Source organism: Pseudomonas sp. MWU13-3659 (assembly GCF_023757525.1).
GTDB classification, from domain to species: domain Bacteria; phylum Pseudomonadota; class Gammaproteobacteria; order Pseudomonadales; family Pseudomonadaceae; genus Aquipseudomonas; species Aquipseudomonas entomophila_E.
Window position 1 is genome coordinate 1 of sequence record NZ_JAMSHW010000034.1, and the last position, 44,896, is coordinate 44,896.

Consider the following 44,896-nt stretch of genomic DNA (forward strand, 5'->3'; position numbering starts at 1 on the left):
TCGTAGCCGAGTACTCTATCCAGCTGAGCTATGAGTCCGTGTCTTGCTGCGCATTTCAGGTCGCTTAAACACTACATCTGCTTACAGCGCCCTGAGCGAATAATGGCGGTGAAGGGGGGATTCGAACCCCCGATACCCTTATGAGGTATACTCCCTTAGCAGGGGAGCGCCTTCGGCCACTCGGCCACCTCACCGCAACACGAGGCGAATATTAAACACACCCTTCCTCGTTTGCAACCCTTTTTTTGAAAAAAACTTCAAAAAAATTAAAGGCTTGGCTCCTCGTCCTTCTCTTTCTTGATCCGCAGGTAGATTTCCTCGCGGTGAACAGCCACTTCCTTGGGCGCGCTAACGCCAATACGCACCTGGTTGCCTTTGACACCCAGGACCGTCACGGTGATCTCACCGTCACCAATGATCAGGCTCTCGGCGCACCGACGAGTCAGAATCAGCATAGTTTTCTCCTCACTTGAATCTTCAGGGACAACAGTCTTTGTTTACAGGACCTGGCCGGGGACGACGGCATGGGCCCGGGACAACTGCCAGCGGTGCCTGGACAGGGACACCACCAGCGGGCAGAAACGCGAAGGGCGCGGCAAGCCGCGCCCCTCCAGGCAGCGTCTTACTCGCCCTGTCGGGCGGGAGCATCGAGTTCGAACGCGGTGTGCAGCGCGCGAACGGCCAGCTCCAGGTATTTCTCTTCGATCACGACCGAAACCTTGATTTCGGAAGTGGAGATCATCTGGATGTTGATGCTCTCCTTGGCCAGGGCCTCGAACATGCGGCTGGCGACACCCGCGTGGGAGCGCATGCCGACACCGACGATCGACACCTTGGCAATCTTGGTGTCGCCGATCACTTCACGCGCGCCGATTTCACGGGCGGTGTTCTCCAGTACGGCCAGCGCCTTCTCGTACTCGTTGCGGTGCACGGTGAAGGTGAAGTCGGTGGTGTTATCGTGCGAGACGTTCTGCACGATCATGTCCACTTCGATGTTCGCGGCGCTGATCGGGCCGAGGATCTTGAAGGCGACGCCTGGGGTGTCCGGGACGCCACGAATGGTCAGCTTGGCTTCATCACGGTTGAAGGCGATACCGGAAATGATCGGCTGTTCCATGGATTCCTCTTCATCGATGGTAATGAGGGTACCCGGACCCTCCTTGAAGCTGTGCAGCACGCGCAGCGGGACGTTGTACTTGCCGGCGAACTCCACCGAGCGGATCTGCAGCACCTTGGAGCCGAGGCTGGCCATTTCCAGCATCTCCTCGAAGGTGATCTTCTCCAGGCGCTGGGCCTGGGGCACGACACGCGGATCGGTGGTGTAGACGCCATCGACATCGGTGTAGATCTGGCATTCGTCGGCCTTCAGGGCCGCCGCCAGCGCCACGCCGGTGGTGTCGGAACCGCCACGGCCGAGGGTGGTGATGTTGCCGTGCTCGTCGACACCCTGGAAACCGGCGACCACCACGACACGCCCGGCCTTGAGGTCGGCGCGGATCTTCTGGTCGTCGATCTGCAGGATGCGCGCCTTGTTGTGCGCGCTGTCGGTGAGAATGCGCACCTGGTTGCCGGTGTACGACACCGCTGGCACGCCACGCTTCATCAGGGCCATCGACAACAGGGCGATGGTGACCTGCTCGCCGGTCGAGACAATCACATCCAGCTCGCGCGGCTCCGGCTGATCGGTGATCTGCTTGGCCAGGTCGATCAAGCGATTGGTTTCACCGCTCATGGCCGACAGCACAACCACCAGGTCGGTGCCTTGCTCACGGAATTTCTTGACCTTGTCGGCAACCTGCTCGATCCGCTCGATGGAACCGACAGAGGTGCCGCCAAATTTCTGTACGATCAACGCCATTTCAAAGGTGCCTCAGCCCTCAAGGGCCCCAAAAAACAATCCAACATGAAGAGGCCGGTGACTAGACCACCGGCCCCTTCATCTCAAAGTCCCTGCTCGGCGAACGGCACGGCGAGGGCCAGGGCCTGGTCCAGCGCGGCGACGTCGACGCCACCACCCTGGGCCATGTCCGGGCGACCACCACCCTTGCCACCTACCACCGAGGCAGCTTGTTTCATCAGGTCGCCAGCCTTGAGTTGGCCGGAGAGGTCCTTGGTCACGCCAGCCACCAGCACGACCTTGCCCTCATGCTCGCTGCCCAGCAGGATCACTGCGTGGCCGAGCTTGTTCTTCAGCTGATCGACGAGCGCCAGCAGGGCCTTGCCGTCCTGCCCATCCAGGCGGGCGGCGAGAACCTTGGCACCCTTGACCTCAACGGCCGCATTGGAGAGATCGTCCCCGGCGGCGCTGGCGGCCTTGGCCTGCAGCTGCTCGAGCTGCTTTTCCAACTGGCGGTTGCGCTCGAGCACAGCCGACAGCTTGTCGATCAGGTTGTCGCGATTGCCCTTGACCAACTGCGCGGCTTCCTTGACCTGCTCTTCGGCAGCGTTCAGGTAGGCCAGCGCTGCGGCGCCGGTGATCGCTTCGATACGGCGCACGCCAGAGGCCACGCCGCCTTCGCTGATGATCTTGAACAGGCTGATGTCGCCGGTGCGCTTGGCGTGGATGCCACCGCACAACTCGACGGAGAAGTCACCGCCCATGCTCAGCACGCGCACGGTGTCGCCATACTTCTCACCGAACAACGCCATGGCACCCTTGGCCTTGGCAGTCTCGATATCGGTCAGCTCGGTCTGCACCTCGGTGTTACGGCGCACCTCACGGTTGACGATATCTTCCAGGGCCTTGATCTGCTCTGGCTTGACCGCCTCGAAGTGGCTGAAGTCGAAACGCAGGCGCTGGCTGTCGACCAGCGAGCCTTTCTGCTGCACATGCTCGCCCAGCACCTGGCGCAACGCTTCGTGCAGCAGGTGGGTAGCGGAGTGGTTCAGCGAGGTGGCGTGCTGCACGTCGGCATCGACGCGGGCTTCGACCGTGGCGCCGACCGCCAGCGCACCGCTGGCGATCACACCGTGGTGCAGGAAGGCGCCACCGGTCTTGGTGGTGTCGCGTACATCGAAGCGCGCGGCGCCGGCCTGCAGGTAACCGGAGTCACCCACCTGGCCGCCGGACTCAGCGTAGAACGGGGTACGATCGAGAACGACGACGCCCTCCTCGCCTTCTGCCAGTTGCTCGACCGACTGGCCATCCTTGTACAGGGCGATGACTTTGCCCTGGCCTTCGGTAGCGTCATAGCCGAGGAAGTCGGTGGCGGTGTCGACCTTGACCAGGCTGTTGTAGTCCATGCCGAAGGCGCTGGCGGAGCGAGCACGCTCACGCTGGGCTTCCATCTCGCGCTCGAAGCCGGCTTCGTCGATGGTCAGCTCGCGCTCGCGGGCGATGTCGGCGGTCAGGTCCATGGGGAAGCCGTAGGTGTCGTACAGCTTGAACACCACGTCGCCCGGCACGACCTTGCCCTGCAGCTGGGCCAGGTCCTGCTCGAGGATGCGCAGGCCTTGCTCCAGCGTCTTGGCGAACTGCTCTTCCTCGGTCTTGAGCACGCGCTCGATGTGCGCCTGCTGGCCTTTCAGCTCAGGGAAGGCTTCACCCATCTCAGTGACCAGCGCGGCGACGATCTTGTGGAAGAAGCTGCCCTTGGCACCCAGTTTGTTGCCGTGGCGGCAGGCGCGGCGAATGATGCGGCGCAGCACATAGCCCCGGCCTTCGTTCGAGGGCAGCACGCCGTCGGCGATCAGGAAGCCGCAGGAACGGATGTGGTCGGCAACCACTTTCAGCGATGGCTGTTCGTCGTTGCTGCAACCGATGGCTTCGGCGGCGGCGGCCAGCAGGCTCTGGAACAGGTCGATCTCGTAGTTCGAGTGCACGTGCTGCATCACCGCACTGATGCGCTCCAGGCCCATGCCGGTATCCACCGACGGGGCCGGCAGCGGGTGCAGGACGCCATCGGCGGTGCGGTTGAACTGCATGAAGACGTTGTTCCAGATCTCGATGTAGCGGTCACCGTCTTCTTCCGGCGAGCCGGGTGGGCCGCCCCAGATGTCGGCGCCGTGGTCGTAGAAGATCTCGGTGCACGGGCCGCATGGGCCGGTGTCACCCATGGTCCAGAAGTTGTCGGAGGCGTACGGGGCGCCTTTGTTGTCGCCGATGCGCACCATGCGCTCGGCCGGCACGCCGACTTCCTTGGTCCAGATATCGTAGGCTTCGTCATCGCTGGCGTAGACGGTGACCCACAGCTTCTCTTTCGGCAGGTTCAGCCACTTGTCCGAGGTGAGGAAGGTCCAGGCGAAAGTGATGGCATCGCGTTTGAAATAGTCGCCGAAGCTGAAGTTGCCCAGCATCTCGAAGAAGGTGTGGTGGCGAGCGGTGTAGCCGACGTTTTCCAGGTCGTTGTGCTTGCCACCGGCGCGCACGCACTTCTGGCTGCTCACGGCGCGGGTGTAGGCGCGCTTTTCCTGGCCGAGGAAGCAGTCCTTGAACTGGTTCATGCCGGCGTTGGTGAACAGCAGGGTCGGGTCATTGCCCGGGATCAGGGAGCTAGAGGCGACGCGAGTATGTCCCTGCTCTTCGAAGAAGCGGAGGAAGGCTTCACGGATTTCTGCGCTTTTCATAGGTTCTTCCACGGAAACGGCGGCCACACGTCGAATCGACGAAACGACGGCAAAGGGCCGCATTATATCGGTCCTGCAGTCTCGGTGCAGTGTGTTTATGCGATAGAAACCGTCGACTGGACGGTTTGCAGGGCTAAAGCAATAGAAAACGGCATGACCGCGATGCTATCGCCAGCGTTTCGCTACTGGCAAGCCAATTACGGCGCAGGTGGGAGGAAAATGGAATGCAGGGTGAATGAAAAGAGTTTCATCCGTGAAGGGATCCAAAACCGAGCCACTCCACCGGGCTTTGCACAAGCCACTGTAGGAGCGGCTTCAGCCGCGATCACCCGCAAAGCGGGTGCCACGCACCGCGGCGCCTGCATCGCGGCTGAAGCCGCTCCTACAGAGGGTTGGTGTCAGGCCAGACGCTGCCCCGAATCCGGCACGATCAGGATGCCGGCGCGCAGCCCGTTCTTCACCTTGGGGTTAGGGAAAATGATTCGCGCGCCCTCCTCCTCGACGACCCAGCGCATCTCGGCCAGGTCCTCGGCCAGCAGGTAGCCCTTGCTCAACTCGGAGAAGTTCTCGATATCCGCCGGCAAGTGCAGGTGGAAGCTGTCGCTGTGCTTGATGATTTCGCGAGCAACGCTGAACAGTTGCAAGCCATCCAGAGTTTCTTCACTCGCAGGCTCCGAACCTTCGATGATCTGGACCAGGCGATCTTTCAGACGGCTCAGGTTGACCTGCTGGTTCTGGCCGAACGGACGGGCCTTGCCCAGCTCCAGCGTGAATGCCTCGGCATCCAGCTGCTCGTAAGTGAAAGCACTGAAGGTGATCGACGACTTGCTCTGCAGCAACACTGCCTCCATCCCGGCCGCAGCCAGACGCGCCAACTCACGACGGGAGTGCTTGCGCCCCTCCTTGTACGGATAAAGTGCGAATTGCTCGATCTTGGACCCGCGGATGGCGGTATGCAGGTCGTAATGCAGGCGGGTGCGCTCGGGTTTGCTGAAAAATACCCGGGCGAACTGTTCGAGCTCCGCGGCACGCAGCGCCTCGAAGCCACTGGAGAGCTCATGGCGACCATTGAACAGGCGATTGATGTCCTGCTCGATGAAGCGCTCACCCTTGCGGATCGCCGCTGGGTTGCCGAACAGGAACAGCACCCGCGCACGGGGTTTGATTTCGCCGTTGGCGATACCATGCAGCAACAATTCGAGCAACTCGATCGGCGCCGTCTCGTTGCCATGGATACCTGCCGACAGCAGCAGGTCGAGCCCGCAATCATCGCTTTCGGGCGGGCGCACTTCCAGCGCGCCCTCCCCCAGCCAGCGCAGACGCACGCCCCTGGTGGTCACTTGGGTCTTCTCGGCCGGTTCGTGGCCGGTCAGGGTCAGCTCAAGCAGTTTGCCAAGGGCAAGCATAGGCGCTTCCTTAGTGGTGGTGGCCGCAGTCCGGGCCGTGGACGTGGTCGTCGTCACCGGCAACGTCGGCCGGCTCCATTTCCAACTGCAGGCTGACCAGGTTGGTGGCCATCGGGCGCAGCAGCAGGTTGGCGTACTCGGCGTCGCCTTCCTCGACATCGACACCGATCAGCAGCTGGCCGCGGCCGTCCTGCTGGATCCACACTTCCTTGCCTTGCCAGACCACGGCAAAGCGGGTGCACGAGGTTTCCAGCTGGGTGCCGTCTTCATCTTCCAGGATCAGGCGCAGGGCGTCGGACATTGCAATTTCTCTCTATCAAGGTTGGCGTTGGAACGGATAGACCGAGCCCAGTTTGAGGATCTGGGTCAGTTCATCCAGTGCCGTACGGCATTCAACCAGCAGCTGTGGGTCGGCCAGGTCCGCCTCGCCAAGGCGATCGCGGTAGTGCTTGTCGACCCACTGCACCAGGGTGTCGTACAGCGAGGCAGTCATGATAACGCCTGGATTGACCGCCGCCAGCTCCGATTCCTTCAACGCCACGCGCAAACGCAGGCAAGCCGGGCCGCCGCCGTTCTGCATGCTTTGCTTGAGGTCGAACACCTTGACCTCCTTCACCGGGCCGCCCTGGCTGGTCAGCTGGCCCAGGTAGGCCCAGACGCGTTCGTTGTTGCGGCACTCTTCCGGCACCACCAGCAGCATCGAGCCGTCCTCGCGGCTGAGCAGTTGGCTGTTGAACAGGTAGGAACGCACCGCGTCCTCTACCGTCACCGCTGCGCGTGGTACGCAGATGCCTTTGAAGTTGCCACCCTTGCTGGCCAGTTTAGCCTGCAGCTGCCCCAGCACCGCGTCGGTCTCGAGGAAGGCGTCCTCGTGGTAGAACAGCACCTCGCCGTTGCCCACCGAGATCACGTCGTTGTGGAACACGCCCTGGTCGATCACCGCCGGGTTCTGTTGAGCGTAGACCACACCGTCATCGCTCAGCCCGTGCAGGCGAGCGACGGCCTGCGAGGCCTCCAGGGTCTGGCGCGCCGGATACTTCTGCGGCGCTGGGTAACGACTGTCGAAGGCGCTACGACCATAAACGAAGAACTCGACACCAGCCTCGCCATAAGCGCGGCAGAAACGGGTGTGGTTGGCCGCACCTTCGTCACCGAATTGCGCCACGGCCGGCAGCGCTTCGTGATGGGCGAAGACCTTGTCATCGCTGAACATGGCACCGAGCACACGACTGGTGGTTGGGTGCTCGATGCTGCGGTGGTACTTGCAGTTGAGGTTGGCGGCGGTGAAATGCACGCGCCCATCGGCCGTGTCGGCACTCGGGCTGACGGTAGCGGCGTTGGCCACCCACATGCTCGACGCCGAGCAACTGGCAACCAGCAGCGGCATGGCATCTTTCGCGGCGCGCTGGATCACTTCGGCATCGCTGCCGGTGAAGCCCAGGCGGCGCAGCGCAGCCACGTCCGGACGCTCCTGCGGGGCCAGCACGCCCTGCTGGAAGCCCATTTCCATCAGCGCCTTCATCTTCGCCAGGCCCTGGCGCGCGGCTTCGCGCGGGTTGGACCCCTGCTGACTGTTGCTCTGCGAGGCCACGTTGCCGTAGGACAGGCCGCCGTAGTTGTGGGTCGGCCCCACCAGGCCATCAAAATTCACTTCAAAGGATTTCATCGGCAAGGCTCCGAGACCTGTTGTTATAGGGTGACGCCCGGCGTCAGGGTCGCCGGCAGTGCAAGGCTCGCGGTCTCCAGCGAAGCCACGGGGTAGGCGCAGTAGTCCGCTGCGTAGTAGGCGCTGGCGCGGTGGTTGCCGCTGGCGCCGACGCCACCGAACGGCGCGCTGCTGGCGGCGCCGGTCAACTGCTTGTTCCAGTTGACGATGCCGGCGCGGCTGCGCAGCCAGAAGTGCTGGTAGCGAGCGTTGGAGTCCGACAGCAGGCCAGCGGCCAGACCATACTGGGTGTTGTTGGCCTCCTCGATTGCCGCGTCGAAGTCGGCATAGCGAATCACTTGCAGCAACGGACCGAAGAACTCTTCGTCAGGGCGCCCAGCCACAGCGGTGACATCGATGATGCCAGGCGTGAGCAAGGCGGCCCCGGCTTGCGGCTGGGTCATTTCCAGCAGCGCCACGGCGCCCTTGCCGATCAGCTCGGCCTGGGCCGCCAACAGCGCACGGGCAGCTTGCAGCGAGATCACCGAGCCCATGAACGGCGCGGGCTGCTGGTCGAATGCGCCGACACTGATGCTGCGGCTGACCTCGACCAGGCGCTGGATGAGCGCATCACCCCACGCACCCTGCGGTACCAGCAGGCGGCGGGCACAAGTGCAGCGCTGGCCGGCGGAGATGAAGGCCGACTGGATGATGGTGTAGACCGCGGCGTCCAGATCCTTGACTTCATCGACCACCAGCGGGTTGTTGCCGCCCATTTCCAGGGCGAGGATCTTGTCCGGGCGGCCGGCGAACTGCTGGTGCAGCAGGTTGCCGGTACGGCTGGAACCCGTGAAGAACAGACCGTCGATGCCTGGGTTGGCGGCCAGCGCCACACCGGTTTCACGGGCACCCTGAACCAGATTGAGTACACCGGCAGGCAGGCCGGCTTCGACCCAGCACTTGACCGTCAGCTCAGCGACCTTCGGTGTCAGCTCGCTAGGCTTGAAAACTACGCAGTTGCCGGCCAGCAGCGCTGGAACGATATGTCCGTTGGGCAGATGACCGGGGAAGTTGTACGGGCCGAACACCGCGACCACGCCATGGGGCTTGTGCCGCAGCACAGCAGTAGCGTCCGCCAGTGGGCCGCTCTTCTCGCCAGTACGTTCACGATAACTCTGCACCGAAATAGCGACTTTGTTGACCATGCTGGTCACTTCGGTGGCCGATTCCCACAGCGGCTTGCCGGTTTCTTCACCGATGCAGTGCGCCAGCTCTTCGGCGCGCGACTTGAGCTTGCCGGCAAAAGCCTCAAGCACACTGACGCGCGCCTCCAGGCTCAGCGATGCCCAAGCGGGGAACGCCTGGCGGGCAGCCTCAACGGCAGCCTCGACCTGGGCTGCGTCGGCGCCCTGCCCCTGCCAAACCACAGCCTGGCTGACAGGATTGAGCGATTGCAGGGCTTCGCCCTGGCCGGCCAGCCACTGGCCTGCGATGTAATGCGTGGTCATTTATTGAGCCTCCCGGCCAGCGGACAGCGGCACCGCGCGCACATTGTCGCCAGCGCCCAGGCGCAGGCGCTTGGCAGTCTGTGGATCGACTACCAGGGTGCCGGCCGCCAGGCGTGCGGGCGCTGCGGTGATACGGCAGTCTTCACGCTTGCGGTTATGAATGATGTAGGGGGTGGCGTCGTCGCCCGGCGTGCCCACGGCCAGCACCAGGGTCTCGCTGTCGCGCACGGCGCGGATCTTCGAGGTCTCGCACTCGATGGCGGGGCCTGCGTCGAAGATGTCGACGTAGCCCTGGTAATTGAAGCCTTCGCGCTTGAGCATGGCCAACGCAGGCTCGGTGTCGGTGTGAACGCGGCCGATCACATCACGCGCAGCTTGCGACAGGAAGCAGGTGTACAGCGGGAACCTGGGCATCAGCTCGGCGATGAACGACTTGTTGCCCACGCCAGTGAGGTAGTCGGCCTGGCTGAACTCCATCTTGAAGAAGTGCCGCCCCAGGCTTTCCCAGAACGGCGAACGGCCCTGCTCGTCGGACATGCCGCGCATCTCGGCGATGATCTTGTTGCCGAACAGTTCGGGGAACTCGGCGATGAACAGCATGCGCGCTTTCGACAGCAAACGGCCGTTGAGGCCCGTGCGGTGATCACCGCGCAGGAACAGCGAGCACAGTTCGGAATTGCCGGTCAGGTCGTTGGCCAGGAACAGCGTGGGGATCTCGCGGTAGATGTTCAGCTCCTGCGAGGCGCTGACGGTCAGCCCGACCCGGTAGTTGTACCAAGGCTCACGCAGGCCGACGGCACCAGCGATGGCACTGATGCCGACCACCAGGCCCTCATCGTTCTCCAGCACGAACAGGTAGTCGGTGTCGCCGCGCTCGGCTTCGCCACGGAAGCTTTTCTCGGCCCAGCCAACACGCTGGCCGAGGCGCTCCTCGTTGGCGGGAAGCGTGGTCAGCCCGGTGGTGCCGGTGCTGCGGGCCAACTCGATCAGCGCGGGTAAATCGCTGCTGCGTACAGGACGAACGATCATGCTATCTCCTTGTGCGGCGGTCTGTGCCCGCCGCGAAACTCTCTGTTCCGGCGTCTCAGACCGCGACCAGGCGCACGCTGGCGCCCTCGCCGACTCCCAGGGCCTCGGCGGCTTCGCTGTTCAGGCTGACCGGTTTGCCCGGCACCCAGTCAAGCTCCAGCAGCACCGCGCGGTAATCCTGCAACTGGCCATTACACACCAGGTAAGGGCGCCCGCCCTTGATCGGGGCGTCGTCGAGCTTGACCGGCACCACGCGGCTCTGGGCGATGGAGCGAATGCCCGAGGTACGTGCATGCAAGGTTGGCCCGCCGTCGAAGATGTCGATGTAGTGCTCGGTCTCGAAGCCTTCGCGCATGAGGATGTCGAAGGTGATCTGCGCACGCGGGTGGACCTGGCCCATGGCTTCCTGCGCCGCATCGGGCAACAGCGGCACGTAGATCGGGTAGTGCGGCATCAGCTCGGCGAGGAAGGTACGGCTCTTCAGGCCGCACAGGCGCTCGGCGTGGGCATAGTTGAGGTCGAAGAAGTTGCGGCCGATGGCATCCCAGAACGGCGATTCGCCCTGCTCGTCGCTATAACCGACGATTTCGGTCACCACCGACTCGGCGAAACGCTCGGGGTGGGCGGCCATGAACAGCAGGCGCCCACGGGAGTTCAGCTCGGCGAAGGCACTGCTCACCAGCTCCGGCACCACATAGAAACTGGTCAGCAGGCTGTTGCCGGTCAGGTCGTGGCACAACGACAGGACGTGGATCTTGTTGTGGATCTTCAGCTCGCGCGAGGCGTGCACGAAGGTCTCGTTGCGAAAGCTGTAGAACGGCTCGGAGTAGCCGGCCGAGGCGACGATGGCCGAGCAGCCGACCAGCTTGCCGGTGGCGCTGTCCTCGAGCACGAAGAAATAGCTCTCCTCGCCATTGAAACTGACTTCGGCGGCGAAGGAAGTTTCCGACGCGGCGATCTTGTCGCCCAGGCGGCCGGCATCGTCCGGTAGCGAGGTGACACCAATGGGGCTGTCGGCAGCCATGCGCTGCACTTCGTTCAGATCCGCCATTTGTGCGGGGCGCATCACCAGCATGGTGTCACTCCTTTCGGGATAGCGCGCCGATCACATCGGCACGGAAAAACGGCGGGCACGCGCCACTACCTGCAAGCAGGTGCCCGCACTGGAATTCAGGTATCGCCGGCCCCGCTCAGGGCCGGCGAACAGACCGAGGGCTCAGCCCTGGGTCAGTTTGCGCACGGCGCGCTCGAAGCGAGCCAGGCCTTCGTCGATGTCGGCATCTTCGACCACCAGGCTCGGGGCAAAGCGCACCACGTCCGGGCCGGCCTGCAAGACCATCACGCCTTCTTTTTCGGCGGCGTTGAGGATGTCCTTGGCCTTGCCTTTCCAGGCCTCGCTCAGCACACAGCCGATCAGCAGGCCGACGCCGCGCACCAGGGTAAACAGGCCGGTTTCCTGGCCGATCTTTTCCAGGCGGGTCTTGAAGCGCTCATGCTTGGCCTTGATGCCTGCCAGGGTTTCCGGGGTGTTGATCACGTCAAGCACGGCGCAAGCCACGGCGCAGCCCAGGGGGTTGCCGCCGTAGGTGGTGCCGTGGGTACCGACTGCCAGGTGCTTGGCGATGTCGGTGGTGGTCAGCATGGCGCCGATCGGGAAGCCCCCGCCCAGGCTCTTGGCGCTGGTCAGGATGTCCGGCGTCACGCCGTAGTGCTGGTAGGCATACAACGAACCGGTGCGGCCGACGCCGGTCTGCACTTCGTCGAAGATCAGCAGGGCGTTGTGCTCGTCGCACAGCTTGCGCGCGCCTTCGAGGTAGGCTTTGTCAGCCGGGACGACACCGCTCTCACCCTGGATCGGTTCGATGACCACGGCGCAGGTCTTGTCCGATATCTGTGCCTTGAGCGCTTCCAGGTCGTTGTACGGGACGTGGCTGATGCCGGTGATCTTCGGGCCGAAGCCGTCGGAGTACTTCGGTTGGCCACCAACGCTGACGGTGAACAGGGTGCGACCGTGGAAGCTGTTCACGGTGGCGATGATTTCATGTTTCTCGGGGCCGAAGCGGTCGTGAGCAACGCGACGGGCCAGCTTGAAAGCGGCTTCGTTGGATTCAGCACCGGAGTTGCAGAAGAAAGCGCGCTCCGCGAAGGTCGCGTCCACCAGTTTGTGCGCCAGGCGCAGGGCCGGTTCGTTGGTGAAGACGTTGGAGACGTGCCAAAGCGTATTGGCCTGCTCGGTCAACGCTTTGACCAATGCCGGATGGCAGTGACCCAGGGCGTTCACGGCGATGCCGCCGGCGAAGTCGATCAGCTCGCGACCCGACTGGTCCCAGACGCGGGAGCCCTCGCCGCGCACGGGAATGAACGCCGCGGGGGAGTAGTTCGGCACCATGACCTGGTCGAAATCGGCACGTTGCACCGGGGCTTGCTCAACGGACATCTGAGTCTCCTGAAGAGGAACGCTGGCCTGGAAGTGGCGAGCGATGAAGGGATTGTAAGGACTGATCGGCGCCTGTCCTTGCTGCCAGGCGACAACTTGTTACAGCGCAAAACCGTGTTTTCACGCGGTTTTCGGCAATGCGACAAACAGTGTCGCAATAGCGCAGTGTAACGACAGAGCGAGATTGGGTGAACGGTTGTTCATTGTAGGAGCGGCCTTGTGCCGCGAAAGGGCTGCAGAGCAGCCCCGACAGTTTCAAATGCGCAGCCGAAATCGCGGGGGTCGCCTTGCGACCCTTTCGCGGCACAAGGCCGCTCCTACAGGGTGCGGTGTTCGCCGTCAGCCCTTCTCCGCCGGCGCCGAGCTCAGCTCGAACGGGCTGCTGCTGCGCCGCTGGTTGCGGTCTTCACGGGGGGTTGCGCCAAAGAAGTTGCGGTACGCACTGGAGAAATGCGGCCCGGACGAGAACCCGCACGACAAACCGATCTGGATGATCGACTTGCTGGTCTGCATCAGCATCTGCCGCGCCTTGTTCAGGCGCAGTTCCAGGTAGTACTGGCTGGGAACGCGGTTGAGGTACTGCTTGAAGATCCGCTCCAACTGGCGACGGGACACGCACACATGCTGGGCGATCTCGTCGGTGGTCAGCGGCTCTTCGATATTGGCCTCCATCAGCAACACCGCCTGGGTGAGCTTCGGATGACTGGAGCCCAGGCGATTCTGCAGCGGGATGCGCTGACGCTCGCCACCTTCGCGAATGCGCTCGACCACCAGTTCTTCCGAGACCGCCCCCGCCAGTTCCGCGCCATGATCGCGCGCCAGCACCGCCAGCAGCAGGTCGGTCACCGCCATGCCGCCGCAAGCAGTCAGGCGGTCCCGATCCCAGTCGAACAGGTGGCTGGTAGCAATCACCTTGGGGAAGCGCTCGGCGAAATCATCCTGCCAACGCCAGTGCACCGCCGCCCGGTAACCGTCGAGCAAGCCCAGCGTCGCCAGCGGATACACGCCGGCGGACAGACCACCGATCATGCAGCCACTGCGCGCCAGCTGCTTGAGCGCGCTCGACAGCGCCGAACCTATCGCAGCAGGCGGCTCATCGGCCAGCAGGAACAACTTTTGACACCCTTCCAAGCGGCCATTCCAGGCTTCGCCCGGCAGGCGCCATGCGCCCTCCTGGCCCACTTCAGCCTGGAGAAACACCAGCTCGTAGACCACGTCCGGATGCACCCGCTGAGCCACCTGCAACACCTCTTCAGCCAATGCGAGCGTCAGCGGCCGGGTGCTGGGCCAGATGAGAAATCCGATTCGCTGAGTGGTCATAGGGCGTGGTCCGAAACCTGGGAAGGAGGGGTCGCGCTTGTGGCGCCGAGGCACGCTGCGCGCGTTGCGCAGCATGCCCCATTCTGGTGCAAAAGTGCAGCGATTACTTCAGGCTGCCGGAGAGGAACTGCTTGAGCCGTTCCGACTGTGGGTTGACCAGCACTTCACGCGGGCAGCCACGCTCTTCCACCAAACCTTTGTGCAGGAACACCAGCTGGTTGGACACCTCGCGGGCAAAGCCCATCTCGTGGGTGACCACGACCATGGTGCGTCCTTCCTGGGCCAGTGACTGCATCACCTTGAGCACATCACCCACCAGCTCCGGATCCAGCGCCGAGGTAGGTTCGTCGAACAGCATCACCTCAGGCTCCATGGCCAGGGCGCGAGCAATGGCCACGCGCTGCTGCTCGCCACCGGACATGTGGCCGGGGAAGGCGTCCTTGCGGTGCGCCACGCCAACCTTGGCCAGGTAATGCTCGGCCTTCTCCAGCGCTTCTTTCTTGTTCACGCCCAGCACATGCACCGGCGCCTCTATGACGTTCTCCAGCGCGGTCATGTGCGACCACAGGTTGAAGTGCTGGAACACCATCGACAGGCGCGAGCGCATGCGCTGCAGCTGCTTGGGGTCGGCGGCCTTGAGCGCGCCGTCCTTGCCCGCCACCAGCTTGAGCTCTTCGTTGTTGAGCAGGATCTTGCCCGCGTGCGGCTGCTCCAGCAGGTTGATGCAGCGCAGGAAGGTGGACTTGCCCGAACCGCTGGAGCCGATGATGCTGATCACGTCGCCTGCCTTGGCTTCGAGGGAGACGCCCTTGAGCACCTCATGGCTGCCGTAGCGCTTGTGCAGGTCTTGGATTTGGAGTTTGTACATGCTGTCGGATCTCACAGAGCGGTCAGTGCTTGCGCGGCGCCAGGTAGCCGAGCCAGCGGCGTTCGGCCATCTTGAACAGGCGCACGAGGATGAAGGTCAGGCACAGGTAGAACACGCCCGCCGTGATATAGGCCTCGAAAGGCAGGTAGAACTGAGCGTTGACCGTGCGCGCGGCACCGGTGATGTCGATCAGGGTGACGATCGACGCCAGGCTGGTGGTCTGCAGCATCATGATCACTTCGTTGCTGTACTGCGGCAGCGCCCGGCGCAGCGCGGAAGGCAACAGGATGCGGCGGTACATTTTCATACGTGACATGCCAATGGCCTTGGCCGCCTCGATCTCGCCATGGGGCGTGGCCTTGAGGCTGCCTGCGATGATCTCGGCAGTATAGGCACTGGTGTTGATGGCGAAGGCCAGGCAGGCGCAGAAGGTTGCGCTGGACAGCCATGGCCACAGGAAGCTTTCGCGCACCGCCTCGAACTGGGCCAGGCCGTAGTAGATCAGGAACAGCTGCACCAGCATCGGCGTACCGCGGATCACGTAGGTGTACAGCCAGGCGCTCATGTTCACCAACGGCTGCTTCGACACCCGCATCAGGCCCAGCGGGATGGCCGCCAGCAGGCCGAAGAACAGCGACAGCGCCAGCAGCTTGAGAGTGGTCAGCAACCCGCCGAGGTACAGCGGCATGGCGTCCCAGATGACGTTGTAGTCGAAGATCATAGTTCAGCCGCCTTGACGCCCACCGAGTAGCGCTTCTCGAGATACCGCAACGCCAGCAGCGAGACACTGGTGAGCACCAGGTACAACGCCGCCACCGCCAGGAAGAAGGTGAAGGGTTCGCGGGTGGCATCCGCCGCCTGCTTGGCCTTGAACATCATGTCCTGCAGGCCGACCACCGAGATCAGCGCGGTCGCCTTGGTCAACACCAACCAGTTGTTGGTGAAGCCCGGGATCGCCAGGCGGATCATCTGCGGCACCATGATGCGGAAGAACACCTGAACGCCGCTCATGCCGTAGGCCGCGCCTGCCTCGGCCTGCCCCTTGGGGATCCCCAGGAAGGCGCCGCGGAAGGTTTCCGACAGGTAGGCACCGAAGATGAAGCCCAGGGTGCCGATACCGGCGACCAGTGGGTTCAGGTCGATGTAGTCGTCATAGCCGAGCAGCGGCGCCACACGGTTGAGGAGGTCCTGGCCGCCATAGAAGATCAGCAGGATCAACACCAGGTCGGGGATGCCACGGATCACCGTGGAGTACAGGTCACCCAGCCAGGCCAGCCAGCGTACCGGCGACAAACGCAGCGCCACACCGACAAGGCCGAGGACGATGGCCAGGGCCATCGACGACAGGGCGAGCTGCAGCGTCAGCCACGCCCCGTCGAGGATGACTGCCCCATAGCCTTTCAACATGATTCGGATTCCTCAGGGCTTGGGAATGAAAAATGGTGCAAACCTCAGAGATTCTGCTGTTTGCACCATTGCACAGGTGAAACTCGACGGTTTACTTGGCGTCAGGGCCGTAGATGTCGAAATTGAAGTACTTGGCCTCGATCTGCTTGTACTTGCCGTTCTTGCGAATCGCGTCGATGGCCGCGTTGATGCGATCAGCATTTTCCTTGTCGCCCTTGCGCACGGCGATACCCACACCATCACCGAAGTACTTCACATCGGTGAACGATGGGCCAACGAAGGCGAAGCCCTTGCCGGCGTCGGTTTTCAGGAAACCATCTTCCAGCAGGGTGGCGTCGGCCACGGTACCGTCAAGGCGACCGGCGGCAACGTCCAGGTAGATTTCGTTCTGGGTGCCGTAAGGGACGACGGTGGCGCCTTTCGGTGCCAGGACTTCCTTGGCGAAGCGGTCGTGGATCGAACCGCGCTGCACGCCGATCTTCTTGCCCTTGAGCTCTTCCAGGCTTTCGCTGACGGTGGAGCCTTCCTTCATGACCAGGCGAGCGGGCGTCAGGTAGTAGCGCTTGGTGAAGTCGACCGATTTCTTGCGATCGTCAGTGATCGACATGGACGACAGGATGGCGTCGATCTTGCGCACTTTCAGCGCCGGGATCAGGCCGTCGAACTCCTGCTCTACCCAGGTGCACTTGGCTTTCATCTCTTCGCACAGGGCGTTGCCGATGTCGTAGTCGAAGCCGGCGATGCTGCCGTCGGGCTGCTTGAAGGCGAACGGTGGGTAGGCGGCTTCGATACCGATCTTCAACGGTTTCTCATCGGCGTGCGATACCAGGGAAAACACGGAAAGCGCCAGGGCGCCAAGCAGTGCGAGCTTCTTCATCAGGTAACTCCATCGGTACGGGGCAATACAAGGCAGTTGTAACGGCTGCCCGATATGCGAATGGGTACAACGCGAGCCGCGCAGGGTTCGACCAAGGTCGCAGACCACGAGCGAGTGAATGGCATTTTAGCGACAGCCCGGTAGTCGATATTTCTTCAAAGCGACAACTAGTTACAGAAGCGCCAGGAACCGCGGCGGGCGATATTGACAGCTCCTGCGGATTATGCAAGAGCAAAAAGAAAAATAACCTATACCCCAAGCAATAAGCGGGCCCATTATTGGCAAACCCTTGTATCTCGGCAAGCGCAGCATGCCGCGATGCACGAAATGCTCGCAGAAACGCCCCACAATCGCACATGAATGTTTCCGCAAGCCCCGCTTTCGCGCACACGCGGTGACAGCCACGGTTACCGATGAATGTCGGAGTAACAGTCTGTTCATTAAAGCAAAAACCCCGCCGGTTGCCCCGCGGGGTTTTCTGATCAACGAATCGCGGGGCAAGCCCGCCCCCACGAAGACGCACAAAAGCGTGTGGGAGCGGGCTTGCCCCGCGCTGGATTGCGCCTGGTATCAGGCCGATGCCAGGTTCATCGCCTTGTGGGTGTCGATCAGGTGCTGCACCACACCCGGGTCGGCCAGCGTGGAGATATCACCCAGCGCGTCGTACTCGGCCGTGGCGATCTTGCGCAGGATGCGGCGCATGATCTTGCCCGAGCGGGTCTTCGGCAAGCCGGGCGCCCACTGGATCACGTCCGGCGAGGCGATCGGGCCGATCTCCTTGCGCACCCAGTTCTTCAGTTCCAGACGCAGTTGCTCGCTCGGCTCCTCACCGGCATTGAGGGTGACGTACACATAGATACCCTGCCCCTTGATGTCGTGCGGCACGCCCACCACCGCCGCCTCGGCGACTTTCGCGTGCGCCACCATGGCGCTTTCGATCTCGGCGGTCCCCATGCGGTGCCCGGACACGTTGAGCACGTCGTCCACGCGGCCGGTGATCCAGTAGTAGCCGTCTTCGTCGCGACGGGCACCGTCACCGGTGAAGTACATGCCACGGAAGGTCTTGAAGTAGGTGTCGACGAAACGGTCATGGTCGCCGTACAGCGAACGCGACTGACCCGGCCAGGAGTCGAGGATCACCAGGTTGCCCTCGGCGGCACCTTCGATCAGGTTGCCCAGGTTGTCCACCAGCGCCGGCACCACACCGAAGAACGGACGGGTCGCCGAGCCCGGCTTCAGCGCGGTGGCGCCCGGCAGCGGGCTGATCAGCACGCCACCGGTCTCGGTCTGCCACCAGGTATCGACGATCGGGCAGCGCTCCTTGCCGACGGTCTTGTAGTACCAGTTCCAGGCCTCGGGGTTGATCGGCTCGCCCACCGAACCCAGCAGGCGCAGGCTGGAACCATCGGCACCCGCCACCGCCGCCTCGCCTTCAGCCATCATGGCGCGGATGGCAGTCGGTGCGGTGTAGAGGATATTGACCTTGTGCTTGTCGACGATCTTCGACACACGGGTGATGTCCGGGTAGTTCGGCACACCTTCGAACAGCAGCGTGGTGGCGCCATTGGCCAGCGGACCGTAGACGATATAGCTGTGCCCGGTGACCCAGCCCACGTCGGCGGTGCACCAGTAGACCTCGCCCGGGCGGTAGTCGAACACCCGCTCATGGGTCAGCGCGGCATAGACCAGGTAGCCGCCGGTGGTATGCAGCACACCCTTCGGCTTACCGGTCGAGCCGGAAGTATAAAGGATGAACAGCGCTTCCTCGGCACCCATCTCTTTCGGCGCGCAGTGGCTGGAAGCAACCTTCATCAGGTCTTCGTACCAGATGTCGCGGTGCTGGTGCCAGGCGATGTCGCCACCGGTGCGCTTGCACACGATGATCTTCTGCACGCTGCTGGTTTCAGGGTTGGTCAGAGCCAGGTCGACGTTGGCCTTGAGCGGGGTGCGACGACCGCCACGCACACCTTCGTCAGCAGTGATCACCACTTTCGACTTGCAATCGATGATGCGCCCGGCCAGTGCTTCGGGCGAGAAGCCACCGAACACCACCGAGTGGATCGCGCCGATGCGAGCACAGGCCAGCATGGCGACCACCGCCTCGGGAATCATCGGCATATAGATAGTCACCACGTCGCCACGGTGCACGTCCTGGCCACGCAGGGCGTTGGCGAACTTGCAGACCTGCTCGTGGAGTTCGCGATAGGTGATATTGCGGTGTTCGGAAGGGTCGTCACCTTCCCAGATGATGGCGACCTGGTCACCGCGCTCGGCGAGGTGGCGGTCCAGGCAGTTGTAGGAAACGTTCAGAGTGCCGTCGGCGAACCACTTGATATCGACGTGGTGGTCGTCGAACGAGGTCTGCTTGACCTTGGTGAAGGGCTTGATCCAGTCCAGACGCTGGGCCTGCTCGCGCCAGAAGCCGTCCGGGTTGATCACCGATTGCTGGTACATGGCCTTGTAGGTGGCCTCGTCGGTCAGGGTACTGGCCGCAACCTCGGGACGAACGGGATACAGTGGAGCCGCACTCATCTGTGTTACCTCGGTGTAATAGTTGTTTTTGTATGGAACCGTTTGTAACTGTACCAGAGCGGCAAAGACCATTCGACGTTGGTAGTAACGTGACGAAAGGAAAACCCACCTTTCTAGCGCGACCGCTCTAACCCGTGGCACTGCGCCAGCCAGGCAATGGCACCAGGCAGTTTTGCATGGGATTGTTACAGATTCTGTCAAAAGACTTTATCAAAACCCCCTCTGTTTCAGCCGTGGGCACGCTCCTAGAATTCACCTCGCCAGCAACGGCAAAGCGATTAACTTGGTAACAGCCCCCACGAAGGCAACGTTAATCCGCACCTCATCCTGATAGTTGAAACTTGTTGTACTCGCGGCGCCATCAGCGCCGCGTGCCCCCTCACGACCTTAGACAGGTAAATAGAAAATGAAAGCTTTACTGGTATTGGCACTTGGCGGTTTTTGCGGCGCGGCGTTGGCCGGCGAAGCAAAAGATGTCGAGCAGATTCCGGTTGAACAGTACAGTTACTCGCAGCACCTGGACATCGCCCGTGTTCTTTCCATGAGCGAAGTCCCCAATGTCTGCGAAGTGGTGCCCGCCCGCATGACCTACGAAGATTCCAAGGGCCAGAAGCACATTCTCGAATACCGCGTGATGGGGAACGGCTGCTCCAACGGCTGAGACGATCGCGCAAGCTCCAAGCCTCGCGCGATCCCTGTAGGAGCGGCCTTGTGCCGCGAAAGGGCTGCGTAGCGGCCCCAGATTTCAGTAATGAACAAAGATCGCCGGGGCCGCCTTGCGGCCCTTTCGCGGCGCAAGGCCGCTCCTACAGGGGCAGGCGTAACTTTCAAGGTAATTAGCCGCGCGAACTCCACGAACTTCACACGCTCACTCCACTGACTTGCCCAGCGCATAATCCCGCAACTTGTTGGCAATCGTCGTGTGTGAAACGCCCAATCTTTTCCCCAGCGCCCGGCTACTTGGAAACTCACTCATCAAACTTTCCAATACCGCCTTTTCAAATCGCCCGACAATCTGCGAAAGATCGCCATCCAGAGAGAACTCCCCCAACGGCTGGCGTGCGCCATAGTCCGGCAAACGGATATGTTCGCTCTTCACCACACCGCCTTCGCACAATGAAACCGCCTGGAACAACACGTTCTCCAGCTGACGCACATTACCCGGCCAGTGGTACTGGCTGAGTTTATCCATCGCCGACGACGCCAAGTGCGGCATCGGGCAGCCGATCTGCCGGCTGGCCTGGTCGAGGAAATGCTGCACCAGCCCTTCCAGGCCATCCATGCATTCGCGCAGCGGTGGGATGTGCAGCGACAGCACGTTGAGGCGATGGTAGAGGTCCTGGCGAAACTCGCCACGGGCGCACAGCTCGGACAGGTCGACCTGGGTCGCGCAGATCACCCGCACATCCAGGTACACCTCCTCGTCGCTGCCGACCCTTCGGAAACAACCATCCTGCAGGAAGCGCAGCAACTTGACCTGCAACCGCGGGCTCATCTCCCCCACCCCATCGAGGAACAGCGTGCCGCCCGCCGTCAGCTCCAGCAGCCCAAGCTTGCCCTCCGCCCGCGCCCCTTCGAATGCCCCCGGCCCATAGCCGAACAGCTCGGTCTCGGCCATCGACTCCGGCAGGCCGGCACAGTTGAGCGCCATCAACGGCGCCTGACCACGAGGGCTGGCCAGATGGCAGGCACGCGCCAGCAGCTCCTTGCCGGTACCCGTCTCCCCTTCGATCAGCAACGGCGCATCCAGCGGCGCCATGCGCCGCGCCTCGCGCACCACCGCCGCCATCACCCGCGAACTCTGGAAGATGCTGTCGAACCCGCGCAGCTCCTGCTTGCGTACGTTGTAGATGCGCTCACCGATACGGTCGGCGCGATGCAAGGTCAGCACCGCGCCAGCCAGGGCCTCGCTTTCGTCATGCTCGGACTGCAGCGGCGCGATATCGGCCAGGAACACATCGCCCTTGACCTTGATGCGCAAGCCGTTGATTCGCGACTTGTTGGCCCGCACCAGCTCCGGCAAGTCGAAATCCTCGACGTAGCGCGACAGCGGAATACCCGGCACCTCATCCACCCGCACCCCGAGCAACTGCGCCGCGCCACGGTTGGCGGCGACGATGCTGCCGCCCATGTCGATCGACAGCACCGGGAAGTCCAACGCCCCCAGTAACGCATTGAGCTCCATGTGGCGCCGCTCGCTGGGCATCAACCCCACGCGCTTGACCCCGAACACCCCGGCGATCGACTCGAACTTCGGCCGCAACGCCTGGAACTGCAGGTTGATCAGGTTCGGGCAATGCAGGTAGATGGCGTTGCCATGATCGCCCCCCACCTCGCCGCGCAACACGTTTATGCCGTACTCCACCAGCAGGTTGAGGATGTCCCGCAGGATGCCGATGCGGTTCTGGCAATGCACTTTGATACGCATGAATGCTCTCGAAGCGGCCAGGTTTTTCCTTGGCGCGCAGAAAAGTCGTAAAGATAAGCTGACAAAAACAGCAACAAGGCCAGCTCGATGCCCGTGATTTTCCGGCACCACGGTCATTTTGTAAAATTATCGTTACAAAACCAGGATGAGCGGCGGGCGAAAACCACCTTGCCACCCCGTGCAAAGCGGCGAATGTAGGGATATCTCTAAGGGTATGTCCTGCACATAACAAGAAAGCCCTCACCAGGAGAGCCACATGAAACAGACGCAATACGTGGCACGCGAGCCCGATGCGCACGGTTTTATCGACTACCCGCAGCAAGAGCATGCGGTGTGGAATACCCTGATCACCCGCCAGCTGAAAGTGATCGAAGGCCGGGCGTGCCAGGAGTACCTGGACGGCATCGAGCAGCTCAAGCTGCCCCATGACCGCATCCCCCAGCTCGGCGAAGTCAACAAGGTGCTCGGCGCCACCACCGGTTGGCAGGTCGCCCGTGTACCGGCGCTGATCCCCTTCCAGACCTTCTTCGAACTGCTGGCCAGCAAGCGCTTCCCGGTCGCCACCTTCATCCGCACCCCGGAAGAGCTGGACTACCTGCAGGAGCCTGACATCTTCCACGAGATCTTCGGCCACTGCCCGCTGCTGACCAACCCCTTCTTCGCCGAGTTCACCCACACCTACGGCAAGCTGGGCCTGGCGGCGACCAAGGAACAACGCGTCTATCTCGCACGCCTGTACTGGATGACCATCGAGTTCGGCCTGATGGAAACCGCGCAAGGTCGCAAGATCTACGGCGGCGGCATCCTCTCCTCGCCGAAAGAGACCGTCTACAGCCTATCCAACGAGCCTGAGCACCAGGCCTTCGACCCGATCGAAGCCATGCGCACGCCGTACCGCATCGATATCCTGCAGCCCCTGTACTTCGTCCTGCCGAACATGAAGCGCCTGTTCGACCTGGCCCACGAAGACATCATGGCCATGGTCCACCAGGCCATGCAGCTGGGCCTGCACGCACCGAAGTTTCCACCCAAGGTCGCCGCCTGAGCGCCCCTGTCGATAACAACTCAAATCGGAAAACACCCATGAATGCCTTGAACCAAGCCCACTGCGAAGCCTGCCGCGCCGATGCTCCGAAAGTCTCTGACGACGAACTGGCGGAACTGATCCGCGAGATCCCGGACTGGAACATCGAAGTCCGCGACGGCCACATGGAGCTCGAGCGCGTATTCCTGTTCAAGAACTTCAAGCACGCCCTGGCCTTCACCAACGCCATCGGCGAAATCGCCGAAGCCGAAGGCCACCACCCAGGCCTGCTGACCGAGTGGGGCAAAGTCACCGTGACCTGGTGGAGCCACTCGATCAAGGGCCTGCACCGCAACGACTTCATCATGTGCGCCCGCACCGACGAGGTCGCCAAAACTGCTGAAGGGCGCAAGTGATGCACTTCGCGGCCATCGGTCGGGTCCCCGGCGACCCGATCCTGGGGCTGATGGAAGCCTATGCCCGTGACGCCAACCCAGCGAAGTTCGATTTGGGTGTCGGCGTGTTCAAGGATGCCCAGGGCCTGACGCCGATCCCTGCTGCGGTCAAGCAGGCCGAGCAGCGTCTGGTCGAGCGACAGGCCACCAAGAGCTACGTCGGTGGCCATGGTGACGCGGCGTTCGGGCGCCTGATCAGCGAGCTGGTGCTGGGCAGCGCTTCGCCGCTGCTGGCCAGCCAGCGCGCCGGTGCCACCCAGACCCCTGGCGGTACTGGCGCGCTGCGCCTGGCGGCGGAGCTCATCGCCCACTGCCTGCCCGGCCGCGGGGTCTGGCTGAGCGACCCGACCTGGCCGATCCACGAGACAATCTTCGCCGGTGCCGGGCTCAAGGTGTCCCACTACCCCTATGTGGGCAAGGACAACCGCCTGAACGTCGGCGGCATGCTCGCCGCACTGGAGCAAGCACCGGAAGGCGACGTGGTGCTGCTGCACGCCTGCTGCCACAACCCGACCGGTTTCGACCTGGGCCAGGACGACTGGCGCGCGGTGCTGGACATCGTCAAGCGGCGCAACCTGCTGCCATTGATCGATTTCGCCTACCAGGGCTTCGGTGACGGCCTGGAAGAAGACGCCTGGGCAGTGCGCCTGTTTGCAGCCGAACTGCCGGAGCTGTTGATCACCAGCTCGTGCTCGAAGAACTTCGGCCTGTACCGCGACCGCACCGGCGCCCTGCTGGTGTGCAGCCACGACGCGGAAAAACTGCTGGATGTGCGCAGCCAGCTGGCGTTCCTTGCGCGCAACCTGTGGTCGACGCCGCCGGATCATGGCGCGGCGGTGGTAGCCGAGATTCTCGGCGATCCAGCGCTCAAAGCGCTATGGGTCGAGGAAGTGAATGCCATGCGCCAGCGCATCGCCGAGCTTCGCCAAGGCCTGGTGCAGGCGCTGGCCCCCCATGGCCTGGCCGAGCGCTTCGCGCACATCGCCGCGCAACGCGGGATGTTCTCCTACACCGGGCTCAACCCCGAGCAAGTGCGCGTGTTGCGCGAGAAACACAGCGTGTACATGGTCGGCACCGGCCGGGCAAACATTGCCGGGGCGGATGCGCAGCGCCTGGAGCAGTTGGCAGCAGCCATCGCCGACGTCTGCCGCTGATATCGCGGCACCTGTAAGAGCGGCTTCAGCCGCGGAGCCAGCCCCGGCGTTGCCGGGGTTCGCGGCTAAAGCCGCTCCTACAGGGGTTTGCGCTGGCCACATCAACGCTGACGGTGCGCTGATCGCCCACAAAAACCGACCAACGCCCGGCAAAAATCCCAAACTGTCATCCAGACTGCGGTATCCTGCCCCCGCTTTTCGAAGCCACACGCGCACCAACGCGCCGCCTTTTCACTCACACTTGCGAGGAACGACGAGATGCATGAGATCCCGAATCTTCCCTTCCCAAGCCTGAACCCCGAAGAGCAATCCGTTGCCGCCCACGCCGAACCGACGCCCGCCGTCGACCAGGACGGTGACGATCAATCCAGCGCCGACCAGGAATAATCGCGCACCCCACCCGACTGTGTGAAAACGGCTGACCTGCGGGATCACCCCGTCATCGCGTTTTCACACCGTCAAGAGCCCTCAGGGTGCAATAACCCCATACCGCCCTGCCCCAATTTGAATCAGCAGACTGATACCTCCCATATAGGAGGCCACATGTCGTTTGATTCCCCTCTCTCTCGCGCTACCACCCTACACAACGGGCACTCCGCCGATCAGCGCCTTGCCAGCGCCACACTATCCCAAAACCAGATACCGCCCACCGGCAGCGCGCCAGCACCTGGCCACAACGCCATCAGTGCGCCGTTCACCCCAACACAACTGCTGGAAAAGATCCAAGCACATGTGACGACCAGGCCCTCGACGGATGAAGACCTGGACAACAGCATCCTGTCACCGGCCCCCGCGCTTGTCGCCGACGATCTGGACATTCCGCTGAGCGCCCCACTCGACGCGTACGACCCTATCAGGGCCGTTCACCTCACCCTCAACTACCTGCTGGACGGCAACACGCGATTTCCCGAAGACCCACGCTCAACCTTTGTGAACCTGATGGACCTTTACGGCGACACGAAGACCTACGCATTGGTTGCCGCAGTCCTGGACGTCGAGCCGGACACCCTGACACCCCGCCAGATCCACGATTTTTTTGCTCGTATCGCCTGGGTCAATGAAGCCTCGATCAAAACGCCGGCCGCAAGAAAGCAACTCGATGCCTTGCTGTTTGGCGAAAAGCCCTTGAGTGCCGAAGCCGCTCGACTTGGCAAGGATGAGTTTTCCGAACTGGGCGAGCTGCTGACCGGGGTGCCCGACGCCTTGCAGATATGGATGTTGCAGTTCAAACGCGGCGAACGCCGAGACACTGCCAGCGATTGGCTCGCGCATTGCCCGGCTGAAAACCTGCTGAAAGGCCTGACAGCATATGAATTGAATCCAGCCCAAACGGCCTTGACGGCCTTGACCATGACACTCAAGGAAGTGCTGCCCACCAAAACCGAGTATGAAGACCACGCACTGATACTTACGCGAAACCTGCAGCTGACCCAGCCGATGATGAACCTTCGTGTCAGGGTGCTACCTGCTGCGTCGCAGGTTCCGGCCTGGGCGGATGAAGATCGTTCTCGCGATGACAACCCACCTGTTGAATGGAGCCAGGCCCAGACCCAGGACCTGGGGGCCCGCCTGCTCCGCAAAGTGGTACTGCATGCACTGGACGCAAGTACGCAAGCCTGGGTGCCGCTGACCCTCGACATTGCCCAACGCGCCCAGGGCATGCAGGCCTTTTCCTTTGCGAACAAACTGAAGCAGATGCACCCGGCATTAAGTGCGACAGATTGCCTGCGCCTAGCCTCGTTGCTATTGCCACCAACGCCAGCAGAGGTAGCCCCTTCCCCGCTTGACCCCTTGCCCGACAGCCGAGCCCTGATTGAAACGCTCCCTGCCTTCAGCGACTGGTGCACACACACCCTCATTGATGACGTGTTCACGAACGCGGGCTGCGAACTGCTCTGCGAGGGCAAACAGAGCGAACGCCACTTGTTGATGCCAGCCTCGCAAACCTGGCAAATGATGATGCGATCATCACAGTTTGCAGACGTTTTCCGGCCTCTGCTCGCCCAGGCAGGCTGGTATGGCGCCACTTCTGGAGAGTCCTCATCACCGCGCGCGGCACAGGCGCTGGCGGGCAGGGCAATCGTTGATCACTTCCTGGGGCCTCGTACACCGACAGATCAATCGGTGGCCGAGGAATTCCACGATCACTGGGTGACCGAGCACAGCCATCTGGAACTGCGTGCGAAAGTAAGTGACATCATTCGCGCTCGCAATCCCGACATTTCCCCCGCGGCATTGAGCCTGCTTGAATACCTGCTACTCAGGGAGATGGCACCTGAGCTGCTGATCAGCGATACACCCGACTGGCTCTATTATGGCCGCTCCCTGCAAAGCCTCGCCCTGATGCACGGCGCCAGATTGCTTGAAGCCATGCTGCCAGGAGCCAGCTGCAGGGCGGTCTACGATAAAGTCGTCACCCTGGCGAGCGACCTGAGCAGCCTCAAAGAGGAACATGCACAGCGCCTCTGGAGCGACACCCTGATCTTGCCAGCGTTACGCTACGCCAAGGCCCACGGCGCCCTGCCAGGTTTCACGGGCAACGACATCAGACAGGCCACCCTGCAACAGATCGAACTCGCAGTACAGTTCGTCACGACCGAGCAGCAGGCGTTTGCACGAGATGCACGGGAAATCGCCAAGACGCCTCCGGACCGAAAGACCTTGGCAGAACAGCAATTGGCTGCAGCGGGTGTCGGCACGCAATACTGGGATAAGTCCATTGCCGACCCAGAGACCTGGAACCACCTGAGCAGCCTGGGACTGGCCAAATCGAGCAGCTACAACTGGCATCACACCATAGCCACGCCGGGGTTCTCAGGAGACGTTGGCGCGCCAAGCCAAAAACCGATCATCGAAAATCTCACACAACTGCTCATGACGGGGGACATCTATCGCGATGGGAAGCCCACAGTGCCGCAGCTGTATGACGAGGCCTTCGAAGCCTTCAAGATCGACTGGGAGGCCGCCCACGCACGGTTTATCAAGCGGCTGTTCACGGAGTTGCCGCAAGCCTTGCGCACTCAACTCCATACATCCACATGCGAAGTGAGCCTGGTGTCCTTTAACGGTGACATCGGTACCCAAGGCCTGTTCATTCGCTGCCAATCCGGCGACCACCGTAACGACTTCGATAGCCATGTAGTCAGCTGGGAGCACTATTTCGAGCTCTGCCCTGGCGCAGGCGTACTACGTCCCTGCAACCAGCACTTCGAGTACGACATCCCACCGAACGTCATCCCCCGCAACCCGATAGCCCAGGCAATGCTCAAAGCTGCGAACAGAGACTTCAAGCGCAAGAACCGTTTGATCCCGCAGACCCGCATGGACAGTGACGCCTATCTCAATGGCACCCCATCACGCTCGGGCAATCAGTTGCAAACGCCACGCAATGGCACGCTGATTCCAGCCTCGCACTGGGTGTACGCCAACCAGGCGAGCGAAGATGACTTCTTCCAGAGCCTGGCCAGCACGGCAACCACCCACCTGTACGCGACCACCCTTGCGAAATTCAAGGCCGACCACACACACACCACTCCCTGGGAAGAACTGGTCAACCTGGAAAAACAAATTGAGGATTTCCTTGCCCGTACGCTCCTGCCGTTCTATGGCTGCATTGCCGACCTGGTCAAGGGCGATCACTCCACCGGCGTGATCATTGGCTGCGTGATGGATGCCGTCGGCGTCCTGATACCGGCAGGCAAGTTCATGGCGTCAAGCCTGACGCTGATTCGCGATGCCGCCAACCTTACACTGCGTGCGGCTTGCGAAGTCATGAGCAGCGCCGTCAGCGACTTGCTCAGCCACTTGGCACAACAAAGTCCGGTACTCATCTACCGCGACATTGGCCGCGGCATCCGCTGGCTCTCCGTCAAATCCTGGGAAAAACTGGCACAACCTGCGTTGCGCTGGCTGCATGACCTGCGCGGCGCCCCGCAACTGCTGCACATGACCGAAGAAGGCACCTACGCCATTACCCGGGAAGCGTTGAGCGAGTCGGGGCATGCTTTCGAGCGGGGCGAGCTGGCACAGGTCGGCAATAGCGAAAACACACTGGTGCTCAACCTGGGCACCGCCGATGAATCCAGCTTCAAACTGCTCGACCCGCACGACAACTTGCCCTATGGGCCGCGACTCATCACCGAAGGAACAGCGCAGGAGCCCAAGTTCACGCCCCTGAAAAGCCTGGGCTCAATCAGCCCTGGCCACTTCCCTTCCCGAGTCGCCGGCATCGTGGGCGAGGACGAGACGCTCGGCCTGGCCATCGACGACGCCTGTCGTTTGCGGGTTCGCGCCAAGGGTGACGGGCACTACGACATCCACATCGATGATCACCACTATCATCTCGACGCCGGCGCTCACGCCCCCTCCCTGACCGAGCTGTCAACCCCCCCTGTCAGCATGCTGGACGAGATCACCCCCGAGGAGGTGCTCTGCCGTCTGATGCGTGACCTGGAGGAATCCAGCTGCACGCCCTTCACCAAGCTGGTCAGCCTGCCGGCCGAACGCCTTCGCGCCAGCCAGCCCAACCCACTCACTCGCGGCCAGGAAATCAGCCAGGCGTTCGAAGCCAGGGAGTACCACCTGGAGCGGCGCAGCACTGTCGCCAGCGAGCAAGTTCCCGTCCGGTCGTTCGACCTGCTGGTGCACGAAGGTAAATTCTGCAAATGGGACCACGCCCCGATTAAAGGGACACGCCCCGTCAAGCTCACCCAGGACAAGCAACTACTGGCACTGAGCGAGGATGAGCGCACCCAGCTAGGGCTGCCCGAGAAACCCGCCTACCAATCACAAATCACCGGGCGCATGTCCAGTAAGCGGCACTTCGGCTTGCTACCTGGCACCAGCGCCACACAAGCCAAGATCATCAACCCTGAGGTACCGGTGGTAGAACTGGAGCAGGTCTGCAAGGAGGTAAAGGACAAGCGCATGCTGCGCGGGATCAAGATGGAATGGAACGCGGAACGGCAGATCTATGTAGAGGTAGACAATGGGAGGTTCTACAAGACCCGACAAGGCCCGGACGAGCTGACCTTTACCCCGGTAACCGATGCCGCCGAGATCGACGAGTACCTGCGCCTTTCCAATCAATACCGCTTTGTGGCCGAACGGCCCTATGCCGCCATCGACCGAGACAATATCGCCAAGTTGCTCTATGCCACGCTGGTGGAAAAGCGCGAGCCAGGGCTGCAGGCCTGGCTTGCGAGCGCCCCCGCCAACAAGGACTACGCGACCTATGCACGATGGTGTGTCGACAATAATGAACGCAATGAAATGCTGCATTATGCCGAGAACATCCTCTCGGGGGAGCATCCGCAGACCAGCCTGGTGAAGGAAACCAGAGGCCTGATCGCCGACTGGAAGCTCATTGGCCAGCGCAACCTCGCCGACAAGCGCTCCACCGTCGAGGTCCTGACCGAACTGCTCCCGATCCAAGGCAAGGAAGCCAGCTGGGTGCCGCTGACCACCGTCAACATCGACCAGCAGGATGTTGCCAGGATGATCTCGGTGCAGATGAACAACAGCAACCTGGCGTTCGCCTCGGTGCTCACCAAGGACGGAAGAAAATTCGTCTACTACGCATTGGCAGGTGGAGAGCGGGCAAAGAACCTGCACCTCAAACCCTATCGACCGGGACAGCCCACCCAGCAGATTGGCGACACCACCTATGTCGATGCCAGGGCCTTGATGAGTGGCCGGGACCCCGACCCAGGCATCACCAGCCTGCCGGTCATCAGGCACTCCGGCCGGGTGTCGATCCGGCCATTCCATCGCTATCTGGACTCCGAACGGCTGATCGCGACCATTCTCAAGGAACAGCACCCGAGCAACAGCATTTATTCCATTCACCTGTTTACCCGGATGGACACCTGCCGATCCTGCGGGGGCGTGGTGCTGCCTCAACTGACCCTCAACTACACCGATGCCGACTTCTGGGTCACCTACCTGGAGGAATACCGCCACTGACCCCCCTGCCGGCCAGGTGAAGACATCTGCCCAACGCGCCATCTCGGTTCACGCTTCACCCACAGCCTGGATCGAGATGGTTATGATGGCGCAACGCTCGCTTTACCCAGACCGGCCCCCGCATGCCCAAATACACACAATCGTCACGCGAGATCACCCTTCAGGTGGTCTCGATCGTCCTATTTACCTTCATCGGCTACTTGAACATCGGCATTCCGCTCGCGGTGCTGCCCGGCTATGTGCACAACGACTTGGGCTTCAGTGCCGTGATCGCAGGGTTGGTGATCAGCGTGCAGTACCTGGCCACTCTGCTCAGCCGCCCCACCGCCAGCCGCATCATCGACAACCTCGGCAGCAAGAAGGCGGTCATGTACGGCTTGTTTGGCTGCGGCCTGAGCGGTGTTTTCATGCTGGCCTGCAGCTTCCTGACCCACCTGCCCTGGCTGAGCCTGACCTGCCTGCTCATCGGCCGCCTGGTGCTGGGCAGCGCCGAAAGCCTGGTGGGTTCGGGCTCCATCAACTGGGGCATTGGCCGGGTCGGCTCGGAGCACACCGCCAAGGTGATTTCCTGGAACGGTATCGCCAGTTATGGCGCATTGGCCTTCGGCGCACCTCTGGGGGTGCTGATGGTCAAGCACCTTGGGCTGTGGAGCATGGGCGCGAGCATCATCCTGCTGGGCGTGGGCGGCTTGCTGCTGGCCTGGCCCAAGCGTGCCGCACCGGTGGTTGCCGGCGTGCGCCTGCCATTCCTGCGGGTGCTGGGCAAGGTGTTCCCCCATGGTTCGGGGCTGGCCCTGGGCTCGATCGGCTTCGGCACCATCGCCACCTTCATCACGCTGTACTACGCCAGCCGTGACTGGCCCAACGCCGCGCTGACCCTGAGCCTGTTCGGTGCCAGTTTCATCTGTGCTCGCTTGCTGTTCGGCAACCTGATCAATCGCATCGGCGGTTTTCGCGTGGCGATTGCCTGCCTGTCCGTCGAGACACTGGGGTTGCTGATGCTGTGGCTCGCGCCTAGCGCCGAAATGGCCCTGGCCGGCGCGGCGTTGAGCGGGTTCGGTTTCTCGCTGGTGTTCCCGGCACTGGGCGTGGAGGCCGTTAACCAGGTATCAGCGGCCAACCGCGGCGCGGCGGTGGGCGCCTATTCGCTGTTCATCGACCTGTCGCTGGGAATCACCGGGCCGGTGGTGGGCGCGGTGGCGGCAGGGTTCGGATTCGCCTCGATGTTTCTGTTCGCAGCGGCGGCAGCGGGATGCGGGTTGATGCTGAGCTGTTATCTGTACCGACAAGCTCGACTGCAACGGGAACGCTAACAGCCAGGGGCGCCTGGCGCCCCTTTCGCGGCACAAGGCCGCTCCTACAGGGGAACGCAATCTCCTGTAGGAGCGGCCTTGTGCCGCGAAAGGGCTGCAAAGCAGCCCCCTGGGGTCAGCGCTGCGTGTACTGCAGCACCACCTCCAGCGGATGGCGCAACTGCTTCTCGGTCATGCGCTTGACCTGGCTGCGGCACGAATACCCGGTGGCCAATGCCTCGCCCTGCTTGTCCAGCTTGGTCGCCCAGGACTGCTCGAAGATGGTCCTCGAGGTATCCTGGTTACGTGCTTCGTGCCCATAAGTACCAGACATGCCGCAGCAACCGGTGGCCTCGGTGACCAACTTCAAGCCAAGGCGGGCGAACACCTGTTCCCACTGCTTCGTGCTGGCCGGCACATTGGTCTTCTCGGTGCAGTGAGCCATCAGGCGGAAACTGTCGGCCTGGGCCGGCGCCTGCTCAGGCAGCACGTTCATCAACCACTCCTGTGGCAGCAGCACAGCCGGGCACTCCACGCCATCGACCTTCTGGTACTCCTGGCGGTAGACCAGGGTCATCGCCGGGTCCAGCCCCACCAGCGGCACGCCGCAGTCGGCAAGCGCCTTGAGCTGGGTAGCGTTGCGAACCGCCGCCTTGGCGAAGGCGCCGAGGAAACCCTGCACGTGCAGCGGCTTGCCGTTGGCGCTGTAGGGCGCCAGGAACACCTTGTGCCCCAGGCGATGGGCCAGTTCGATGAACGAGGCCAGCAACGGCGTCTCGAAGTAGCGGGTGAAAGCATCCTGCACCAGCACGATGCTGCGCTCGCGCTGGGCCGGAGTCAGCTCGCGCAAGGCCGGCACGCTGGCCACCTGAACGCGGCAACGGGTCAGGGTGGACTGGAAGTTGAAGCGGCTGATCAGTGGGCTGTCGACCATGCCGACCTTGTCCGCCAGCAACCTGCTCACCCACTTCGAACCCATCACCGCGTTGTACAGGCCTGGCGCATGGGCCAGGTACGGGATGGTGAATTCCAGCGAGCCGATCAGGTAGTCGCGCAGCGGACGCTGGTAGCGGCCGTGGTACAGCTCGAGGAAGCGCGAGCGGAAGTCCGGCACATTGACCTTGATCGGGCACTGCCCCGCACAGGACTTGCACGCCAGGCAGCCCGCCATGGCGTCGTATACCTCGTGGGAGAAGTCCGCCTGCCCCTGCTGGCGCGCACGGCTGTTGCGCAGGCGCGCCGGCAGCCCCTTGAGCCAGGACGCCTTGCGCTGGGCGGCGGCGAGCACGTCGATGTTCGCCTCGCCCTGCAGGCGCAGCCATTCGCGGATCAGCGAGGCGCGGCCCTTGGGTGAATGCTGGCGCTCGCGGGTGGCCTTCCACGACGGGCACATGGCATCGTTGGGGTCGTAGTTGTAGCAGGCGCCGTTGCCGTTGCAGTGCACGGCACTGCCGAAGCTTTGCCAGACGCGCTCGTCGATGGTGCGGTCCAGGTCGCCGCGCAGGGGCGCGCCATCCACCGGTGTCAGGCCTTCGGCGCTGTCCGGCGGGGTGCAGATCTTGCCAGGGTTGAGCTGGTTGTGCGGGTCGAACGCGCCTTTCAAACGCTGCAATGCCGGGTACAGCTCGCCGAAGTAAGCCGGCACATACTCGGAGCGCAGGCCCTTGCCGTGCTCGCCCCAGAGCAGGCCACCGTAGCGCTGGGTCAGCGCCGCCACGGCATCGGAGATCGGCTTGACCAGCGCGGCCTGGGCCGGGTCCTTCATGTCCAGCGCCGGGCGCACATGCAGCACGCCCGCGTCGACGTGGCCGAACATGCCGTACGCCAGGCCATAACCGTCGAGCAGGGCACGGAAGTCGGCGATGTAGTCGGCCAGTTGCTCCGGTGGCACGGCGGTGTCCTCGACGAACGGCTGCGGGCGCACCTCACCCTCGACGTTGCCAAGCAAGCCCACCGAACGCTTGCGCATGGTGTAGACCTTGGTCACCGCTTCAGCACCCTCCGCCAAAGTGTGCCCCAGGCGCTCGACACTGGTGTCACGCTGCAAATGCTCGACGAACGCTTCGACCCGCCCATTGACCTCGGCCGGGTCGTCGCCGCAGAACTCCACCAGGTTGATACCCAGGGTCGGGCGCTCGGCATCGGCCGGGAAATACTCGGCGACGCTGTGCCAGACGATGTCCTTCATCGCCAGCATCAGCACCTTGGAGTCGACGGTCTCAATCGACAGCGGCTTGTGCGCCATCAACGCATTGGCATCGCGCAGGGCGTCCATGAAACTGCTGTAGCGCACGTTGACCAGCACCGCGTACTTCGGGATCGGCAGCACATTGAGCTTGGCCTCGACCACGTAGCCCAGCGAGCCTTCGGCACCACACAGCACACTGTTGAGGTTGAAGCGGCCCTGCTCGTCGCGCAGGTGCGCCAGGTCGTAGCCGGTCAGGCAGCGGTTGAGCTTGGGGAAGGTGCTTTCGATCAACTCCGCCTGGGTTTCCTGGATTTCCCGGGCCATGCGGTACACCTCGCCGACCCGGCCAGGCCCGGCGCAAGCCTGCTCCAGCGCCGCATCGTCGATCGGCAGGCTGTGCAGGCGCTCGCCGCCGAGCAGCACGCTGTGCAACTCGAGCACGTGGTCGCGGGTCTTGCCGTAGGTGCAGCTGCCCTGGCCGCTGGCATCGGTGTTGATCATGCCGCCGACAGTAGCGCGGTTGGAGGTGGACAGCTCTGGGGCGAAGAACAGACCGTGGGGCTTGAGCGCGGCATTGAGCTGGTCCTTGACCACGCCCGCCTGCACCCGCACCCAACGTTCCTCGACATTGATCTCGAGGATGGTGTTCATGTGCCTCGACAGGTCGACGACGATGCCGTCGGTCAGCGACTGGCCGTTGGTGCCGGTACCGCCGCCACGCGGGGTCAGCTTGATGTCGCGAAAACGTGGCTCGGCCATCAACGTGGCGACCCGCGCCACGTCGTCGGCATCCTGCGGGAACACCGCCGCCTGGGGCAGGCGCTGGTAGATGGAGTTGTCGGTGGCCAGCACGGTACGGGTGCCGTAGTCGGCGCTGATCTGGCCACGGAAGCCGCTGTTCTTCAGGGCTTCGAGGAATTCGGGGTAGTGGACGGCAGGCGCACGGGGCGGCAGCTGGGCGATCATCGAAGGATGCCTCTTTAATATTGGCTGATTCACGGAAATATTGTCACTCCGGCATGAATGACTCATGGGAGGATTTCGAATGTGCCAATGTTCCTGTAGTTTCGCGCCAGGGGCAAACGGATATTCCTGCCGCTATCGATGAGCTTTATGAATGAATTACCGCCACCTCACCCCCTCGATGTCGCTGCTGCTGGCCTTCGAGGCCGCCGCCCGGCATGAAAGCTACACCCGCGCGGCCGCCGAGCTGTCGCTGACCCAGAGCGCGGTGAGCCGCCAGGTGCAGGCATTGGAACAACAACTGGGGCTCACACTGTTCCGCCGCGAGGGGCGCCAGGTGCAACTGACCGATGTTGGCCGCCTGTACCAGCGCGAACTGAGTGAGGCGCTGGGGCGAATCCGCAGTGCCACCCTGCAGGCCCTGGCCTATCAGTCCGGCGTCGGTACCTTGCGCCTTGCGACCCTGCCGACCTTTGGTTCGAAATGGCTGCTGCCACGGCTGCATGCCTTCTACAGCGCGCATCCGGGCATGCTGGTGCACATTCATTCGCGCATTGAAGCAATCAACTTCGACACCAGCGAGATCGACGCCGCCATCGGCGTGGCCACCCACGACCTGCCTGGGCTGATCTGCCACCGTCTGCACGCCGAGGAACTGGTGGTGATCCTGCCGCCGGACAGTGCGCGCGACGGACAATGCTGGAGCCCGGCGCGCATCAGTGAAGAGGTGCTACTGAATGTCGCGAACAACCCGCACGCCTGGGGCGAATGGTTCTCCCACCACGCCCTGCCCCACCGCTCGATGCGCCTGGGGCCGAGCTTCGAGCTGACCTCGCACCTGATTCAGGCGGTGCGTGCGGGGATCGGCATCGGGCTGGTGCCACGAATCCTGGTGGAGGAAGAACTGGCCAGTGGTGAGCTGTTCAGCCCGGGGACACCGTTTGCCAGCCAGCGCAGCTACTACCTGATCTATCCGCCGAGAAACGAGGCGCTGCCCTCGTTGCGGGCGTTTCGCGGCTGGTTGCTCCAGCAGATCTGACCATTCGCCAGCAAGCTGGCTCCTACAGGTACACATAACACCCGTAGGAGCCAGCTTGCTGGCGAAAAGGCCGGCGCAGACAACAAAAAACCCGACACCAGTCACCCGGCATCGGGTTTTCTCGAAGCGCCTCAGCGCTTACTTGGCCACGCTACCGGCAGCACCGTTGGCCTGCGCCCCACGCTTGCTCTTGAGCACGTAGAACACATACATCACCACCAGCCATACCGGCATCGCGTACACCGACACCTGGATACCAGGAATCATCAGCATGATGCCCAGGATCAGCACCACGAACGCCAGCACCAGGTAGTTGCCGTACGGGTACCACAGCGCCTTGAACAGCGGCTTCTGGCCAGTGCGATCAAGATGCTGGCGGAACTTCAGGTGCGAGTAGCTGATCATCGCCCAGTTGATCACCAGGGTCGCCACCACCAGCGACATCAGCAGCTCCAGGGCATTCTGCGGCATCAGGTAGTTGAGCAGCACTGCAATCAGCGTCACCGCCGCCGACACCAGGATCGAACGCACCGGCACGCCGCGGCGGTCGACCTTCGCCAGTGCCGCCGGGGCATCACCCTGCTCGGCCATGCCCAGCAGCATGCGGGCGTTGCAGTAGGTGCCGCTGTTGTACACCGACAGCGCCGCGGTCAGGACCACGAAGTTCAACAGGTGCGCGGCCACGTCGCTCCCCAGCAACGAGAACACCTGGACGAACGGGCTGCTGCCATAGCTGCCGCCGGAAGCGTCGATGCTGGCCACCAGGCTGTCCCACGGGGTCAGCGACAGCAGCACCACCAGGGCACCCACATAGAAGATCAGGATGCGGTAGATGACCTGGTTGATCGCCTTGGGGATCACGGTCTTCGGCTTGTCGGCCTCGGCGGCGGTGAAGCCGAGCATTTCCAGGCCACCGAAGGAGAACATGATGAACGCCAGGGCCATCACCAGCCCGCTGACACCGTGCGGGAAGAAGCCACCATGGGCCCACAGGTTGGTCACCGACGCTTCAGGGCCACCACTGCCGCTGGTCAGCAGGTAGGCGCCCAGGCCGATCATGCCGACGATGGCGGCGACCTTGATGATCGCGAACCAGAACTCGGCCTCGCCGAAGATCTTCACGTTCATCAGGTTGATGGCGTTGATCAGCAGGAAGAACGCCGCCGCGGTCACCCAAGTCGGGATCTCCGGCCACCAGTAGTGGATGTACTTGCCGACCGCCGACAGCTCCGACATGCCCACCAGGATGTACAGCACCCAGCAGTTCCAGCCCGACAGGAAGCCGGCGAAACCGCCCCAGTACTTGTGCGCGAAGTGGCTGAAGGAGCCGGCCACCGGCTCCTCGACGATCATCTCGCCGAGCTGGCGCATGATCATGAAGGCAATGAAGCCGCAGATGGCGTAGCCGAGAATCATCGACGGGCCAGCGGACTTCATCACGCCGGCCGAGCCCAGGAACAACCCGGTGCCGATGGCGCCGCCCAGGGCGATCAGTTGGATATGGCGGTTCTTCAAGCCACGCTTGAGTTCGCCGGACTGTGAGTTATGTCCACTCATGAACGAAGTCACCTGCTTGTTTTTATCTGTGACGGAATCGGACCCACCGCACTCGTGGCGCAGCGGAATGGGCAAGGTGGTTACCTTGGGTCTTGGACAGGTCGCTCGCGAAAGCGCGGGTCAACCGGGTGTCAGCAAGAGTGCGCGGTACGCAAGGGAGTCACAGGTAAAACGCGGCGCATTGTATACCCCTGCAAACGCGCAGGCGTCAACGCGTTGCGTCGTTTCCTGATGAAAAAACGCACCGGTCCTGGGGTGAAGGCCTGAAAAGGCGGAGTGATCGGCGTACATGGCGCCTCCGTTTTGTTGTTTTGATGCCTGGCGGTCCTGCCTGGCTTTGCACACGGCAATGGCGCTATCTCAGCGGTTGGGCGGGGGATTTGGAAGGGGGCGAACGGGGTGCCGGAGGCTCTGCGACGCGGATCGTGGAAAATTTTTGTTACGCAGAGCGGAAAAAATCGGGCAGACAGGGTTATACGGGGATTTTTGTATAAATTTCTTTACAAGGCGGTTTGAAAACTTTCCACTCTCCGGGAAATTTTCAGTGCATTCAGGAACTTGGGCCGCTTTGCGGCCATTCGCCGGCAAGCCGGCTCCTACAGGGGAAGCGTTTTCAATGGGCACAAAAAAGCCAGCCCGAAGGCTGGCTCTTTCGTTAACAGGCTAAATCAGCCGCGTGGCTTGCCACGACCACGGCCGGCAGGCTTGTCGCCCTCGGGGCGGGCCGGGCGCTTGCGCATCTCGCTTGGGCGCTCGGCCACCGTGCTGCCACGGCTGCCCTTGCGCGGCGCTTCTTCACGCGCGGGACGTGCCGGGCGCTCGCCCTGGCCTTCCTGGGCGGGACGCAGGGTGCGCACACGCTCACCACGCCCCAGCGGACGGGTCGACTTGCGCTGCAGGCGCTCAAGCTTGTCCTTGGCCTTGAGTTTCATCTCCGGCAGCGCCACCGGCTGCAGGCCGACTTCGGCGGCCAGGATGTCGATCTCGCCCTGGCTCATTTCGCGCCAGCGGCCCATCGGCAGGTCGGAGTTGAGGAACACCGGGCCGAAACGCACGCGCTTCAGGCGGCTGACCACCACGCCTTGCGACTCCCACAGGCGACGCACTTCGCGGTTGCGGCCTTCCATCACCACGCAGTGGTACCAGTGGTTGAAACCTTCACCACCCGGCGCCTTCTGGATGTCGGTGAACTTGGCCGGGCCGTCTTCAAGCATCACACCAGCCTTGAGGCGATCGACCATGTCGTCGTCAACCTCGCCACGTACACGCACGGCGTACTCGCGGTCCATTTCGTAGGACGGGTGCATCAGGCGGTTGGCCAGCTCACCGTCGGTGGTGAACAGCAGCAGGCCGGTGGTGTTGATGTCCAGGCGGCCGATATTGATCCAGCGGCCCTCTTTCGGGCGCGGCAGGCGGTCGAACACGGTCGGGCGGCCTTCCGGGTCGTCACGGGTGCAGATCTCGCCATCGGGCTTGTTGTACATGATCACGCGGCGGGTCGCCTCGGCGGCCTCGACACGCTTGATCAGCTTGCCGTCGACGGTGATGGCGTCGTGCAGGTCGACGCGCAGGCCCAGGGTGGCCTCGACGCCGTTGACCTTGATACGGCCCTGGCTGATCCAGGCCTCGACATCACGGCGCGAGCCGACGCCGATGCGGGCCAGCACTTTCTGCAGTTTTTCGCCGGACGGCGGGGTGGGTTGTTGGTCTTGCAGGTCTTTGTCACTCATCTGGGCACCTCCCGGTGTAGTAGTGAAAGCGGGCGCGCATCATACGCGGTTCGGCGGGGGAACGCACTGGAGGGTAGAAGGTTTTTCCGCATGCCCCATGGATTTCCGCCCGATGGCATTCCCCGCAGGAGCCGGCTTGCCGGCGAAAGCGTCAGCCCCGGCAATACGTGGCTCAATCCTTGATCTCGCCCTCAGACTCATCCGCCTCTTCCGACATCTCATCGCGCAAATCATCGAAATCGGTCTTGAGCCCCTCTTCCATCGCATCCAGCTCCACCAGCAGCGAACGGAAACTGGTCTCTTCCTTCGGCTGCGCCTCTTCCCCCTCCTCACCCAGGCTGGCATCGGCCAAGGCCTGCAGATGCGCCGGCACCGGCGCTTCGTCCGGGTCGATCATCGGCTCGGGCTCCAGCTCGCGCAACTCGGCCAACGCCGGCAACTCGTCGAGGCTCTTGAGGTTGAAGTGGTCCAGAAACGCCTTGGTAGTGGCGAACATCGCCGGGCGCCCCGGCACCTCGCGGTAGCCGACAATGCGGATCCACTCACGCTCCATCAAGGTCTTGATGATGTTGCTGTTCACCGCCACGCCCCGCACGTCCTCGATCTCGCCACGGGTGATGGGCTGGCGGTAGGCGATCAGGGCCATGGTTTCGAGCAGCGCGCGGGAATAGCGCTGCGGGCGCTCCTCCCACAGGCGGCCGACCCAGGGGGCGTAGTCTTCGCGAATCTGCAGGCGATAGCCGCTGGCCACTTCCTTGAGCTCGAAGGCGCGGCCATTGCACGATTTGCCCAGCACCTCCAGGGCTTTCTTGAAGACAGCCGGCGCCGGGCGCTCCGCCTCTTCGAACAGCTCGTAAAGGCGCTCGAGAGATTGCGGTTTGCCCGAGGCGAGCAGGAAGGCCTCGATCAGCGACGCCAGTTCGCGGGGTTCATTCAGGTTCATCGGTAGTCGTCAGGTCACTCTGCCCGGGCACGGACGTGGATCGGGGCGAAAGGCTCATTCTGCACCAGTTCGATCAAGGATTCCTTCACCAGCTCGAGAATCGCCATGAAGGTGACCACCACGCCGAGCTTGCCCTCCTCACGGGTGAACAGCTCGACGAACGGCACGAAGGCGCCGCCCTTGAGGCGCTCCAGCACTTCACTCATGCGCTCGCGGGTGGACAGGGTCTCGCGGGTGATCTGGTGGCTTTCGAACAGGTCGTTGCGGCGCATGACCTCGGCCATGGACAGCAGGATCTCCTCCAGTGCGACCTCGGGCAGCAGTTTGCGCGCCTTGGCCTGGGGGGCCTCCAGGCGCGGCACCAGCACCTCGCGGCCGACCCGTGGCAATTCGTCGATACCCTCGGCGGCAGCCTTGAAGCGCTCGTACTCCTGCAGGCGGCGGATCAGCTCGGCGCGCGGGTCGCCCTCCTCCTCTTCCACCTCGCTGGAACGTGGCAGCAGCATGCGCGACTTGATCTCGGCGAGCATGGCGGCCATCACCAGGTACTCGGCGGCCAGTTCCAGGCGCACGCTTTTCATCAGCTCGACATAGCTCATGTATTGGCGGGTGATTTCCGCCACCGGGATGTCGAGGATGTCGACGTTCTGCTTGCGGATCAGGTACAGCAGCAGGTCCAGCGGGCCCTCGAAGGCTTCGAGGAAAACTTCCAGGGCGTCCGGCGGGATATACAGGTCGACCGGCATCTCGGTCAGGGCTTCGCCGTAGACCAGGGCCAGTTGCAGCTGGAACGGCGCTTCAGCCTCGATGGCCGGCGCCTCGGGCGCTTCCACCTGGCTCACGCGTTGGCCAGGAACGGCGTGGGGTCGCCGCAACCTTCGCGGATCAACGCAGGTTCGTCGCCGGACAGGTCGATGACAGTGGATGCCTTGAGGTCACCGAAGCCGCCATCGATGATCAGGTCGACGTGATGCTCCAGGCGCTGACGGATCTCGTAGGGGTCGGTCATCGGCTCTTCGTCGCCTGGCAGGATCAGGCTCACGCTCATCAAAGGCTCACCGAGCTCTTCGAGCAAGGCCAGGACGATCGGGTTGGACGGTACGCGCAAACCGATGGTGCGGCGTTTCTCATGCATCAACAGGCGCGGCACCTCGCGGGTGGCGTTGAGGATGAACGTGTAGGGGCCTGGAATGTGCGCCTTGAGCAGACGGAAGGTCGCAGTGTCGATCTTGGCGAAGGTGCCCATCTGCGAGAGGTCGCAGCACAGCAGGGTGAAATTGTGGTTCTTGTCCAGCTGACGCAGGCGGCGGACGCGCTCGATGGCGTTCTTGTCGCCGATCTGGCAGCCCATCGCATAGGCCGAATCGGTCGGGTAGACCACGACCCCACCTTTGCGGATGATCTCGACAGCCTGCTTGATCAGGCGCGCCTGCGGGTTTTCCGCATGAATCTGGAAAAATTGGCTCACGAAGTCGTCCTGTTCATACCGCCATAGGCTGTTCATGTCGGAATCGGCGCCACAGGGGTGGCAGGTCCTCGGGCAAGGGCCGGTAGGCACCGATCTCGCCCCAGGTGCCAGGGCCGTGGAAATCGCTGCCGGCACTCGCCAGCAGGCCGAACTCACGGGTGAGGATGGACATCGTCCCCACCTGTTCGGGCGGCATCATCCCATTGACCACTTCCAGTGCCTGCCCGCCTGCCTGAATATAGTCGGCAATCAGCCGTCTGCGCTTGCTGCGTGTCAGTTCGTAATGCATGGGATGGGCCAGGCTCACCCAGGCATTGGACTGGCGCAGCGTGGCGACAGTTTCCTCCAGCGTCGGCCAGTGCAGCTTGACGTCGCCCAGCTTGCCGGCCCCCAGCCACTTGCGGAAGGCCTCGCCACGGTCCTTGACGAAGCCGGCACGCACCATGAATTCGGCGAAATGCGGACGCGCCGGAGCGTTGCCGCTGTCGCCCAGTTCCTGCTGCACGGCTCGGGCGCCGTCGAGCGCGCCGGGCATGCCCTTGGCCGCCAGCTTGCGATCGATCTCCTCGGCGCGCAGCCAGCGGCCACGGTGCAGGTTGTCGATGGCTTCGAGCAAGGGTGGCGCATCCAACGGGAAATCATAGCCCAGCACATGAATGGTCGCGCCGCCCCAGGTGCACGACAACTCGACGCCGCTGACCCACTGCATGCCTTGTTCGGCGCACGCCTGGCGCGCCTCGGGCAGGCCTTCGAGGGTGTCGTGGTCGGTGAGCGAGAGTGTCCGCACCCCGTGCTCGTGGGCCCGGGCGACCAGTGCCGTGGGCGACAGGGCGCCGTCGGAGGCCGTGCTGTGACAGTGCAGATCAACATTCATGGAGGAGCGCTTTCGCAGGAATCGATGTTTGTTATTATGCCGTCACATCCCGCTTCTGGCTGCCACTGTGAAACAATTCATCGATTTCATCCCGCTGCTGCTGTTCTTCATCGTCTACAAACTGGACCCGCGCCCGGTCGAATTCGCCGGCCACGGCTTCGAGTTCGGCGGGATCTACAGCGCCACCGCCATGCTGATCGCCAGCTCCGTGGTGGTCTACGGCGCGCTGTTCCTGCGCCATGGCAAGCTGGAAAAGGGCCAGTTGCTCACCTTGGTAGCCTGCCTGGTGTTCGGCGGCCTCACGCTGGCCTTCCACAGCGAAACCTTCCTCAAGTGGAAGGCGCCGGTGGTCAACTGGCTGTTCGCCCTGGCCTTCACCGGCAGCCACTTCATCGGCGACCGGGTGCTGATCAAACGCATCATGGGTCACGCCCTGACACTTCCCGAAACAGTCTGGAACCGCCTGAACGTGGCGTGGATCGGCTTCTTCCTGGTGTGCGGCGCCGCCAACCTGTTCGTCGCCTTCACCTTCCAGGACTTCTGGGTCGACTTCAAGGTGTTCGGCAGCCTGGGCATGACCGTGGTCTTCCTGGTGGCGCAGGGTGTCTACCTGTCGCGCCACCTGCACGATGCCGACCCCTCCACCTCCAAAACCAAGGACTGACATGCTCTACGCCATCATCGCCAGCGACGTCGAAAACTCCCTGGAAAAACGCCTGGCCGCCCGCCCCGCCCACATCGAGCGCCTGCAACAGCTCAAGGCCGAAGGCCGTGTCGTCCTGGCCGGGCCACACCCGGCCATCGACAGCAACGACCCGGGCGCGGCGGGCTTCAGCGGCAGCCTGATCGTCGCCGAGTTCGACTCGCTGGCCGCCGCCCAGGCCTGGGCCGACCAGGACCCTTACATCGCCGCGGGCGTCTACGACAAGGTCGTGGTCAAGCCGTTCAAGCAAGTCCTGCCTTAAGCGCCAGCGCCGTAGGAGCCGGCCTTGCCGGCGAACACCGGCGTAGCCGGTGCCAGCCACCGCAGTGCCTGGTTCGCCAGCAAGGCTGGCTCCTACGGTTTACGCAGTACGCCCGATTCAAAATTTCCGACCTACGGCCGACAACCTCCTGAACCGATACGAATCAGGAGTTCCAATGCGTCAAGGTCCGATGTCCCTGCTGCTTTGCCTGTCACTGCTGTCCCCTCTCGCCGTGGCCGAGCAGCCGCTGTCGCTGGAAGCCGGGGCGCGGATCACCGAGCTGCAGCAGCGCCTGGAAGAAAGCGAGCAACAACGCAATGCGTTGAACCAGCAGCTGCAGAACCAGGACAGCACGCGTGAAAGCGCCCAACTGACCCGCCTGCGCCAGGACAACCAGCGCCTGAAACAGGCCGTCAAGGAGTTGCAGGCCGGCGCCAACCTGCCACAGCGCCTGCTCACCGACCAGCAGCAATGGTTCCTGATTGGTTCGGTCGTTGCACTGTTGTCGGCAGTCTGCGGTATCTTAGCCAGCGGCGGACACAGAAGACGCCGTCAATGGTTGAATTGAGTGAAACATGAGCGAGCTGTTACTGATTGATGATGACCAGGAACTGTGCGAGCTGCTCGGCAGCTGGCTGACCCAGGAAGGGTTTGCGGTACGTGCCTGCCACGATGGCCAGAGCGCGCGCCAGGCCCTGGCCACCCAAGCCCCGGCGGCGGTGGTGCTGGATGTCATGCTGCCGGATGGCAGCGGCCTGGAACTGCTCAAGCAGCTGCGCAGCGAACATACCGACTTGCCGGTGCTGATGCTTTCGGCTCGCGGCGAGCCGCTGGACCGCATCCTGGGCCTGGAGCTGGGCGCCGACGACTACCTGGCCAAACCCTGCGACCCCCGCGAACTCACCGCACGCCTGCGCGCGGTACTGCGCCGCAGCCACCCCAGCGCCCCCAGCAGCCAGGTCGAGGTCGGTGACCTGGCCTTCAGCCCGGTGCGCGGCGTGGTCAGCATCGACGGCCGCGAGATGACCCTCACGCTCTCCGAGAGCCGCATCCTCGAAGCCCTGCTGCGCCAGCCCGGCGAACCGCTGGACAAGCAGGAACTGGCGCAGATCGGTCTGGGCCGCAAGCTGACCCTCTACGACCGCAGCCTGGACATGCACGTCAGCAACCTGCGCAAGAAGATCGGCCCGCACCCCGACGGCCGCCCACGCATCGTCGCCCTGCGCAGCCGCGGCTACTACTACAGCCTCTGATCAC

General features: G+C 63.0%; 36 protein-coding genes and 1 tRNA gene. 12 read left to right on the top strand and 25 right to left on the bottom strand.

Going from position 1 to position 44,896, the window contains the following annotated elements; translation table 11 throughout:
* Nucleotides 1–103: 103 nt before the first annotated feature.
* The 17 genes from NGM28_RS25090 to acs form a co-directional block, all read right to left on the bottom strand.
* Nucleotides 104–194, bottom strand: a tRNA-Ser gene (locus tag NGM28_RS25090).
* 72 nt (nucleotides 195–266) lie between these two features.
* Nucleotides 267–455 (bottom strand): carbon storage regulator CsrA, encoded by a 189-nt coding sequence (gene csrA / locus NGM28_RS25095; RefSeq protein WP_003254503.1) that lies wholly within the window; start codon nucleotides 453–455, stop codon nucleotides 267–269.
* A 167-nt stretch (nucleotides 456–622) separates the two neighbouring features.
* The gene (locus NGM28_RS25100; RefSeq protein ID WP_011534958.1) at nucleotides 623–1,858 is read right to left on the bottom strand and encodes an aspartate kinase; all 1,236 of its coding nucleotides are present in this window, start codon (nucleotides 1,856–1,858) and stop codon (nucleotides 623–625) included.
* Between the two features lie 83 nt (nucleotides 1,859–1,941).
* Nucleotides 1,942–4,566, bottom strand: coding sequence for an alanine--tRNA ligase (alaS, locus tag NGM28_RS25105; protein ID WP_240064328.1), 2,625 nt, complete (start codon nucleotides 4,564–4,566; stop codon nucleotides 1,942–1,944).
* Nucleotides 4,567–4,964: 398 nt separating this feature from the next.
* Nucleotides 4,965–5,972, bottom strand: a complete 1,008-nt coding sequence (gene astE, locus NGM28_RS25110) for a succinylglutamate desuccinylase (protein WP_240064329.1) — start codon at nucleotides 5,970–5,972, stop codon at nucleotides 4,965–4,967.
* 10 nt (nucleotides 5,973–5,982) lie between these two features.
* On the bottom strand, nucleotides 5,983–6,273 hold the full coding sequence (locus tag NGM28_RS25115) for a topoisomerase II (RefSeq protein ID WP_240064330.1): 291 nt from the start codon (nucleotides 6,271–6,273) through the stop codon (nucleotides 5,983–5,985).
* 15 nt (nucleotides 6,274–6,288) lie between these two features.
* On the bottom strand, nucleotides 6,289–7,638 hold the full coding sequence (astB, locus tag NGM28_RS25120; RefSeq protein WP_240064331.1) for an N-succinylarginine dihydrolase: 1,350 nt from the start codon (nucleotides 7,636–7,638) through the stop codon (nucleotides 6,289–6,291).
* A gap of 23 nt (nucleotides 7,639–7,661) precedes the next feature.
* Nucleotides 7,662–9,125 (bottom strand): succinylglutamate-semialdehyde dehydrogenase, encoded by a 1,464-nt coding sequence (gene astD, locus NGM28_RS25125; RefSeq protein ID WP_252092008.1) that lies wholly within the window; start codon nucleotides 9,123–9,125, stop codon nucleotides 7,662–7,664.
* Nucleotides 9,126–10,154 carry an arginine N-succinyltransferase gene (gene astA, locus NGM28_RS25130; RefSeq protein ID WP_240064333.1) on the bottom strand — a complete coding sequence of 343 codons (1,029 nt, stop codon included), beginning with the start codon at nucleotides 10,152–10,154 and terminating at the stop codon, nucleotides 9,126–9,128.
* 55 nt (nucleotides 10,155–10,209) lie between these two features.
* Nucleotides 10,210–11,229, bottom strand: coding sequence for an arginine/ornithine succinyltransferase subunit alpha (gene aruF, locus NGM28_RS25135; RefSeq protein WP_240064334.1), 1,020 nt, complete (start codon nucleotides 11,227–11,229; stop codon nucleotides 10,210–10,212).
* A gap of 141 nt (nucleotides 11,230–11,370) precedes the next feature.
* A complete protein-coding gene (locus tag NGM28_RS25140) occupies nucleotides 11,371–12,591 on the bottom strand; it encodes an aspartate aminotransferase family protein (protein WP_240064335.1) in 1,221 nt (406 codons plus the stop codon).
* Nucleotides 12,592–12,930: 339 nt separating this feature from the next.
* Nucleotides 12,931–13,911 carry a transcriptional regulator ArgR gene (gene argR / locus NGM28_RS25145; protein WP_240064336.1) on the bottom strand — a complete coding sequence of 327 codons (981 nt, stop codon included), beginning with the start codon at nucleotides 13,909–13,911 and terminating at the stop codon, nucleotides 12,931–12,933.
* Between the two features lie 103 nt (nucleotides 13,912–14,014).
* Entirely contained in the window at nucleotides 14,015–14,779 is a 765-nt protein-coding gene (locus NGM28_RS25150; protein ID WP_011534967.1) for an ABC transporter ATP-binding protein, read from the bottom strand.
* Between the two features lie 22 nt (nucleotides 14,780–14,801).
* A complete protein-coding gene (locus tag NGM28_RS25155) occupies nucleotides 14,802–15,500 on the bottom strand; it encodes an ABC transporter permease (protein WP_240064338.1) in 699 nt (232 codons plus the stop codon).
* Nucleotides 15,497–16,186: an ABC transporter permease gene (locus NGM28_RS25160; protein WP_011534969.1), complete on the bottom strand. Its 690-nt coding sequence runs from the start codon at nucleotides 16,184–16,186 to the stop codon at nucleotides 15,497–15,499. The genes NGM28_RS25155 and NGM28_RS25160 overlap by 4 nt, the downstream gene beginning before the upstream one ends.
* A gap of 91 nt (nucleotides 16,187–16,277) precedes the next feature.
* Nucleotides 16,278–17,063 (bottom strand): L-arginine-binding protein AotJ, encoded by a 786-nt coding sequence (gene aotJ / locus NGM28_RS25165; RefSeq protein ID WP_252092010.1) that lies wholly within the window; start codon nucleotides 17,061–17,063, stop codon nucleotides 16,278–16,280.
* 570 nt (nucleotides 17,064–17,633) lie between these two features.
* A complete protein-coding gene (gene acs / locus NGM28_RS25170; protein ID WP_213657781.1) occupies nucleotides 17,634–19,595 on the bottom strand; it encodes an acetate--CoA ligase in 1,962 nt (653 codons plus the stop codon).
* Between the two features lie 406 nt (nucleotides 19,596–20,001).
* Here acs and NGM28_RS25175 point away from each other — a divergent pair, with 406 nt between their 5' ends.
* The gene (locus NGM28_RS25175; RefSeq protein WP_011534972.1) at nucleotides 20,002–20,256 is read left to right on the top strand and encodes a DUF2790 domain-containing protein; all 255 of its coding nucleotides are present in this window, start codon (nucleotides 20,002–20,004) and stop codon (nucleotides 20,254–20,256) included.
* A gap of 207 nt (nucleotides 20,257–20,463) precedes the next feature.
* Here NGM28_RS25175 and NGM28_RS25180 read toward each other — a convergent pair whose 3' ends face one another.
* Nucleotides 20,464–22,023, bottom strand: coding sequence for a sigma-54-dependent transcriptional regulator (locus NGM28_RS25180; RefSeq protein WP_240064340.1), 1,560 nt, complete (start codon nucleotides 22,021–22,023; stop codon nucleotides 20,464–20,466).
* A gap of 256 nt (nucleotides 22,024–22,279) precedes the next feature.
* Between NGM28_RS25180 and phhA the strand changes: the two genes are divergently transcribed.
* The 6 genes from phhA (at nucleotide 22,280) to NGM28_RS25205 (ending at nucleotide 31,933) form a co-directional block, all read left to right on the top strand.
* A complete protein-coding gene (gene phhA, locus NGM28_RS25185; RefSeq protein WP_011534974.1) occupies nucleotides 22,280–23,068 on the top strand; it encodes a phenylalanine 4-monooxygenase in 789 nt (262 codons plus the stop codon).
* Nucleotides 23,069–23,106: 38 nt separating this feature from the next.
* Complete coding sequence (locus NGM28_RS25190; RefSeq protein ID WP_240064341.1) at nucleotides 23,107–23,463, top strand: 4a-hydroxytetrahydrobiopterin dehydratase; 357 nt, start codon at nucleotides 23,107–23,109, stop codon at nucleotides 23,461–23,463.
* Nucleotides 23,460–24,656: an amino acid aminotransferase gene (locus NGM28_RS25195; RefSeq protein ID WP_252092012.1), complete on the top strand. Its 1,197-nt coding sequence runs from the start codon at nucleotides 23,460–23,462 to the stop codon at nucleotides 24,654–24,656. Before NGM28_RS25190 ends, NGM28_RS25195 begins: the two co-directional genes overlap by 4 nt.
* 258 nt (nucleotides 24,657–24,914) lie before the next feature.
* Nucleotides 24,915–25,043, top strand: a complete 129-nt coding sequence (locus NGM28_RS28745) for a hypothetical protein (protein WP_256582346.1) — start codon at nucleotides 24,915–24,917, stop codon at nucleotides 25,041–25,043.
* 156 nt (nucleotides 25,044–25,199) lie between these two features.
* The gene (locus NGM28_RS25200) at nucleotides 25,200–30,620 is read left to right on the top strand and encodes a deaminase domain-containing protein (RefSeq protein ID WP_252092014.1); all 5,421 of its coding nucleotides are present in this window, start codon (nucleotides 25,200–25,202) and stop codon (nucleotides 30,618–30,620) included.
* Nucleotides 30,621–30,742: 122 nt separating this feature from the next.
* Nucleotides 30,743–31,933, top strand: coding sequence for an MFS transporter (locus NGM28_RS25205; RefSeq protein ID WP_252092016.1), 1,191 nt, complete (start codon nucleotides 30,743–30,745; stop codon nucleotides 31,931–31,933).
* Between the two features lie 115 nt (nucleotides 31,934–32,048).
* On the opposite strand, the gene ydiJ is transcribed toward NGM28_RS25205, so the two are convergent.
* Nucleotides 32,049–35,066: a D-2-hydroxyglutarate dehydrogenase YdiJ gene (ydiJ, locus tag NGM28_RS25210; RefSeq protein WP_240064345.1), complete on the bottom strand. Its 3,018-nt coding sequence runs from the start codon at nucleotides 35,064–35,066 to the stop codon at nucleotides 32,049–32,051.
* Nucleotides 35,067–35,217: 151 nt separating this feature from the next.
* On the opposite strand from ydiJ, the gene NGM28_RS25215 reads away from it, so the two are divergent.
* Nucleotides 35,218–36,102: a LysR substrate-binding domain-containing protein gene (locus NGM28_RS25215; protein WP_240064346.1), complete on the top strand. Its 885-nt coding sequence runs from the start codon at nucleotides 35,218–35,220 to the stop codon at nucleotides 36,100–36,102.
* A gap of 138 nt (nucleotides 36,103–36,240) precedes the next feature.
* Here NGM28_RS25215 and NGM28_RS25220 read toward each other — a convergent pair whose 3' ends face one another.
* The 6 genes from NGM28_RS25220 to NGM28_RS25245 form a co-directional block, all read right to left on the bottom strand.
* A complete protein-coding gene (locus NGM28_RS25220; protein WP_240064347.1) occupies nucleotides 36,241–37,659 on the bottom strand; it encodes an amino acid permease in 1,419 nt (472 codons plus the stop codon).
* A 668-nt stretch (nucleotides 37,660–38,327) separates the two neighbouring features.
* The gene (rluB, locus tag NGM28_RS25225; RefSeq protein WP_240064348.1) at nucleotides 38,328–39,389 is read right to left on the bottom strand and encodes a 23S rRNA pseudouridine(2605) synthase RluB; all 1,062 of its coding nucleotides are present in this window, start codon (nucleotides 39,387–39,389) and stop codon (nucleotides 38,328–38,330) included.
* Between the two features lie 172 nt (nucleotides 39,390–39,561).
* On the bottom strand, nucleotides 39,562–40,332 hold the full coding sequence (scpB, locus tag NGM28_RS25230) for an SMC-Scp complex subunit ScpB (protein WP_252092018.1): 771 nt from the start codon (nucleotides 40,330–40,332) through the stop codon (nucleotides 39,562–39,564).
* Between the two features lie 14 nt (nucleotides 40,333–40,346).
* Nucleotides 40,347–41,165, bottom strand: a complete 819-nt coding sequence (locus NGM28_RS25235) for a segregation and condensation protein A (RefSeq protein ID WP_502943907.1) — start codon at nucleotides 41,163–41,165, stop codon at nucleotides 40,347–40,349.
* A 5-nt stretch (nucleotides 41,166–41,170) separates the two neighbouring features.
* Nucleotides 41,171–41,800 carry an L-threonylcarbamoyladenylate synthase gene (locus NGM28_RS25240; protein WP_044488858.1) on the bottom strand — a complete coding sequence of 210 codons (630 nt, stop codon included), beginning with the start codon at nucleotides 41,798–41,800 and terminating at the stop codon, nucleotides 41,171–41,173.
* A gap of 13 nt (nucleotides 41,801–41,813) precedes the next feature.
* Nucleotides 41,814–42,674, bottom strand: coding sequence for a PHP domain-containing protein (locus NGM28_RS25245; protein ID WP_240064351.1), 861 nt, complete (start codon nucleotides 42,672–42,674; stop codon nucleotides 41,814–41,816).
* 67 nt (nucleotides 42,675–42,741) lie between these two features.
* On the opposite strand from NGM28_RS25245, the gene NGM28_RS25250 reads away from it, so the two are divergent.
* The 4 genes from NGM28_RS25250 (at nucleotide 42,742) to NGM28_RS25265 (ending at nucleotide 44,892) form a co-directional block, all read left to right on the top strand.
* Nucleotides 42,742–43,338 (top strand): septation protein A, encoded by a 597-nt coding sequence (locus tag NGM28_RS25250; protein ID WP_252092020.1) that lies wholly within the window; start codon nucleotides 42,742–42,744, stop codon nucleotides 43,336–43,338.
* Nucleotide 43,339: 1 nt separating this feature from the next.
* Nucleotides 43,340–43,639, top strand: coding sequence for a YciI family protein (locus NGM28_RS25255; protein WP_011534988.1), 300 nt, complete (start codon nucleotides 43,340–43,342; stop codon nucleotides 43,637–43,639).
* Nucleotides 43,640–43,814: 175 nt separating this feature from the next.
* Complete coding sequence (locus tag NGM28_RS25260) at nucleotides 43,815–44,207, top strand: SH3 domain-containing protein (RefSeq protein WP_240064353.1); 393 nt, start codon at nucleotides 43,815–43,817, stop codon at nucleotides 44,205–44,207.
* Between the two features lie 7 nt (nucleotides 44,208–44,214).
* Nucleotides 44,215–44,892 carry a response regulator transcription factor gene (locus tag NGM28_RS25265; protein ID WP_011534990.1) on the top strand — a complete coding sequence of 226 codons (678 nt, stop codon included), beginning with the start codon at nucleotides 44,215–44,217 and terminating at the stop codon, nucleotides 44,890–44,892.
* Nucleotides 44,893–44,896 lie beyond the last annotated feature (4 nt).

What these genes read in the sequence shown, in the direction of transcription:
- NGM28_RS25155 (WP_240064338.1), bottom strand. Translation starts at nt 15,500, where the DNA reads ATGATCTTCGACTACAACGTCATCTGGGACGCCATGCCGCTGTACCTC.
- NGM28_RS25100 (WP_011534958.1), bottom strand. Translation starts at nt 1,858, where the DNA reads ATGGCGTTGATCGTACAGAAATTTGGCGGCACCTCTGTCGGTTCCATC.
- astD (WP_252092008.1), bottom strand. Translation starts at nt 9,125, where the DNA reads ATGACCACGCATTACATCGCAGGCCAGTGGCTGGCCGGCCAGGGCGAA.
- astB (WP_240064331.1), bottom strand. Translation starts at nt 7,638, where the DNA reads ATGAAATCCTTTGAAGTGAATTTTGATGGCCTGGTGGGGCCGACCCAC.
- NGM28_RS25265 (WP_011534990.1), top strand. Translation starts at nt 44,215, where the DNA reads ATGAGCGAGCTGTTACTGATTGATGATGACCAGGAACTGTGCGAGCTG.
- NGM28_RS25255 (WP_011534988.1), top strand. Translation starts at nt 43,340, where the DNA reads ATGCTCTACGCCATCATCGCCAGCGACGTCGAAAACTCCCTGGAAAAA.
- NGM28_RS25180 (WP_240064340.1), bottom strand. Translation starts at nt 22,023, where the DNA reads ATGCGTATCAAAGTGCATTGCCAGAACCGCATCGGCATCCTGCGGGAC.
- NGM28_RS28745 (WP_256582346.1), top strand. Translation starts at nt 24,915, where the DNA reads ATGCATGAGATCCCGAATCTTCCCTTCCCAAGCCTGAACCCCGAAGAG.
- NGM28_RS25215 (WP_240064346.1), top strand. Translation starts at nt 35,218, where the DNA reads ATGAATTACCGCCACCTCACCCCCTCGATGTCGCTGCTGCTGGCCTTC.
- astA (WP_240064333.1), bottom strand. Translation starts at nt 10,154, where the DNA reads ATGATCGTTCGTCCTGTACGCAGCAGCGATTTACCCGCGCTGATCGAG.
- NGM28_RS25200 (WP_252092014.1), top strand. Translation starts at nt 25,200, where the DNA reads ATGTCGTTTGATTCCCCTCTCTCTCGCGCTACCACCCTACACAACGGG.
- NGM28_RS25140 (WP_240064335.1), bottom strand. Translation starts at nt 12,591, where the DNA reads ATGTCCGTTGAGCAAGCCCCGGTGCAACGTGCCGATTTCGACCAGGTC.
- ydiJ (WP_240064345.1), bottom strand. Translation starts at nt 35,066, where the DNA reads ATGATCGCCCAGCTGCCGCCCCGTGCGCCTGCCGTCCACTACCCCGAA.
- scpB (WP_252092018.1), bottom strand. Translation starts at nt 40,332, where the DNA reads ATGAACCTGAATGAACCCCGCGAACTGGCGTCGCTGATCGAGGCCTTC.
- rluB (WP_240064348.1), bottom strand. Translation starts at nt 39,389, where the DNA reads ATGAGTGACAAAGACCTGCAAGACCAACAACCCACCCCGCCGTCCGGC.
- phhA (WP_011534974.1), top strand. Translation starts at nt 22,280, where the DNA reads ATGAAACAGACGCAATACGTGGCACGCGAGCCCGATGCGCACGGTTTT.
- NGM28_RS25150 (WP_011534967.1), bottom strand. Translation starts at nt 14,779, where the DNA reads ATGTACAAACTCCAAATCCAAGACCTGCACAAGCGCTACGGCAGCCAT.
- csrA (WP_003254503.1), bottom strand. Translation starts at nt 455, where the DNA reads ATGCTGATTCTGACTCGTCGGTGCGCCGAGAGCCTGATCATTGGTGAC.
- NGM28_RS25205 (WP_252092016.1), top strand. Translation starts at nt 30,743, where the DNA reads ATGCCCAAATACACACAATCGTCACGCGAGATCACCCTTCAGGTGGTC.
- NGM28_RS25175 (WP_011534972.1), top strand. Translation starts at nt 20,002, where the DNA reads ATGAAAGCTTTACTGGTATTGGCACTTGGCGGTTTTTGCGGCGCGGCG.
- aotJ (WP_252092010.1), bottom strand. Translation starts at nt 17,063, where the DNA reads ATGAAGAAGCTCGCACTGCTTGGCGCCCTGGCGCTTTCCGTGTTTTCC.
- alaS (WP_240064328.1), bottom strand. Translation starts at nt 4,566, where the DNA reads ATGAAAAGCGCAGAAATCCGTGAAGCCTTCCTCCGCTTCTTCGAAGAG.
- argR (WP_240064336.1), bottom strand. Translation starts at nt 13,911, where the DNA reads ATGACCACTCAGCGAATCGGATTTCTCATCTGGCCCAGCACCCGGCCG.
- NGM28_RS25190 (WP_240064341.1), top strand. Translation starts at nt 23,107, where the DNA reads ATGAATGCCTTGAACCAAGCCCACTGCGAAGCCTGCCGCGCCGATGCT.
- NGM28_RS25245 (WP_240064351.1), bottom strand. Translation starts at nt 42,674, where the DNA reads ATGAATGTTGATCTGCACTGTCACAGCACGGCCTCCGACGGCGCCCTG.
- aruF (WP_240064334.1), bottom strand. Translation starts at nt 11,229, where the DNA reads ATGCTGGTGATGCGCCCCGCACAAATGGCGGATCTGAACGAAGTGCAG.
- NGM28_RS25160 (WP_011534969.1), bottom strand. Translation starts at nt 16,186, where the DNA reads ATGTTGAAAGGCTATGGGGCAGTCATCCTCGACGGGGCGTGGCTGACG.
- NGM28_RS25115 (WP_240064330.1), bottom strand. Translation starts at nt 6,273, where the DNA reads ATGTCCGACGCCCTGCGCCTGATCCTGGAAGATGAAGACGGCACCCAG.
- acs (WP_213657781.1), bottom strand. Translation starts at nt 19,595, where the DNA reads ATGAGTGCGGCTCCACTGTATCCCGTTCGTCCCGAGGTTGCGGCCAGT.
- NGM28_RS25220 (WP_240064347.1), bottom strand. Translation starts at nt 37,659, where the DNA reads ATGAGTGGACATAACTCACAGTCCGGCGAACTCAAGCGTGGCTTGAAG.
- NGM28_RS25260 (WP_240064353.1), top strand. Translation starts at nt 43,815, where the DNA reads ATGCGTCAAGGTCCGATGTCCCTGCTGCTTTGCCTGTCACTGCTGTCC.
- astE (WP_240064329.1), bottom strand. Translation starts at nt 5,972, where the DNA reads ATGCTTGCCCTTGGCAAACTGCTTGAGCTGACCCTGACCGGCCACGAA.